54 protein-coding genes and 1 pseudogene (1 of these 55 running past the window's edge) are annotated in these 57,671 nt (G+C 43.6%); 31 read left to right on the plus strand and 24 right to left on the minus strand.

Annotation, left to right across the window (positions count from 1 at the left end):
• A pseudogene (locus tag A3774_RS17045) lies at positions 1–138 on the plus strand (IS4 family transposase); the annotation flags it as partial.
• A 59-nt stretch (positions 139–197) separates the two neighbouring features.
• On the opposite strand, the gene A3774_RS16655 reads toward A3774_RS17045, so the two are convergent.
• From A3774_RS16655 to A3774_RS16660, 5 genes are all read right to left on the minus strand, one after another.
• The gene (locus A3774_RS16655) at positions 198–368 is read right to left on the minus strand and encodes a hypothetical protein (RefSeq protein ID WP_156473710.1); all 171 of its coding nucleotides are present in this window, start codon (positions 366–368) and stop codon (positions 198–200) included.
• Between the two features lie 127 nt (positions 369–495).
• A complete protein-coding gene (locus A3774_RS11960) occupies positions 496–864 on the minus strand; it encodes a hypothetical protein (protein ID WP_067867672.1) in 369 nt (122 codons plus the stop codon).
• Between the two features lie 60 nt (positions 865–924).
• Complete coding sequence (gene tsaA / locus A3774_RS11965; protein WP_067867675.1) at positions 925–1,644, minus strand: tRNA (N6-threonylcarbamoyladenosine(37)-N6)-methyltransferase TrmO; 720 nt, start codon at positions 1,642–1,644, stop codon at positions 925–927.
• 15 nt (positions 1,645–1,659) lie between these two features.
• Positions 1,660–3,285, minus strand: coding sequence for a Na/Pi cotransporter family protein (locus A3774_RS11970; protein ID WP_067867678.1), 1,626 nt, complete (start codon positions 3,283–3,285; stop codon positions 1,660–1,662).
• A 92-nt stretch (positions 3,286–3,377) separates the two neighbouring features.
• Positions 3,378–4,067 (minus strand): ComF family protein, encoded by a 690-nt coding sequence (locus A3774_RS16660; RefSeq protein ID WP_075107966.1) that lies wholly within the window; start codon positions 4,065–4,067, stop codon positions 3,378–3,380.
• A gap of 113 nt (positions 4,068–4,180) precedes the next feature.
• On the opposite strand from A3774_RS16660, the gene bioB reads away from it, so the two are divergent.
• From bioB to A3774_RS12010, 7 genes are all read left to right on the plus strand, one after another.
• On the plus strand, positions 4,181–5,224 hold the full coding sequence (gene bioB / locus A3774_RS11980) for a biotin synthase BioB (RefSeq protein WP_067867681.1): 1,044 nt from the start codon (positions 4,181–4,183) through the stop codon (positions 5,222–5,224).
• Positions 5,225–5,305: 81 nt separating this feature from the next.
• Positions 5,306–6,460, plus strand: a complete 1,155-nt coding sequence (bioF, locus tag A3774_RS11985) for an 8-amino-7-oxononanoate synthase (RefSeq protein WP_067867684.1) — start codon at positions 5,306–5,308, stop codon at positions 6,458–6,460.
• The gene (gene bioH / locus A3774_RS11990; RefSeq protein ID WP_067867687.1) at positions 6,460–7,227 is read left to right on the plus strand and encodes a pimeloyl-ACP methyl ester esterase BioH; all 768 of its coding nucleotides are present in this window, start codon (positions 6,460–6,462) and stop codon (positions 7,225–7,227) included. The genes bioF and bioH overlap by 1 nt, the downstream gene beginning before the upstream one ends.
• A gap of 5 nt (positions 7,228–7,232) precedes the next feature.
• A complete protein-coding gene (bioC, locus tag A3774_RS11995) occupies positions 7,233–8,042 on the plus strand; it encodes a malonyl-ACP O-methyltransferase BioC (RefSeq protein WP_067867826.1) in 810 nt (269 codons plus the stop codon).
• Positions 8,043–8,732 (plus strand): dethiobiotin synthase, encoded by a 690-nt coding sequence (gene bioD / locus A3774_RS12000; protein WP_067867691.1) that lies wholly within the window; start codon positions 8,043–8,045, stop codon positions 8,730–8,732.
• Positions 8,733–8,813: 81 nt separating this feature from the next.
• Positions 8,814–9,065, plus strand: coding sequence for a hypothetical protein (locus A3774_RS12005; RefSeq protein ID WP_067867694.1), 252 nt, complete (start codon positions 8,814–8,816; stop codon positions 9,063–9,065).
• Between the two features lie 78 nt (positions 9,066–9,143).
• Positions 9,144–10,046 carry a putative metalloprotease CJM1_0395 family protein gene (locus A3774_RS12010; RefSeq protein WP_067867697.1) on the plus strand — a complete coding sequence of 301 codons (903 nt, stop codon included), beginning with the start codon at positions 9,144–9,146 and terminating at the stop codon, positions 10,044–10,046.
• Positions 10,047–10,155: 109 nt separating this feature from the next.
• Here the strand turns inward: A3774_RS12010 and A3774_RS12015 are convergent, their stop codons facing one another.
• The 4 genes from A3774_RS12015 to xseA form a co-directional block, all read right to left on the minus strand.
• Positions 10,156–10,926 carry an alpha/beta fold hydrolase gene (locus A3774_RS12015; RefSeq protein ID WP_067867700.1) on the minus strand — a complete coding sequence of 257 codons (771 nt, stop codon included), beginning with the start codon at positions 10,924–10,926 and terminating at the stop codon, positions 10,156–10,158.
• 56 nt (positions 10,927–10,982) lie between these two features.
• Positions 10,983–11,609 (minus strand): FKBP-type peptidyl-prolyl cis-trans isomerase, encoded by a 627-nt coding sequence (locus A3774_RS12020; RefSeq protein ID WP_067867704.1) that lies wholly within the window; start codon positions 11,607–11,609, stop codon positions 10,983–10,985.
• Between the two features lie 69 nt (positions 11,610–11,678).
• Complete coding sequence (locus tag A3774_RS12025) at positions 11,679–12,512, minus strand: M23 family metallopeptidase (RefSeq protein ID WP_067867829.1); 834 nt, start codon at positions 12,510–12,512, stop codon at positions 11,679–11,681.
• A 5-nt stretch (positions 12,513–12,517) separates the two neighbouring features.
• Entirely contained in the window at positions 12,518–13,876 is a 1,359-nt protein-coding gene (xseA, locus tag A3774_RS12030; RefSeq protein WP_067867707.1) for an exodeoxyribonuclease VII large subunit, read from the minus strand.
• A gap of 228 nt (positions 13,877–14,104) precedes the next feature.
• Between xseA and guaB the strand changes: the two genes are divergently transcribed.
• The 5 genes from guaB (at position 14,105) to A3774_RS12055 (ending at position 22,543) form a co-directional block, all read left to right on the plus strand.
• A complete protein-coding gene (guaB, locus tag A3774_RS12035) occupies positions 14,105–15,574 on the plus strand; it encodes an IMP dehydrogenase (protein ID WP_067867710.1) in 1,470 nt (489 codons plus the stop codon).
• A 94-nt stretch (positions 15,575–15,668) separates the two neighbouring features.
• Complete coding sequence (gene guaA / locus A3774_RS12040; protein ID WP_067867832.1) at positions 15,669–17,249, plus strand: glutamine-hydrolyzing GMP synthase; 1,581 nt, start codon at positions 15,669–15,671, stop codon at positions 17,247–17,249.
• Between the two features lie 1,023 nt (positions 17,250–18,272).
• On the plus strand, positions 18,273–19,256 hold the full coding sequence (locus A3774_RS12045) for a TAXI family TRAP transporter solute-binding subunit (RefSeq protein WP_067867715.1): 984 nt from the start codon (positions 18,273–18,275) through the stop codon (positions 19,254–19,256).
• A gap of 159 nt (positions 19,257–19,415) precedes the next feature.
• Entirely contained in the window at positions 19,416–22,043 is a 2,628-nt protein-coding gene (locus A3774_RS12050; RefSeq protein ID WP_067867719.1) for a TRAP transporter permease, read from the plus strand.
• 71 nt (positions 22,044–22,114) lie between these two features.
• Positions 22,115–22,543: a universal stress protein gene (locus tag A3774_RS12055; RefSeq protein ID WP_067867722.1), complete on the plus strand. Its 429-nt coding sequence runs from the start codon at positions 22,115–22,117 to the stop codon at positions 22,541–22,543.
• 374 nt (positions 22,544–22,917) lie between these two features.
• Here A3774_RS12055 and A3774_RS12060 read toward each other — a convergent pair whose 3' ends face one another.
• Positions 22,918–23,796, minus strand: a complete 879-nt coding sequence (locus tag A3774_RS12060; protein WP_197468066.1) for an MBL fold metallo-hydrolase — start codon at positions 23,794–23,796, stop codon at positions 22,918–22,920.
• A gap of 361 nt (positions 23,797–24,157) precedes the next feature.
• The gene (locus A3774_RS17050) at positions 24,158–24,325 is read right to left on the minus strand and encodes a hypothetical protein (RefSeq protein ID WP_231867981.1); all 168 of its coding nucleotides are present in this window, start codon (positions 24,323–24,325) and stop codon (positions 24,158–24,160) included.
• A 306-nt stretch (positions 24,326–24,631) separates the two neighbouring features.
• On the opposite strand from A3774_RS17050, the gene tadA reads away from it, so the two are divergent.
• Positions 24,632–25,132, plus strand: coding sequence for a tRNA adenosine(34) deaminase TadA (gene tadA, locus A3774_RS12065; RefSeq protein WP_067867728.1), 501 nt, complete (start codon positions 24,632–24,634; stop codon positions 25,130–25,132).
• Between the two features lie 2 nt (positions 25,133–25,134).
• Here tadA and mltF read toward each other — a convergent pair whose 3' ends face one another.
• Positions 25,135–26,613, minus strand: coding sequence for a membrane-bound lytic murein transglycosylase MltF (mltF, locus tag A3774_RS12070; RefSeq protein ID WP_067867731.1), 1,479 nt, complete (start codon positions 26,611–26,613; stop codon positions 25,135–25,137).
• A 108-nt stretch (positions 26,614–26,721) separates the two neighbouring features.
• Here mltF and purL point away from each other — a divergent pair, with 108 nt between their 5' ends.
• Entirely contained in the window at positions 26,722–30,624 is a 3,903-nt protein-coding gene (purL, locus tag A3774_RS12075) for a phosphoribosylformylglycinamidine synthase (RefSeq protein WP_067867734.1), read from the plus strand.
• A 78-nt stretch (positions 30,625–30,702) separates the two neighbouring features.
• Here the strand turns inward: purL and A3774_RS12080 are convergent, their stop codons facing one another.
• The 4 genes from A3774_RS12080 to A3774_RS12095 all read right to left on the minus strand — a co-directional run bounded on the left by A3774_RS12080 (position 30,703) and on the right by A3774_RS12095 (position 32,933).
• Complete coding sequence (locus A3774_RS12080) at positions 30,703–31,137, minus strand: DsrE family protein (RefSeq protein ID WP_067867737.1); 435 nt, start codon at positions 31,135–31,137, stop codon at positions 30,703–30,705.
• 83 nt (positions 31,138–31,220) lie between these two features.
• The gene (locus A3774_RS12085; protein WP_067867740.1) at positions 31,221–31,826 is read right to left on the minus strand and encodes an OmpA family protein; all 606 of its coding nucleotides are present in this window, start codon (positions 31,824–31,826) and stop codon (positions 31,221–31,223) included.
• Positions 31,827–32,068: 242 nt separating this feature from the next.
• Positions 32,069–32,368: a YciI family protein gene (locus A3774_RS12090; protein ID WP_067867744.1), complete on the minus strand. Its 300-nt coding sequence runs from the start codon at positions 32,366–32,368 to the stop codon at positions 32,069–32,071.
• A 10-nt stretch (positions 32,369–32,378) separates the two neighbouring features.
• Positions 32,379–32,933: a septation protein A gene (locus A3774_RS12095; RefSeq protein WP_067867749.1), complete on the minus strand. Its 555-nt coding sequence runs from the start codon at positions 32,931–32,933 to the stop codon at positions 32,379–32,381.
• A gap of 71 nt (positions 32,934–33,004) precedes the next feature.
• On the opposite strand from A3774_RS12095, the gene A3774_RS12100 reads away from it, so the two are divergent.
• From A3774_RS12100 to rluB, 4 genes are all read left to right on the plus strand, one after another.
• Positions 33,005–33,841 carry a PHP domain-containing protein gene (locus A3774_RS12100; RefSeq protein WP_067867753.1) on the plus strand — a complete coding sequence of 279 codons (837 nt, stop codon included), beginning with the start codon at positions 33,005–33,007 and terminating at the stop codon, positions 33,839–33,841.
• An 82-nt stretch (positions 33,842–33,923) separates the two neighbouring features.
• A complete protein-coding gene (locus A3774_RS12105; RefSeq protein ID WP_067867756.1) occupies positions 33,924–34,544 on the plus strand; it encodes an L-threonylcarbamoyladenylate synthase in 621 nt (206 codons plus the stop codon).
• Positions 34,545–34,627: 83 nt separating this feature from the next.
• Positions 34,628–35,020, plus strand: a complete 393-nt coding sequence (locus A3774_RS12110) for an H-NS histone family protein (protein WP_067867760.1) — start codon at positions 34,628–34,630, stop codon at positions 35,018–35,020.
• A gap of 163 nt (positions 35,021–35,183) precedes the next feature.
• Positions 35,184–36,014 (plus strand): 23S rRNA pseudouridine(2605) synthase RluB, encoded by an 831-nt coding sequence (gene rluB / locus A3774_RS12115; protein WP_067867763.1) that lies wholly within the window; start codon positions 35,184–35,186, stop codon positions 36,012–36,014.
• A 66-nt stretch (positions 36,015–36,080) separates the two neighbouring features.
• Here the strand turns inward: rluB and A3774_RS12120 are convergent, their stop codons facing one another.
• The 3 genes from A3774_RS12120 to ubiG are packed head-to-tail and all read right to left on the minus strand — an operon-like array spanning position 36,081 to position 38,262.
• Positions 36,081–36,821 carry a YciK family oxidoreductase gene (locus A3774_RS12120; RefSeq protein WP_067867766.1) on the minus strand — a complete coding sequence of 247 codons (741 nt, stop codon included), beginning with the start codon at positions 36,819–36,821 and terminating at the stop codon, positions 36,081–36,083.
• 16 nt (positions 36,822–36,837) lie between these two features.
• Entirely contained in the window at positions 36,838–37,521 is a 684-nt protein-coding gene (locus tag A3774_RS12125) for an HAD-IA family hydrolase (protein ID WP_067867768.1), read from the minus strand.
• A 15-nt stretch (positions 37,522–37,536) separates the two neighbouring features.
• Positions 37,537–38,262, minus strand: coding sequence for a bifunctional 2-polyprenyl-6-hydroxyphenol methylase/3-demethylubiquinol 3-O-methyltransferase UbiG (ubiG, locus tag A3774_RS12130; RefSeq protein ID WP_067867771.1), 726 nt, complete (start codon positions 38,260–38,262; stop codon positions 37,537–37,539).
• A gap of 205 nt (positions 38,263–38,467) precedes the next feature.
• Between ubiG and gyrA the strand changes: the two genes are divergently transcribed.
• From gyrA to A3774_RS12190, 12 genes are all read left to right on the plus strand, one after another.
• Positions 38,468–41,095 (plus strand): DNA gyrase subunit A, encoded by a 2,628-nt coding sequence (gyrA, locus tag A3774_RS12135; RefSeq protein ID WP_067867774.1) that lies wholly within the window; start codon positions 38,468–38,470, stop codon positions 41,093–41,095.
• A 103-nt stretch (positions 41,096–41,198) separates the two neighbouring features.
• Complete coding sequence (gene serC / locus A3774_RS12140) at positions 41,199–42,281, plus strand: 3-phosphoserine/phosphohydroxythreonine transaminase (RefSeq protein WP_067867777.1); 1,083 nt, start codon at positions 41,199–41,201, stop codon at positions 42,279–42,281.
• A gap of 26 nt (positions 42,282–42,307) precedes the next feature.
• Positions 42,308–43,399, plus strand: a complete 1,092-nt coding sequence (gene pheA / locus A3774_RS12145; RefSeq protein ID WP_067867780.1) for a prephenate dehydratase — start codon at positions 42,308–42,310, stop codon at positions 43,397–43,399.
• A gap of 44 nt (positions 43,400–43,443) precedes the next feature.
• Positions 43,444–44,547 carry a histidinol-phosphate transaminase gene (gene hisC, locus A3774_RS12150; protein WP_067867783.1) on the plus strand — a complete coding sequence of 368 codons (1,104 nt, stop codon included), beginning with the start codon at positions 43,444–43,446 and terminating at the stop codon, positions 44,545–44,547.
• A complete protein-coding gene (locus A3774_RS12155) occupies positions 44,544–46,760 on the plus strand; it encodes a bifunctional prephenate dehydrogenase/3-phosphoshikimate 1-carboxyvinyltransferase (protein ID WP_067867786.1) in 2,217 nt (738 codons plus the stop codon). The genes hisC and A3774_RS12155 overlap by 4 nt, the downstream gene beginning before the upstream one ends.
• A complete protein-coding gene (cmk, locus tag A3774_RS12160) occupies positions 46,760–47,446 on the plus strand; it encodes a (d)CMP kinase (RefSeq protein WP_067867789.1) in 687 nt (228 codons plus the stop codon). Before A3774_RS12155 ends, cmk begins: the two co-directional genes overlap by 1 nt.
• Before the next feature lie 7 nt (positions 47,447–47,453).
• Positions 47,454–49,166: a 30S ribosomal protein S1 gene (gene rpsA / locus A3774_RS12165; RefSeq protein WP_269454618.1), complete on the plus strand. Its 1,713-nt coding sequence runs from the start codon at positions 47,454–47,456 to the stop codon at positions 49,164–49,166.
• A gap of 41 nt (positions 49,167–49,207) precedes the next feature.
• Positions 49,208–49,498: an integration host factor subunit beta gene (locus A3774_RS12170; RefSeq protein ID WP_067867838.1), complete on the plus strand. Its 291-nt coding sequence runs from the start codon at positions 49,208–49,210 to the stop codon at positions 49,496–49,498.
• A gap of 19 nt (positions 49,499–49,517) precedes the next feature.
• The gene (locus A3774_RS12175; RefSeq protein WP_067867792.1) at positions 49,518–49,823 is read left to right on the plus strand and encodes a LapA family protein; all 306 of its coding nucleotides are present in this window, start codon (positions 49,518–49,520) and stop codon (positions 49,821–49,823) included.
• Complete coding sequence (gene lapB, locus A3774_RS12180; protein ID WP_067867795.1) at positions 49,813–51,015, plus strand: lipopolysaccharide assembly protein LapB; 1,203 nt, start codon at positions 49,813–49,815, stop codon at positions 51,013–51,015. Before A3774_RS12175 ends, lapB begins: the two co-directional genes overlap by 11 nt.
• Positions 51,016–51,034: 19 nt before the next feature.
• On the plus strand, positions 51,035–51,745 hold the full coding sequence (pyrF, locus tag A3774_RS12185; RefSeq protein WP_067867841.1) for an orotidine-5'-phosphate decarboxylase: 711 nt from the start codon (positions 51,035–51,037) through the stop codon (positions 51,743–51,745).
• A gap of 73 nt (positions 51,746–51,818) precedes the next feature.
• Positions 51,819–52,133: a ComEA family DNA-binding protein gene (locus A3774_RS12190; protein WP_075107967.1), complete on the plus strand. Its 315-nt coding sequence runs from the start codon at positions 51,819–51,821 to the stop codon at positions 52,131–52,133.
• A gap of 69 nt (positions 52,134–52,202) precedes the next feature.
• Here the strand turns inward: A3774_RS12190 and A3774_RS12195 are convergent, their stop codons facing one another.
• The 5 genes from A3774_RS12195 to A3774_RS12215 all read right to left on the minus strand — a co-directional run.
• Positions 52,203–53,108: an ROK family protein gene (locus A3774_RS12195; protein WP_197468067.1), complete on the minus strand. Its 906-nt coding sequence runs from the start codon at positions 53,106–53,108 to the stop codon at positions 52,203–52,205.
• A 38-nt stretch (positions 53,109–53,146) separates the two neighbouring features.
• Positions 53,147–54,037: an AEC family transporter gene (locus A3774_RS12200; RefSeq protein ID WP_067867798.1), complete on the minus strand. Its 891-nt coding sequence runs from the start codon at positions 54,035–54,037 to the stop codon at positions 53,147–53,149.
• Between the two features lie 54 nt (positions 54,038–54,091).
• Positions 54,092–54,580 (minus strand): universal stress protein, encoded by a 489-nt coding sequence (locus tag A3774_RS12205; protein WP_067867802.1) that lies wholly within the window; start codon positions 54,578–54,580, stop codon positions 54,092–54,094.
• 26 nt (positions 54,581–54,606) lie between these two features.
• Positions 54,607–57,480 (minus strand): FAD-binding and (Fe-S)-binding domain-containing protein, encoded by a 2,874-nt coding sequence (locus A3774_RS12210; RefSeq protein ID WP_067867804.1) that lies wholly within the window; start codon positions 57,478–57,480, stop codon positions 54,607–54,609.
• 93 nt (positions 57,481–57,573) lie between these two features.
• A protein-coding gene (locus A3774_RS12215; protein WP_067867807.1) for a TRAP transporter large permease crosses the window boundary here: on the minus strand, positions 57,574–57,671 show its final stretch. It continues 1,285 nt past the right edge of the window; the window shows 98 of its 1,383 coding nt (coding positions 1,286–1,383); its start codon lies beyond the right edge, outside the window; the stop codon is at positions 57,574–57,576.

Consider the following 57,671-nt stretch of genomic DNA (forward strand, 5'->3'; position numbering starts at 1 on the left):
AAAAAGGGGTGGACCGTACAGAGAGTAATGCGGATTCTTCAACTAAGCTTATTTGAACGAAAAGCTCTGAAAGAGTTGCTAAACCCGTCACCGCCAGAGCGACAAAAAAGGGACCCTCAGATGAGGATCCCTTTATGATTAAAAAATTGTGGGACAGCAGTGCCGTATACGGCCTTTTTTATTATAAGCTGATGAGGTTAACGTTGTTGAGAGTGAGATAATAAACCGATAAAAGCATCAGCATACCAGTGAGATGCACTGATGAGGTCATTCACTGATTCTGATTCGAAAACCCGCTCAAGATAGTATTCATACAGTGCGCTGGATTCTTCGAAAAAAGTTTCTACATGGCCAATATCGTAATTCATAGTCACCTCAATTGTTAATTAGCTTAGCTCCTTAAATCATTCCGTGGTAAGAAGGTATGGGGTAAAGTGATCCCCTATTTTACTTTTCTCTTATACTTTAGTCAAAATTGATCTAGATCAATGTTTGTTAAAGACTTTTTTCTAGTAAGTGCTTTTTTTGTTCTTCACTAAGGGAGTCTATAGGCTGGTCGGTAAGTGATTCCAACATTTCATTCAATAATGGCGCGCATTGATCGCCTGAGTTGAGCGCATTGTCGATGAGCTCCCCAATTGTCATCTCAGGTTCGTGACCAAGTGCTTGCTGGTCATCCATACACTGTAGATAGTTTTTGATGTAAGCACTGCTTATCTCACCTTTCTCATCAACGATACTCGGAAGCTGGAAGAGCCATTCCTGAAGTTGCTCCGTGAGTTCTTTTCCTTCCTCATTCGCTGTCGCATACTGGCATGTGGTAAGTAGTAAACCTGTTATAAATAGCTGATATAGATATTTCATCGTCACTCCTTTAAAGCATAAGTATATCTTAGTATGGGGGAGCTGAAGCCGGTCTGAATATTAGGCTTGCCGTGTAACTTCAATTAGATCAACGTAGATATGCTCATCGGTGATTCTGAAACGGATATTAAGGTCATGTAGTTTTACACCATAGGATTTGTCAGGGTCATTTTTTTTATAGGCAGGGCGGGGATCACAGCGGAGTAACTCTGTTATTTGCTTCTTGATAGGTTGAGCTAGACGCCTCTCCTCTGTTGTGAGAGTAGAGAGTGCGCTTTCGGAGAAGAAAATGGTCTGTTGTAAAAGCTGTATATTTTCGGCAAACGGAAAACTTGCTTCAGGTAAGCTATCCGAATAGGGGAGGTAAGGTTTTATATCAAGAATAGGTGTTCCATCGAGGAGATCGGCTCCACTAATGAACAGTGTGATGCAACCCTCTGTAATTTTAATATTAATTAATTTTACCGGAGATAATCCGATTGGATTAGGTCGAAAAGGCGAGCGGCTAGAAAAAACGCCTATACGTTTATTGCCGCCTAACCTAGGTGGGCGAACGGTGGGTTTCCAGCCTTTCTCTAGGCATTCGCTAAAAACGAATAAGAGCCAAATATGGCTACAGTTTTCTAGTCCTTTAACTATTTCTTGAGTACTAAATTCCGGAAGAAGAGTAATGCTTGATGTTACTGTTTCTGCAAGTCCGGGTTGCCTTGGGATCCCAAACTTCTCTTTATAAGGACTATTTACAACGGCAATGGGTTGGAATGTATAAGTATCTTGCATCGATGGTTATGTCTTTTATGGGTTAATAACTGAGTCACGGGATTGCATAGGCGTTAAGCTACTCCAAAATCTGGCTGCTTTCTCAACCTGTTCTGATAATCTGTGAATATGACTTAAAGCGTCGAGAAGTAAGATACTCTCTTGAGGATCTAATTTTCCTGCGATATTACTTTCTAGGATATGAGATTTAATATTCTGATACTTGTTTTCTAATTGTTTAATCAGCGTACGACTTTCCATGCCTGACATGTAGACATTATCTTTTATTTCGCAACTATCAATTAACTCAATGGTACTCTGCTGATAATCATGTATTAACTCTCGGATAGATCTATTAGAGCCTTGTTCGAGAACGTCATAGTATTTCGGCATGAGTGCAGATAGTCGAGCAATCTCACTATAATATCGTGTAAGGCGCATCGCGGATGGCAATATTTCGCTGATCTCTTGAGTTAAATTTCTCTGTGCTATTTTTTGGTTATATTCGCCGATCTTATCATTGAGCTGTTGAGCGCTGTTCATCAGTGCAGCCAGCTTAGATGTTTCTGATGTTTCCGCACTAATAGCGGCTTTTGCCATTTTTGCTGTTAGTACGCTTACTCGGCTTAATTCACTTTTCATTGCCTCCACGGCTAAAGCGGGAGAGGATAAAATTGTTTTATCAAGGAATCTAGGTTGACCAAAGCTTTCTTCTTGTGAGCAAAAACGTTTATTGAGAAAACGTTCTAAATGGTCGGTCAGTGGCCATAAAGCAGCGACACCTATGAGGTTAAATAGGGTATGAAAGCCTGCTAACAGGATGACTAGGTTAAGGTTATTTAAATCACTATTAATAATGCCGGCTAGGAGTACTAATAAGATAACGCCAATAAACCCCGTTATAAGATTAAAAATAACATGTGCGGCGGCAATTCTTTTTGCGTTAGAGGTCGCGCCAATCACTGATAGCATCGCTGTTGAAGTTGTACCTAAGTTTGCGCCAATGACGAGGGCGCCGGCTGAGGCTATAGGAATAGATCCCGCGGCGGTTAAAGAGAGAGTTATCGCCATGGCTGCGGAAGATGATTGCATAAGCAACGTTAAAAAGAAGCCTGCTAATACGCACATTATTAGGCCTGTTGCTGAATTGCTCATCTGATCAAGAGGTAGATAACTATCTAAACCATCAAAAGCATTTTTAAGATAATCGAGGCCAATAAAGAACAGGCCGAAACCTGCTATAGCCATACCGAAATGACTGCTTTTACGTTCTCCACCGGTTAATTTTAAAAACATACCTATAGCGACCATAGGCAGAGCAAAAGCACTGATATTAACTTTGAAACCGATCAGAGCGATCAGCCAACCCGTTATAGTTGTGCCAATATTACAGCCATAGATTAGCGTAATGGATTGTCTTAACTTTAGAAGCCCTGCATTTACAAAACCAATTGTGGCTACTGTAACTGCACTTGATGACTGCACTATAGCGGTGATAAGAATGCCGGAAGCTAACCCCCTAAGAGGGGACTCGGTTGCTGCTTGTAGGGCTTTTTTCAGACCTTGGCCGGCGGCTTGCTGCATTCCAGTAGTCATTAAATGCATACCGAGAAGGAACAAGCCAATTCCTCCAGCTAAATCACCTAACAGTCCGAGCATCATAAGTAGCAACACCTCAAGTGAATAAGCTTAATTGTTGTTCTAAAGAAGAAAATAATCAATGGAGCATGGCCGTTGTTTATTGATCTGCTGAGTTATTTAGGTGTTCGTGCTATCACGAGCACATCAATGCGCTCTGTGCCGGCTTTTATTAATGTTTGTGCTGCGGCTTCTAATGTAGCCCCAGTGGTCATTACATCATCGATCAACATTACATATTTATAATGGTTATCTTTAGCTTGAAAAACATTACGTTGGTTTTTTAATCGTTCACTTCTTTTTAGCTCCATCTGCCGGCGGGTTGATTTTTTCTTCTTTAGTAGCTGTGTATCAACTTTAATCTTTAGTTTTTTCCCCAATTCAGCTGCTAAAAGCTCGGCTTGGTTAAAGCCCCGTTTATAAAGGCTGACTTTATGCATAGGGATAGGAATTAGGGCTTCGACAGTTGTAGGTAATGAGTAATGTTCCAATAAGAGTTGTGCTAAATGGCCTATGTATTGTGTTTTGTTGGTATATTTTATTTTTCCTATGAAGTGGTCGATGGGAAATTGATAAAGGAAAAGAGCATTTACTTGAGTAAATGATGGTTTTTTCTTAAGGCATTGGCCACAGATTGCATTTTCTGGGGCGTTGGTGAGAGGAAGTGCACAGATACTACATTGAGCGTTGAGCCAAGGAAGATCTTTTTTGCATGATCCGCAGATTCCGGATCGACTATTACAGGGCTTTAAGCATAGAATGCATAGATCAAATAATGACCTGTAGTTAACTTTAGTTAATTTCATAGGTTGACAGTTCCTTCTGTCAGGATAGAATTACGCTATTAAGCAGGCAATAGCCTGTCGAGCGTTGAAGCATCTTGCTTCATGATCGTTATTTTCCGGGGGATACTTCTAAGATGCAACAGTTAGGTGCAATTCGTCATAATTGGACAGAGGCAGAGGTAAAATCACTGTTTGAGCTGCCTTTTAATGATTTGATGTTTAAAGCGCATACCGTACATCGGGAGAACTTTGATCCGAATGAAGTGCAGGTGAGCACGCTTCTTTCAATAAAAACAGGCGCTTGTCCTGAAGATTGTAAATATTGCCCTCAGAGCGGTCATTACAATACCGGGCTTGAGAAAGAGCGCTTGATGCAAGTTGAACAAGTGATTGAAAAAGCGAAAAAAGCGAAAGAGACAGGCTCGACACGTTTCTGTATGGGAGCGGCCTGGAAGCACCCTGCAGATAAAGATATGCCTTATGTGATTGAGATGGTTAAAAAGGTTAAAGAACTTGGTTTGGAAACCTGTATGACCTTAGGCATGTTGGACGAAGGTAAAGCAGAGCAGCTTGCTGATGCGGGTTTGGATTACTACAACCACAACCTTGACACCTCTCCAGAATTTTACGACAAGATTATTACCACACGTACCTACCAAGATCGGTTAGATACACTGCAAAATGTGCGTGATTCAGGCATGAAGATCTGTAGTGGTGGTATTCTAGGTATGGGTGAAACAGCAAAGGATCGCTATGGCCTGTTGATGCAGCTGGCTAATATGCCGGTACAGCCAGAAAGTGTGCCTATTAATATGCTGGTAAAGGTCGCTGGTACGCCCTTAGAGAACGTAGATGATCTTGATCACCTTGATTTCATCCGCACCATCGCTGTTGCTCGTATTATGATGCCAGCGTCTCATGTGCGATTGTCTGCAGGGCGTGAACAGATGAGTGATGAAACTCAAGCGATGACCTTCTTCGCTGGGGCTAATTCCATCTTCTATGGTGAGTGTTTGTTGACGACGCCAAACCCTGAAACCCATCGCGATCTTCAGCTATTCCGTAAATTGGGTATTAACCCTGAACAGCGTATTTCTGATGCGGATGATACACAGGAAGCTGCTATTCTGAATGATTTGCAGAAGCAGAACGATAGTCAGCACTTCTACGAAGCCTAAACCCGTTATAGAGATCAAATTAAGAGCAGAGCCTTCTGCTCTTAATTCACTTTTCAGATCTATGCCTACTAGAGATCGACTATGTCTTTCGATGATTTATCTGCTGAGCTTGAGTTAAGAAAGCAACAATCCCTTTATCGCAGCCGCCGTACACTACAAACAGCTCAGCAACCTGTAGTGCAAGTGGATGGGCGTGAGTTTTTAGCTTTCTGCTCTAATGATTACCTAGGGTTAGCGAATCATCCTGAAGTGATCAAAAGTTTTCAGCAGGCGGCTAATAAATACGGCGTAGGTGGTGGTGCCTCCCATCTAGTGAATGGTCATAGCCAAGCGCATCATGATCTGGAAGAAGCGTTGGCTGAATTTACAGGTCGCCCAAAAGTGTTGCTGTTTTCAACGGGTTATATGGCCAATATTGGTGCGGTCAATGCGTTGCTTGATAAACGTGATGCTGTTTTGCAGGATAGATTAAATCACGCCTCTTTACTGGATGCTGGTTTATTAAGTGGAGCCCGCTTTCAGCGTTATCTACACAACGATGCGAATAGCCTCGATAGTAAATTAGCTAAAACTGAGGCGCGGCGTAAATTAGTAGTAACGGATGGTGTCTTTAGCATGGATGGCGATGTTGCTGATCTGCCAGCTATCTCCTCTGTTTGTAAAAAACACCAAGCTTGGTTGATGGTGGATGATGCCCATGGCTTTGGCTGTTTAGGTCAGCAGGGCGGTGGCTGTGCTGAATACTTTTCGATGGCTGAAGATAGTTTGCAGGTATTAGTGGGGACTTTAGGTAAAGGGTTTGGTACCGCAGGTGCTTTTGTTGCTGGCTCTGAAGAACTGATTGAAACCCTTGTGCAGCATGCTCGAACTTATATTTATACAACCAGTATGCCGCCCGCAGTGGCTGCCGCTACGCTGACCAGTTTGCGATTACTTAAGCAGGAGACTTGGCGCCGAGAAAAACTAACGGCGTTGATCAAACAGTTTAGAGCGGGCTGCTCAGAACTAGGGTTAACACTGATTGATTCTCCAACACCGATTCAGCCAATCATGATAGGTGAGTCGGCTAAGGCGATGCAGATAAGCAAAGCCTTAGAAGAAGATGGAATCTTTATTGGTGCTATTCGTCCGCCAACAGTGCCTCAAGGTAGTGCTCGTTTACGCGTAACGCTAAGTGCTGCACATACGGAAGAACAGGTAAATCGCTTACTACATGCCTTAGAGAAGGTAAGCTAATGAGCCTTTATGTCGAGCGTTATGAAAATAACGGTAAACCTGAGTTGGTCTTGTTGCATGGCTGGGGTATGGATAGCCAAGTCTGGGGTGCTTTTGCGGAGCAGCTTTCTAGCTCTTTCTCCCTAACGTTAATTGATCTGCCAGGGTTGGGGCGTTCAACCGCTTTTCCTGAGCCTTATACAGCTGATGCCGTTGTTGAGCTATTGGGTGAACATGCGCCAAAGGCTGCTGCGTGGTTAGGTTGGTCTATGGGTGGGCAATTGGCTATTGAATTTGCCGCTAGGTATCCCGAGCGAGTTACGTGCTTAATTACGGTAGCTTCATCCCCTTGTTTTGTGCAGCGTAGTGATTGGTCTTGTGCAATGGATGAAGAAACTCATGGTCAGTTTGAACAAGCGCTAGAGGTCAATGTAAGTAAAACGCTTCAGCGCTTTATTATGTTGCAAACTCAGGGGGCTGAGGCAGGGCGCGATACCTTGAAAAGCTTAAAGCTTATTCTTAAGAATCTAGACCATACAGGAGCAAGAGAAAGTCTTCAGCTATTAAGGGATGATGTGCGAGATCAACTGTCGAACCTATCTATGCCGATCATGCAGTTATTTGGTGAAAAAGATCTTCTGGTTCCATCCGAAGCTGCGCAGGCGTGTGAGCGGTTATCAAAGGGCCTAATTAAAGTATATGAAGGTGCAGGTCATCTGCCTTTTTATTCGCATCAAGCTGAAGTCGCTGCTGATGTTACTCAATTTGTGCAGGAGTCGATAGCTTAGTGGATATGCTGATCGACAAACAAAAAGTAGCTAATTCCTTTAGCCGTGCGGCCATGACTTACGATAGTGTTGCTGAACTGCAGCGTGATGTAGGGCATGCGCTGATGGCACATCTCCCTCAAACATTAGGAACCGCGTCCGTACAACGTGTTATGGATCTTGGTTGTGGGACGGGATTTTTCTCACCAAAGCTAAAGCAGGCATATCCTGAAGCAGAGCTATTGAATGTAGATTTAGCATTTGGAATGTTGCGCTATGCCCGTGAAGAAAGAGCGATTCCTGATGCTAACTGGATATGTGCTGATGCGGAACATCTTCCTTTTGCTAATAATAGTATGAGCCTTGTTTTTTCAAGCTTAGCGATTCAATGGTGTGCGGATTTCTCAGCATTAATGACAGAGATTGAGCGGGTGTTAGCGCCTGGCGGGCAGTTTGTATTTGCAACTTTAGGGCCTTCCACACTTTGTGAATTACGTCGTGCATGGGGCGAAGCAGATTCTTATACTCATGTTAATCAATTTCTTTCTTCAGATGAACATCTTGTTGTAGTGCCTGAAAACCTCAAGGTTAAGGTTTTTGATGAGGAGTTGCGCGTATTACGTTATCCGCAATTGAAAGGTTTAACCGATGAACTAAAAAGATTGGGTGCGCATAACATGAATGCGGGCCAGCAGGTTGGTTTAACCGGTAGAGAACGGGTGAGACGTTTTAAAGCGGCTTATGAAGCGCAACGTTTAGCAGATGGTTCTATCCCAGCAACCTATCAAGTTTACTATGCGGTGTTTGAAAAAACTTTAGTGGAGCAATATTCATAAATGGCTAAGCAAACCTATTTTGTTGCAGGTACAGATACAGATGTTGGGAAAACAGTAGCTGCGGCAGGATTGTTAGCAGCGGCTAATAATCAAGGGTTAGCCACTATAGGGTTGAAGCCTATAGCGGCCGGTTGTGAGCGTACAGAGGAAGGGCTTAGGAATAGTGATGCGTTGTTATTACAAAATACGGCATCTATTAACTTGCCTTATGAACAAGTGAATCCTTTCTCTTTTGAGCCGCCTATTGCCCCGCATATAGCTGCGATTGAAGAAAATAGAATGTTAAGCGCCGACAGAATCGCTGCGCTGTGCCGTGGTGCGTTAATGCAGCCGGCGGATTTTGCTATTGTTGAAGGAGCTGGTGGTTGGCGGGTTCCGCTAAGCGACCGAGAAACAATGGCCAATATACCTAAACAGCTCAAGATTCCTGTGATTATGGTGGTGGGTATTAAGCTGGGCTGCATCAATCATGCTCTATTAACTGCTGAGAGTATTGCGAGAGATGGTCTACGATTGGCAGGATGGATTGCCAATGCCGTCAGTCCTGAAATGTCATGTTATAAAGAGAATGTTGCCACTATAGCGACGATGTTGCGTGCTCCTTTAATTGCAGAAATTCCTTTTTTAGAGAACCCTTCTCCAGAGAATGTGGCTCAATATATTGAGATTGATAAATTACAGACTCTATAATTTGATCAAAAAGTGACCATTGGCTTTCTATGATCTATAATGTTTCTTGATATGTAGATTTGAACAAGCGGAGGTGTCAGCATGAATGTAACTAATGCGATGCAATCTGGTTTTATAGGACTTAATCGCGGTTTAGATAATGCCCCAAGGGCCGCGAGTGATGTAACCGGCTCAGGTAAACCTGATGAGGTGGAACAGGCATCAGGTCGAAAACAGGACGAAGCGGTTGTTGAGTCGGCTGGGGGCGCGTCTGTAGAGGCTGCTGCCACTAAAGTCGTGGGCGAGGTTGAAGAGTTAGGTCAACCGGGATCAATAATTAATATACGTGTGTAATGAAGTGATTCATGGAAGGAATCAGAACTAATGTGAAGTGTTCTATGCTTTGCTTAATCGAGGATAAGGGGGCTGCTTATGCAAATTATCAGTTCTAGTAATTCTCAGGCATTGAATGCCCCATCCACATCTATTGAGCTTCGCTTCCAAGAAGCTCAAAGAGTTCTGTCGTCAGTGGCGAACCTATCTGCTCAGGAGGAGTTATCCTCTAGTCGTTCTGAACTTAACCGTGATCGAGTTACTTTATCCGCTGAAGCGAGTGCTTTATCTCGTCTTGCCGGCTCTACAGAATTGGATTCCGGTGATGGGGAATTGGTTGGTCTAGAGTCAAGCGCTGTTACTCATGCTGCGGGTAGTTCCCAAGATCAAAAAGAGATAGAAGAGCAAGAGTTAGAAATTAGCCGTGAACTTGCTGAACGTGATCGTGAAGTGAAGGCTCATGAACAGACCCATGCTTCGATTGGTGGGGCCTATGCTTCAGCGCCGAGTTACACTTATGAGCGAGGCCCTGACGGTAGGATGTATGCGGTTGAGGGTGAGGTGAAAATTGATACATCCCCAATCCCTAATGATCCAGAAGCGACCTTAGAAAAAGCTGAAGTGATTCAGCGAGCAGCGTTGAGTGTTTCCGAGCCTTCATCTGCTGATCGTGCTGCAGCGGCTGATGCGCGAGCTATGGCTGTAGAGGCCCGGATGGAAATACTTCAGCAGGAGCGAGAGGATGAAGTGGCAAAAACAGAACAAACATCAGATGCTAACGAGGATAATAGCGAAGATACTAAGTCTGCAGGTGATGTTCTTCGCGAGTTAAGGGATGAAAGTGCCGCACGTTCGGAAAGCTCTGCAGAAGCGTTGAGTGACTACAATGACCGAATCAATGAGATTAATAAGCAGCTAGCAGAGATTAACAAAAAGTTAGTGGATGCGGGTGTGTTCCAGAAGTTATTCCCCGAAGGCTCTCTGCTTGATAACCAAGTTTAATGAGATCTGCCTATCTGTTGCTTGTATCTATTAGCATTTCAGAATTTATTCTTTAGAAATTGCCCCGCCCTTTTTGGCGATGTTAGTCGTTAGTTTGTATGCAAGTTGCTCATGTGTCTGGTCTAGTTAAATAATTTAGAGCAAGCTTTGAAAATTCAGCAGGTTTTTCTGCGTGAGGGTTATGTCCAGATCCCATAACTACTTTGTAGTTTGCGTGAGGAAAGAGCTTTAGTAACGCATCTCTATGGGCTGGCAGCATATAGTCTGATAATTCCCCTTTGATAAATAACACTTCAGACTCAAATGGTTTTCCATCAGGTGCTGCGCAGATATTACTGTATTGATCATGCAGTGCATCCAGATTCATTAACCATGCAAATTTATTATCTTCTGTGCGATACAGGTTTTTAAGTAAAAATGCGCGTGTGCCAGGATCATCCACATGTTGTGCTAACTGTTTGTTTGCATCACTTCTTGATGCCAAGTTAGCCAAGTCAATGGCATACAAACCTTCAAATACGTTTGAATGATGGGGAGGGTATTGTATCGGTGATATATCAACAATAATGAGTTTATCAATAAGCTTTGGATAGTTTAGAGCCAGTTGCATAGCTGTTTTTCCACCCATAGAGTGGCCAATGACACTGACTGTGCTGAGCCCGAGATGATCAATTAGCTCTACAATATCTTCAGCCATTAGAGCATAGCTCATCTCATCTGAATGAGGGGAGCTCCCATGATTACGAAGATCGACAGAGATAACCTGAAAGTGCTGTGATAAACGTTTGATCTGACCGCCCCAGTTATCCATCGTGCCGAGTAAGCCATGAAGAATAATTAAGGGAGCACCTTCGCCGTACAACTTATAATTTAAAATCATTATTTAATCTCACTCATTAAAAAAGCGGCCGAAGCCGCCTTTTATGATAATGGAAATTACAGAATTTCTAATAGTTCCACATCAAATACAAGAGCAGAATAAGGTGGGATTCCACCTGGAGAGCCCTGTTCGCCGTAGGCAAGGTTATAAGGGATGTATAATTTCCACTTAGCACCTTTGTTCATTAGCTGAAGTGCTTCAGTCCAGCCAGCGATAACGCCGCCAACAGGGAATTCTGCAGGCTGACCACGATCGTAAGAGCTATCGAAGACTTTGCCATCGATGAATGTGCCGTGGTAGTGCGTGCGTACTTTAGATTCACGAGTAGGTTTTTCACTACCTTCTTCGCCGGCCTCAAGAATTTCATATTGAAGGCCTGATTCAAGAACAACTACACCATCGCGTTTGGCATTGTCTGTTAGGAAGGCTTCGCCTACTGCAGAAGCTGCTTTTGCTTGTTCTTCTTGCTGAGCGCGCATACGTTCATTAAGTACGTTAAATGCTTCTTGGATTTCGCTGACTTCAACTCGCATACCTTCGCCATGAACAGCATCAGCAATACCTGCTGAAATGGCAGCAATGTCCATGCCTTCAAAGGGTTGCTGTGCTAATTGATCGCCCATCTGGCGACCAATGCCGTAACTTGCTTTTTGTTCTAGTGTTTCTAGTTGTACATCAGACATGAATTAAGTCCTACTAGGTTCTAAAAAAAACGAGCCTTCAGGCTCGTCCTAAAAATGTGTATTAAAAAATTATGGTGCTAAAAATAATGTGGGGTCGACCCGTGTATTATTCAAGCTTACGCTCCAATGAAGATGAGGTCCGGTTACACGTCCTGTCTTTCCAATCTCACCTAGCTTGTCGCCAGTGGATACTTTATCGCCAATTTTCACATCAATTTTACTCATATGGCAGTACATAGTGGTTAAGCCTAAACCATGATCAATAATTACAGTATTACCATTAAAGAAATAACTGCCAGTATCTACCACTGTACCGGCACTAGGGGCTGTTATTGGGTCCCCTTGAGGTGCTGCGATATCTAAACCGCTATGGGGGTTTCTGGGTTGTTTGTTAAAAAAACGCTTCAAACCGAATGGGCTGCTATAAGGGCCTTTGGCCGGAAGGGCAAATTGAGTAATGGGACTGGAAGGCTCGCTCCAGTTTTTAAATGCAGCAACCATTTTTGCTTTTTCTGTGCGCCAGCGCTTAATATCTTCTGGGTTAGGCTCAACGTGACGTTTGTTTTTTACCGTTAAGTATTGCGCTTTGTATTCTTTATCTTCTATTTGAAAATAGAATGACGTTGCATTCGCTCTGAGGTGCTGCTTTTGATCATGTTTAGCGCTCAGAGGTATGCCTGCTATAGCGAGCCAATCACTCTTTTGTTCATATTTTGTACCTTGGCTAGGGATAACCATAACGCGATTTCCTTTATACCAAGCGGAAGGTGCATTGGTACTCTCAAGGCCAGTAAGGGGGATAATAGCTACACCCCCAGGGACTCGGCTTTCTTGTGGAAGTGATTGTGCATAAGTCGCAAGGCTTATAAAGCAAAGGCTAATAAATAGTATTATTTTTTGCATGATCATTATTCCGTAATTACTTCATCTACGCGGCAGCGTAAACGTCCTTTATAGAGTTGGCTTTCAATAACATCGCCTTTTTGGGTGGTGGATGCATCCTGTATGACGGTGCCATGTTCATCTTTAACAATAGCGTAACCTCGCTCTAATGTAGCGAGAGGACTGACTGTATTCAGTTGTGAAGATAGGGAGCCTAGCTTAAAGCTCTTTTGTTGCAAAAGCGTGTGGACCGATTGGGTTAGGCGCTGCTGTAATGAATGGATCTGCTCCTCTTTTAGAGGCAGTAGTTTAGTTGGTGATAGGGCTTTTACTCTAGATAAAAGCTGCTGTTGTTGATGTTTTGCATTAATGATTTTAGCGTTAATCCCGTTGAGTAATTTTGCTTCTAAATGATCTAAGCGTTGTGCTTGCTCGTTTAGTTTCTGTCCTGGGTGGCGTAAACGTGTTTTTGAGTGCTGAATACTGAGGGCGGTTGTTTTGAGCTTTTGCTCAATATGACGAATTAAACGCTGCTCTAATAACGCTAATCTTTGTTTAAGTTGATGTTGATCAGGGCTCAGCATCTCAGCCGCTGCAGAAGGAGTGGGAGCCCGTGTATCAGCTATGAAATCTGTAATAACCACATCAACTTCATGGCCGACTGCGCTAATGATCGGTATGTCACAGTCAAATACGGTTCTTGCAACGTCTTCTGTATTAAATGCCCATAAATCTTCGAGTGAACCACCGCCACGGCCAAGGATTAAAACATCACAGGTTTGGTGGACTTCAGCTAGAATGATCGCTTTGCAAATCTGCGCCGGTGCTTCATCCCCTTGAACTGAGGTCGGGTAAATCGTTATTGGGAGTCCGGGAAAACGACGTTTTAAAACGGTCAAAATATCGTGAACAGCAGCCCCAGTGTTTGAAGTGATAATACCTATGTGGGATGGATGTGCTGGGATAGGCTTCTTATGTTTGCTATCAAATAACCCTTCAGCTTGTAACTTAAGCTTTAATTCTTCAAACGCTGCTTGTAAAGAGCCACTACCACTCGATTCCATAAAATCGCAGATCAGCTGATAGTCCCCTCTGCCTTCATATAAGCTGACTTTAGCTCTTACAACGACCTTATCACCTTGCTTCGGCGCGGGTTTGATCAGTTGGTTGCGATTTTTAAACATAGCGCAGCGGACTTGAGCTTTGTCATCCTTGAGTGTGAAATACCAGTGCCCCGAACTAGGGCGGACGAAATTCGATATCTCTCCCTCAACTTGGATCGTAAGGAATGAGCGCTCGAGTAAAGTGCGTGCTTGCCTATTGAGTTCTGAAACACTAATGGCATGTATACGACGCGTATTTGTTGGGTTTGTTTCAGTAAACATGAGCCTATAGTAAACGAAGTTGAAGGCAGGATGCAGTAGCTAATAATAAGTTGTTTGGAAATAGATTGTTTTTTATGGCATTAATTGGTGCGAAAAAAATAATTCGATCTATAGTTGTGCTCATTAGCCCTGTTTTTAGCGATAGAGTGCAACTTTTAGATTGAGACAAAAGGCTAATTTCTGTATAATTTTGCGTCTAAATTTATTCACTACACAGGCTGGCAAATAATGTTGCGAATCGCTGAGGAAGCTCTCACTTTTGACGATGTCTTGCTGGTTCCGGGCTACTCTGAAGTACTGCCTAAGGATGTTTCACTGAAAACTCGCCTCACAAAGGAAATTACACTTAATATTCCTTTGGTATCTGCGGCAATGGACACAGTGACTGAATCAGGTCTTGCTATCGCTATGGCGCAGGAAGGTGGTATCGGAATCATCCATAAGAACCTGACGATTGAGCAACAGGCTGCAGAAGTGCTGCGTGTTAAAAAGTACGAGGCAGGGGTTGTAAGTGACCCTGTTACTTGTCGTTCTGATATGACGGTAGGTGATCTACGTCAGTTATCTGCATCTGTAGGCTTCTCGGGTTTTCCTGTTGTTGATGACGGTAATCTAGTCGGTATCGTAACTGATCGTGATTTCCGTTTTGAGCATAAACTTGATGCTTTAGTTGCGACGATCATGACACCTAAAGATCGTTTAGTAACGGTTGAAGAGGGTGTTGATCCAGATAACGTAAGAAATCTGCTTCGGAAACACCGTATTGAAAAAATATTGGTTGTAGATAAAAGCTTTAAACTTTGCGGCATGATGACCGTCAAAGATATGAATAAAGCCCAGTCACATCCTAATGCTGCTAAAGATGCTAAAGGCCGCTTAATCGTTGGCGCTGCGGTAGGTACAGGTCCAGAAACCCCTGATCGTGTAGCTGCGTTAGTGGCTGCGGGTGTTGATGTGATTATTGTCGATACAGCTCATGGTCACTCAAAAGGTGTTATCGACCGTGTAGCTTGGGTGAAGAAAACATTCCCTCAGGTTCAGGTTATTGGTGGTAATATTGCCACTGCAGCAGCAGCGATCGCGCTTGCTGATGCGGGTGCGGATGGTGTTAAAGTGGGTATAGGCCCAGGCTCTATCTGTACGACACGTATTGTGGCAGGTGTGGGTGTTCCGCAAATAAGTGCAGTTGCTAATGTGGCTGAAGCTATGGCTGAGCGCGGTGTACCTGTTGTTGCAGATGGTGGCGTACGTTTCTCTGGCGATCTTGCTAAAGCGGTTGTTGCTGGTGCATCAGCTATTATGGTTGGATCTATGCTTGCGGGTACGGATGAGGCGCCAGGTGAAGTAGAGTTGTTCCAAGGGCGTGCGTTTAAATCATACCGTGGTATGGGATCGCTAGGTGCTATGGGTCAGTCTACAGGTTCATCTGATCGTTATTTCCAAGATGCATCTAAAGGTGTTGAGAAGCTTGTTCCTGAAGGCATTGAAGGTCGTGTGCCTTGTAAAGGGCCAATGGGTGGTGTTGTGCACCAGCTAGTTGGTGGTTTACGTGCCTCTATGGGTTATACCGGCAGTGCGGATATCGAGACAATGCGTACAGAACCACAATTTGTTCGTATTACAAACGCAGGTATGAACGAAAGTCATGTTCATGATGTAAGCATTACCAAAGAAGCACCTAACTACCGCGTTAGTTAATTTAATAAACTCTAGAAAATGGGCGGAGTTCATGACTTTGCCCATTTTTTTTTTGCAGACATATAAACTCTGTAAAGCATTGAGATCAAATGTTATGACCAAAGATATTCACGCTCAACGGATTTTGATTCTAGATTTTGGATCGCAGTACACACAGTTAATTGCACGACGTGTTCGTGAAATTGGCGTTTATTGTGAGATTCGTGCATGGGACATGACTGAAGAAGAGATTCGAGAGTTTGCACCAAAAGGTGTGATCTTAGCGGGTGGACCTGAATCAGTTACTGAAGGTGATTCGCCTCGTGCGCCGGACATTATTTTTGATCTTGATGTGCCTGTCTTAGGTATCTGCTACGGTATGCAGACCATGGCTGAGCAGCTAGGCGGTCAAGTTTCAGCTTCAGATAAGCGTGAGTTTGGTTATGCTCAGGTTCGTCTGGAAGATAGCCCTAGCCGATTATTAGAAGGGATCGAAGACCATTTAGCCAACAATGGGTCATTGTTGCTAGATGTATGGATGAGTCATGGCGATAAAGTCACGGAGTTACCCGAAGGCTTCTCTGTTATCGCTGCAACAGAATCAGCGCCTATTGCTGCTATGTGTAACCCGACTAAACACTTTTATGGTGTGCAGTTCCACCCTGAAGTAACCCACACAAAACAAGGCGGGCGTATTCTTGAGCGCTTTGTTGTCGATATCTGTGGTACTGAAGCGCTTTGGACATCAGCTAATATCATTGCTGACCAGATTGAAAAAGTACGCGCTCAAGTTGGCAGTAACAAAGTGCTACTTGGTTTATCGGGTGGTGTTGATTCCTCTGTTGTTGCTGCTTTGTTGCATAAAGCGATCGGCGATCAGCTTACTTGTGTCTTTGTTGATAACGGTCTATTGCGTAAGCAAGAAGGCGATCAAGTTATGGACATGTTTGCCAAGAATATGGGCGTTAAGGTCATTCGTGTTGATGCGGAAGATTTGTTCCTTGGCCGCTTGAAAGACGAAAATGATCCAGAAGCTAAACGTAAAATTATCGGTAATACCTTCATCGAAGTCTTTGATGAAGAAGCTACCAAGCTGACTGAGGTTAACTTCCTTGCGCAGGGTACGATCTACCCTGATGTTATCGAATCGGCTGCTGCGAAAACAGGTAAGGCTCATGTGATTAAATCACACCATAACGTTGGAGGCTTGCCTGACGATATGAAGATGGACCTTGTTGAGCCACTGCGTGAACTGTTTAAAGATGAAGTTCGTAAATTAGGCCTAGAATTAGGTTTGCCATACGATATGGTTTACCGTCATCCATTCCCAGGGCCTGGTTTAGGTGTGCGTATCCTAGGTGAAGTGAAGAAAGAGTACGCTGATATTCTACGTGAAGCGGATGCAATCTTCCTTGAAGAGTTACATAAAGCCGATTGGTATCATAAAACCAGTCAAGCTTTCGCTGTGTTCCTACCGGTTAAATCGGTTGGCGTGGTTGGTGATGGCCGTCGTTATGAGTATGTTATCGCGCTGCGCGCGGTTGAAACCATTGATTTTATGACTGCCCGTTGGGCACACCTGCCTTATGAGCTGCTGGAAACTGTATCGGGTCGTATCATCAATGAAATCGCGCACGTGTCTCGTGTAACTTATGATGTAAGCTCTAAACCGCCTGCTACGATTGAGTGGGAATGATTTCCTAAGATAGAAGTTAAGCACTACACAACAATTAAGTCCGCGTAACAGCGGACTTTTTTTTTAAGTCTTTTCTGCGCATGTGGGGCTTATAGCATAAGCTAGCCATCTAAACTTTAGAGCAACCTATAGCTTGAAGTCACTCAGAGGAATTCTGGTACTGAAGGCAATCAGTTTTGTGCCGTGCCTAATCAGCTATTTGACAAAAAATATGCCACTGCACTTACGCGTGCTTCTATGGTGTGAGCGTTCGGTTACGGCAATCTAGGGCTGGTACGAGATCATTCTTTAGTTTCCATACGTAATCGATACGAGTAGTCCAAATTTAACTGGTGCCCCTAAGCTGTTACAACAATAACATTCGCCGATTAGCCTCAGGGTGATCCCGAGGAGACGATGATCGTTATTGGTCTCTTCCGCCGCTAATTTGAAAGACTTAAATACAATGGTTCAATTTATATCTCAGCACCCGTTGGTAGCTCAAAGATTAAAACAGATTGATTTAAGATCGCTGACTATATTTTTTGATCATGATTGCGAAGCCTATTTTGAGCGGCAACAATCGAGTTTTTTGACAGGAAATATGCCAAGCCCTCAGCCAAGAATAAAGTTCAAAAGCAGTAACTGTTCACATTATTGAAAATAATGGTGAATAATAGCTATTATAATCGCGCAAAAAATAGAGTTAACTAATATTAGCTTGATAGTCTCGGAAATAACCTTTCTATTTTTACAAAAGCCAAAATGCCTTGCTAGTTGTGTGTGTTGTTTCCTATCAAGTATCGTTAATTTCGTGCACTCGTCGCACCGAGTGCTATATTAATAGTAATAGGTTAATTTTATGTGTATCTGCGGTTCGCGGGTTATATTGAGATCGTCGTCGATAATCCGTGGATACGGTATTTGTGCTTAATGTTGGGATCAATGACATAAAAATAACGACAAGGTTTTTATCTTGTCTTACATAAGGTAGAAAACAGTCGGTTACACCGACCTTGAATATAACTATAAAGGATGCAAATGATGAAGTTGAAGAAGTTATTTACTAACACTGTGGTTGCTGCTGGTATAGCGATTGGGGTTCAAGGTGGCGCAGCTGTTGCTGCTCCTCAAGCATCTTATGTGACTATTGGTACTGGTGGTCAGACCGGCGTCTATTATGTAGTAGGTCAGTCCATTTGTCGTTTGGTTAACCGTGGTAACAAAGATCATGGTATTAAGTGTACCGCGCCATCTACAGGTGGTTCGATTGCGAACCTGAATGCCATTCGTGCGGGTAACCAAGATATGGGTGTGGCCCAGTCTGACTGGCAATACCACGCTTACAATGGCTCTAGTAAGTTTTCTGAACAGGGTGCTAACAAAGAGCTTCGCGCGGTATTCTCTGTACATCCAGAACCATTTACTGTGATTGCTCGTGCCGATGCTGGTATTAAGAGTTTTGACGATTTAAAAGGTAAACGGGTCAATATAGGTAACCCCGGTTCTGGCCAACGTGGCACTGTGGAAGTGGTCATGAAACGTAAAGGTTGGACCATGGATGACTTCAAGCTTGCTTCAGAATTGAAGGCGTCTGAGCAATCTCAAGCGTTGTGTGATAACAAAGTCGATGCGATTATCTACGCTGTTGGCCATCCTAACGGTTCGATTAAAGAAGCAACGACTTCATGTGATGCAGTATTGGTACCGGTTACAGGTCCTGAAATCACGAAGTTGATCGATGATAACGCTTTTTACGCTGAGGCGATTATCCCTGGAGGTATGTATAACGGTAATGATGCCGATACCACGACCTTTGGCGTAGGTGCGACCTTCGTTTCTTCAACCAAGGCTGATCCGGAAGTGATCTATCAAGTGGTTAAGTCTGTGTTTGATAACTTTGACCGGTTCAAGCGTTTACACCCTGCCTTTGCCAATCTTGATCCCGCTAAAATGATCAAAAATGGTCTGTCTGCTCCACTACATGAAGGCGCTGTACGTTATTACAAAGAACGTGGCTGGATGTAAGTAATACACCCCTGACCGGCGGCTCCGCCGTCTATTTCGACTATCCTAGGATGTTCCTGGGATAGTCTTTTCTCAGTTCTGGCGTGACCTTTGGGCTTTGCTGGAGCGCACTAATATTTACCGGCGGTAAACGCTGGGGGTGTTGGATCGGAGAGTATTATGACTGAACTGAATTCAAAAGAACCGACTAAACTCAGCGAAGCCGAGCTCCAAGATTTAGTGGCGTCGACGGATAGTGGTGCCCGAGATCCAGAAGGCATTCAACGCTTTTTACTGTTGGCTGCTGCACTGTTTTGGTCGCTATTTCAATTGTGGATCGCCTCGCCGTTACCATTTTACGATTGGCCGTTGGTCGGCAGTTTTGGTGTTTTCAATGATACTGAAGCGCGTTCGATTCATCTTGCGTTTGCCGTATTTCTTGCTTTTATGGCCTACCCCGCCTTAGGTGGCTCTCCCCGTGAGCGGGTGCCTTTACCGGATATGGTAATGGCGATAACGGGTGCTTTTTGCGCGGGCTATCTGTTTATCTTCTATGTCCAAATATCGGATCGTCCGGGCTTGCCGACGACACTGGATATTGTCGTGGCCATTGCCGGCGTGATTCTCTTGCTGGAAGCCACTCGACGTGCACTTGGACCACCACTCGTCGTCGTCGCATCCCTATTTTTGTTTTATACCTTTGCCGGCCCCTATATGCCGGAAATCATCGCCCATAAAGGCGCGAGTTTGAAGGAAGTCGTTAATCACCAGTGGATCACCACCGAAGGTGTGTTTGGTATTGCACTGGGCGTGTCGACCAGTTTCGTTTTTCTATTTGTTTTATTTGGTGCTTTGTTGGACAAGGCCGGTGCCGGTAACTATTTCATCAAGGTCGCCTTTTCCCTGCTAGGGCATCTACGTGGTGGCCCTGCCAAAGCCGCGGTTGTGGCTTCAGGTATGACGGGGCTGATTTCAGGTTCCTCCATTGCTAATGTGGTTACCACGGGTACGTTTACTATTCCAATGATGCGCCGCGTGGGTTTCAGCGCGGAGAAAGCAGGTGCGGTCGAAGTGGCCTCATCGGTTAATGGTCAGATTATGCCGCCAGTGATGGGCGCTGCTGCGTTTTTGATGGTTGAGTATGTGGGCATCTCTTATGTGGAGGTGATCAAGCATGCTTTTCTACCCGCATTGATCTCTTATATCGCACTGGTGTACATCGTTCACCTTGAAGCGCTTAAACAGAATATGTACGGCCTGCCTCGGCGCAGCGCTGCGAAGCCTTGGATGGCGCGTTTGATGGGGGTGTTAATTGGATTCTTTGCTACTGCTGTAGTGTCATTAGTGGTCTACTACGGTATTGGCTGGATCAAACCACTGTTTGGTGAATATGCGAGTCTGGTAATCGGTGTATTGTTATTGATTGTCTATGTGTTGCTGGTGCGTTTCTCGTCTGGTTACCCAGATCTCGAGCTAGATGATCCAAATTCTGATGTGGTGGAGCTGCCAGAAGTTGGGCCGACCGTTAAATCGGGTTTGCACTTTATTCTGCCTGTTATTGTGCTGGTTTGGTGTTTGATGGTAGAGCGCTTATCTCCAGGATTGTCAGCGTTTTGGGCGACTATGTTAATGATCTTTATCCTGTTGACGCAAAAATCTCTTTTTGCGTTCTTCCGTAATGAGGGGGGGCTTGGTCGACAGTTTAGGAAAGGCTTTAATCAGCTGGTCGACGGTTTAATCGTTGGTGCGCGCAACATGATAGGCATCGGCATTGCAACGGCGACTGCCGGTATTATCGTAGGTGTGGTATCGCAGACAGGTGTGGGTTCTGTATTAGCGGATCTAGTTGAAGTATTGTCGATGGGTAACCTGCTGTTGATGCTCGCCTTGACGGCCGTACTTAGTTTGATTTTGGGCATGGGCTTGCCGACCACGGCCAACTATATTGTGGTGTCATCTTTATTGGCACCCGTAATAGTGACTTTAGGTCAAGAGTCAGGCTTGATTGTGCCGCTGATTGCTGTGCATCTATTCGTGTTTTACTTCGGCATCATGGCCGATGTAACACCTCCGGTAGGACTTGCTTCTTTTGCCGCGGCGGCGGTATCCGGTGGTGATCCGATCCGTACGGGGTTTGTCGCATTCTTCTATAGTTTGCGAACCGCTATTTTACCGTTCCTGTTTATATTCAACACTGACCTATTATTGATCGACGTGAGCTGGTGGCAGGGCATTATTGTCTTCGTGGTTTCGACTGCGGCGATCTTGCTGTTTACTGCTGCAACTCAAGGACATTTTTTGGTGCGTAATCGGTTACATGAAACGGCGTTATTGATTCTTATAGCCTTCTCTCTATTTCGTCCAGGTTTTTGGATGGACATGGTGGCTCCACCGTTCCAGACGGTAGCCGCTAGCGAATTAATGAGTGATAGCTTGGATCTGCCTAATGGCGCTGAACTGAGGCTGCATTTGATCGGTGAAGATGATGTTGGTAATCCACGGGATTTTGTCGCGCTGTTTGAACTTGCTGAGGGGGCGAATACTCAGGAACGCTTGGTGAATGCGGGTCTAGAACTGGCGGATATTGATGGCAAGGTGGTAGTGGATATGGTCGGCTTCGGCAGTCATGCAGAGAAAGCGGGTTTGATGTTTGATCAGCAGATAGGGCAGGTGGAAGTACCGAAGGGGCAGCCCCCTAAGGAGCTTATGTTTATCCCTGCTTTGTTATTGTTGATACCTGTCGTGCTATTTCAGCGCCGTCGTCGCCGGGTTAGCGGTGGTCAGGCTTCGACTCTAGCAAATACTTAATCCAGATTCGAGGTGCCTTCTAGTAAGGACCTCGGTTTAGATGGCCATACTTTTTGGTAAAGGAAGGACTCATGTTTAAGCAAATTATTGTTCCGGTGGATATCGAAGAACCGTCTTTTTCTGATCAGGCGATCGAACTGGCATTACGTGAACTCGATAGCGAGGGATGTATCCACCTGATGACTGTGATTCCTGGGTTTAACTCGCCACTGGTGGCATCTTATTTCAAAAAGTCGGCCATCGAGAAAGCCCATGAAGCCGTGGAAAAACAGCTACAAGCACTAGCGCAGGAAAAGTTACCACCAGAGGTGGATCGAACACTTTCAGTACATCAGGGTAATCCGGCCGAACGTATTATCAAGCATGTTAAACGTTGTAATGCCGACCTTATTATTATGACGGCGCATCATCGCAGTAAGGTCGATCATGTGTTACTGGGATCAAATTCCGCACGGGTTGTTGAACGTGCAGGTTGCTCGGTATTGGTGCTACGTTCTTAACGCTAAGTTATTGCTCAGGTTTTTTGCTTAGTCAGCAATAAGTGGTCACTCATGTTATGAATGTAAGGGTGCGTAGTAGCTAGTTTAGTTGTGTAAAATAACGGCGCTTACCTATTAATGTGACAAGTATTTCACTCTGCTCAAAGTATCATCCACGATAGCGGATGTTGGCACAGGGATAAATGTGTTTTGGCGTGAATATGTTAGTCAAACCATACCTAATAGCGAGTAAAGAGCGAATCACTGATTTCTAATTTAATTTCGTGGTCGTGATTGTATTAAAAAAGCGGATGTATCAGGTTTTTTATGAGAAGTTTGCCGCTGTGATGAATAAAGGGGATCTGCGCATGTCTATTGAGCAGATCCCTTTTTAATCACTTAATATCAGGTCTCCAGCCCATACCTGATTCTTCCATTAAACGTTCGTGAACGCCTTCTATATTTAGCGGTAGCCATTGATCAAACTGTTTTAAGTCGCTGTAATTTTCTAATTGTACGCTTTTTTTTATCTCATCTAGACTTTTACCTTCATGAATACCGTTGATGACGGCGTCATAAAGATCTTGCAGATAATTAAGGTAGCGTTGAACGTCAAATTTATTACCAATGTCGGCATGTCCGCCAACAAAAGTATCAAAATCAAGATCCAGTACTTGTTGAGTAGAGTTAATCATACCTTGAATATCGTAACTCCAAAGTTTCTGCCAAGGCATTCGGCCTATGACAATCCAATCGACAATAAACAGTAGCTTTTCAGGTTGGAAGAGCATACTAATGGAGCCGCGGCCATCGTTAGGTCCATGATATCTCAGCTCAATTGTATGGCCTCCTAAAGAGATCAACATATCATCTTTAAAAGTCACATCAGGGATAACCGTATCAGCTTTTGTTATTTTAATATCCTGTGCGGCTAACTCATGAGCAATAAAAACAGTGTCAGGATCATCAAAAACTTTTGCACCGTAGATATGGTCACTGTGGTTGTGACTGTAAATAACATATTTGATAGGTACGTTAAAAAGCCTTTTTATCTCGGCTTTTAGCCAGGTAGCGGCTTTTGGATTCAGGGGGTCTGTCAGGACTATTCCTTCGTTTGTTACTAGAAATACAGAGCGGTGCCTATCGTCGATAAAACGATAAATATCACCTTGTATGTGTTCGATTTCATACTCATCAGCTACTGCCGTTGAGCTGATGAAGGACAAGCTCAATATTAATAGAAAGGTGATTAATGGGTTTTGTGTTTTCATCATAAAACCTATTTCAAGTCTATGTTAACTAGCGTATTGCCATGGAATGTTAATTATCCCTATGGCAATACATTGAGTATTAATTTTGCGAGGTAGCTGTTGTTTTTGTTTTTTGAGGGATTGTGCACAATGTGTCCCACTCTCTTAACCAATATAGGGCTAGGCAAGCCGCAAGCATGGGCCAAGCGGTAAAAAATAGTAGGTGATCAAAAGGTGCCATATATTGTTTGTAAGGGGAGAAGGTTGAAAAAGCGTGAATGATTAAGACGATAGCGTAGGTCCAACGGCGCCAAAGGCCAACAACAAATGCCAAAATAAGTAATAGTTCTAATGAGCCAACGCTATAAGAAAGGTTATGGGTGAGCTAATCGATACCGTAAAAGTTGTTAAGTACTTTACTGGCGTGGGCTGGATTAACGAACTTGTCGAGTGTCCACATTAGTAACACTACAAAGATGCCTAAGCGTAACAGCAGCAATGAACGTGATAAGGGTTTTTGCAGGGAGTCGGGTATAGGGGGCTGGGAGGTCATTGAGAGTTTGCCTATATAAAATAATGTATGTGTTACTCGTTTAATCCATATAGCTATATGGGACGACCAAGCGGTTAGTGCTAAATTTCTCTAGTTAGGCATAGACTACGAAGCCTTAGATAAAGTTCCATTGCTGCTTAATTTACTAGCTAGGCGAGCTGATAAATAAAAAAGAGGTTTGTGAGAGATGCTGACTTGGTTGATGTTAGCTGAGTCAGTCGGTTTGTTTCTATAATGAAAAGATAGCCTTAACTTGTTTACAATAAGTTAGGTTTTTACGTAGATAAAGTTGAGGTGGTCATAGGAATGAGTGGGCGTGCAGAGCAAGATCAGTTATGGATGCATGAGGCACTAGCATTAGCAGATCATGCTGAAAATGCAGGAGAAGTTCCGGTGGGGGCAGTAGTCGTCTTAAATGGTGAGGTTATAGGAGAGGGTTGGAATCACCCGATTAGTGGCCACGATCCTACGGCTCATGCTGAAATTATGGCATTACGAGATGCGGCTTCCCGTATTGGTAACTACCGATTAGTGGGGGCAGAGCTCTATGTGACAATTGAACCTTGTACTATGTGTGCGGGTGCTATTGTGCATGCACGGATAAGTCGTGTGATATATGGGGCAAGTGAAGATAAAGCGGGTGTTGTTGATAGTAACTGCCAGTTGTTTCAGCAACCTTGGATTAATCATAATGTAGAGGTGACATCTGGTGTATTAGCGGATACGTGCCGTCAAAAAATCAGTGCCTTTTTTCAGCGCCGCCGCGAAGAGAAAAAAGCTGAAAAATTAAGTAGAAACACGGGTTAGCGCTATAGTGAAGGTAAAATATCTTCCACGACAGTCGCTTCATCCCAGCTTGGATGGTTTGGATCCATATCCGCTTCTTCGCTTTGACGTTTAGCTTGACGAACTTGGATTTCCCAACGTAAGAGCTTCATATATTTTCTTATATTACTGACGTAATGAACCGGCTCATAACCACGTGCATAACCATAACGCACAGTGTTAAAGTATTTTTCTTTTGTTAAGAGCGGTAGGTGTTGTTTCACATCGTCCCACTTGTCGGGATCTAGACCTGCGCGACTAGTTAAAATACGTGCGTCTTCCAAATGTCCATAACCAACATTATAGCCTGCTAGAGCAAACCAAGTATGGTCCGGCTGTTTGATTCTTTCGGGGATTTTATCCATCACGCTGACGAGATAGTGAGCACCACCAATAATGCTTTGTTGAGGGTCGGTGCGATCGGTCACATCGACTTCAGCAGCCGCATCATGAGTTAACATCATGATTCCTTTAACGCCTGTAGGGGATACCGCATCTGGATTCCAGTGGGACTCTTGATAGGCAATAGCGGCGAGTAGCTGCCAATCAATATCAGTTTCTTGCTCAGCCATATAGAAATATTGTTCAATTTTGGGGAAACGTTCTTCCATATCCTCTTTAAAGGAAGCTGTATCGTAGAAATTTAGAGGATTGAAACGATTAAAATATTTCTTTTTGAGCTTTTTGATTAATTCCTGTGTGGAATCAAGGGCCATAAAGCGATTAACTGAGCTTTTAAGACTTTGATCATTGTGAGGATTGAGTATCCACGCAAGATCTTGCGGTTCATTCAGATCAAACGCTTTGTTAAGTCCGGGAAAAAATGATTTCTGAGCATCAAATGTGATGCTGTCTACAACAGTATAGTCAATCTCTTTATTGTGTAACTTCTCAAGTAACTCAACGGCTGAGTGTTCACTGCTCTCTTTCCATTTGAGTGTAGGGTGTGTTGTTTGTAATCGTGCCAGAAGTTCTGCGTGACTGCTATTTTCCAGCACTAAGATTGTTTTCTCTCTAGTAACTAAGTCATTTAAGTCTTTGGGTGCCTTGATCCCTTTTGTTGTGCGGTAGACCACCGCAGCCGTAGTGGTGAGGAAGGGTGTTGAAAACTCGAATGCTTTTTCTCTATCATCGGTGATGGTCAGCATTGCGCCAGCAATATGCCCATTCCGAGCTTTCATGGTTGAAAAAATAGCGCTAAAACTCTCAGGTAAAATGAGTTCTAATTTTATACCTAGATGCTCTGCATAAGCTTTTGCTAAGTCATATTCGAAACCTGCGGGTTCCCCTTTTTCAATGAAATAAGTGCTAGGGGAGTTTCGGGTTACTAGTTTTAGACTACCCGATTCTATGATGGCACCCAGTTGTGTTTTGCTATTCCAGCTTAACAGTATTGGAATACAGAACATTATAAGAATCATTAGTGCCTGTGCGACATCTTTTTTACGACTAATATCAAACATACGGTTGCTTTTCTGGTATCCAGTGCACTGTTTCTGTAAAATTCAAAGCCTATTTTTCTCCTGTAACTACTGCCTAATATTGGCAGCTATCACGAGGCTCTATTAGAGATGCTGGCACTGCGCGGAGCACCTGCTCTTTCTGCTTTTCGTCATGAAAAGTTACTATCTGGTATTCAGTCAAAGGTTCCTGCCGTTACGGGCTTGTATGCTGAATTTATGCATTTTTTCGATCAGTCACAAGCTTTATCGGAAAATCAGCAGCAAGTACTTGAGCGTATTTTACGTTATGGACCTAAAGCGGAGGCTCAAGATCCTTCCGGTAAACTGTTTCTGGTAGTGCCCCGTCCAGGCACAATATCGCCTTGGTCATCTAAAGCTACTGACATTGCGCATAACTGTGGTTTAACCTCAGTTAAGCGTTTAGAGCGTGGTATTGCTTATTATGTTAGTACATCTTCAGACCTTTCGGACACTGATTTTGATTTAGTAAAATCAGAACTATTTGACCGAATGGTTGAAGCGGTTTTACCTAGTATAGATGATGCAGCCTCGTTATTTATAGAAGAGGCACCTAAGCCTTTAACGGTTGTCGATATTTTGTCGGGTGGTCGTGACGCTTTAGTTACAGCAAACGCTGAACTTGGCTTGGCATTGGCAGATGATGAAATTGATTATTTAGTTGATAGCTTTATAGAGCTCAAACGTAATCCAACCGATGTGGAGCTAATGATGTTTGCGCAAGCAAACTCAGAGCATTGCCGTCATAAAATTTTCAATGCCTCTTGGGATATCGATGGCGAAGCTCAAGATAAATCGTTGTTTGCGATGATTCGTAACACCAATGAGCTAGGTGGTGATAATGTATTGTCAGCTTATAAAGACAATGCGGCTGTTATGGCAGGTAGTAAAGCTGGGCGTTTTTTCCCAACGCCCGAAGGTAAGGAATACGCATATAATCAGGAAGATATTCAGATCCTGATGAAAGTCGAAACCCATAATCACCCCACAGCAATTGCACCTCACTCAGGCGCTGCAACAGGTTCTGGCGGTGAGATTCGTGATGAAGGTGCGACAGGTAAAGGCTCTAAACCTAAAGCAGGTTTGACAGGGTTTACAGTTTCCGATCTAAATATCCCAGGTTTTGAACAGCCTTGGGAATCAAAATACGGCAAACCTGACCGTATCGTTACACCACTCGATATTATGCTAGAAGGTCCTATAGGTGGAGCGGCATTTAATAACGAATTTGGTCGTCCAGCCTTAACCGGTTATTTCCGTACATTTGAGCAGAAAGTAAATGGTGCAGCGGGTGAAGAAGTCCGTGGTTACCATAAACCGATTATGATTGCCGGTGGCTTAGGTAATATTCGTGATAGCCATGTTGAAAAAGGCGAGATTCCTGTCGGCGCCAAGCTTATCTGCTTAGGTGGCCCCGCTATGCAAATTGGTTTAGGTGGCGGTGCGGCATCATCTATGTCTTCTGGAACTTCTTCTGCTGATTTAGATTTTGCATCGGTTCAACGAGATAACCCAGAATTAGAGCGCCGTTGTCAGGAAGTGATAGATCAATGCTGGCAGCAGGGTGATGAAAACCCGATCGCATTTATTCATGATGTAGGAGCCGGTGGTTTATCAAATGCGTTTCCTGAGCTGGTAAAAGACGGCAATCGTGGCGGTAAATTTGGATTACGTAATATTAATAATGATGAACCAGGCATGTCGCCATTGGCAATCTGGTGCAACGAAGCGCAAGAGCGTTATGTAATGGCGGTTGCTCCGAGTGACTTAGCTCGTTTCGAAGATATTTGTAAACGTGAGCGCTGCCCGTATGCCATTGTAGGTGAAGCGACAGAAGAGATGCACCTAACCTTAGGTGATACTCATTTTGAGAATAACCCAGTAGATCTGCCGATGAATGTTCTTTTTGGTAAGCCGCCAAAAATGCACCGTTCGGTTGAGCGTGTTGAGTATCAGGTGCCTGATTTTGATACCAGCGCGATTGATCTTAAAGAGGCTGCAGAACGGGTGATGAAACTACCTTCAGTCGCTTCTAAGTCATTCCTAATCACCATAGGAGATCGTTCGATTACGGGTCAAGTTGCTCGTGATCAAATGGTAGGCCCATGGCAGGTCCCTGTTGCTGATTGTGCAGTGACTACAGCATCGTTTGATACTTATGCGGGCGAAGCTATGGCAATGGGTGAGCGTACACCGCTTGCGCTAGTAGATTCTCCTGCGTCAGGCCGTATGTCGATTGGTGAAACGGTTACTAATATGGCCGCGGCTAGAATTGGTGAGCTTAAAGATATTAAGTTATCTGCAAACTGGATGTGTGCTGCGGGCCATCCTGGTGAAGATGAAAAGCTTTACGATACGGTGAAAGCGGTAGGTATGGAGTTATGCCCAGCCTTGGGGATGACTATTCCTGTTGGTAAAGACTCTATGTCTATGCGTACAGTATGGAATGATGAGGGCGAAGATAAATCAGTGACAGCGCCTATGTCATTAGTGATAACTGGTTTTGCGCCTGTGCTTGATGTGCGCAAAACGTTGACTCCTCAATTACGTACTGATAAAGGTGAGACAGACCTTATTTTGCTCGATTTGGGCGAAGGTCAAAACCGTATTGGTTTGTCTGCCTTAGCTCAAGTTTATAATGAAGTGGGTCAAAAGGTTCCTGATGTAGAGCAGCCTGAACTGCTAGTTGCATTTTTTGCAGCGATTCAAGAGTTGAGTGAACAAGGCTTACTACTGGCTTACCATGATCGCTCTGATGGTGGTTTATTTGCCACAGTGGCAGAGATGGCGTTTGCAGGTCGAACAGGTCTCGATATTAACCTTGATATGTTAGCTGCTGAGAAGAGTGAGCTGGCAGCCGCGCTATTCTCTGAAGAGTTGGGTGCAGTTGTTCAGGTTAAACGCGATGATCTTGATGTTGTATTGACTGAATTGAATGCGGCGGGTCTAGGTGATGTTACTCAAGTGATCGGTTCTCTTAATTTGGATGATGAATTGCGCTTCCATTTCGATGAGGAAGAGATTTATTCTGAACGTCGTATCCAGTTACAGCACTGGTGGGCAGAGACCTCTTACAAGATCCAGTCATTACGTGATAACTCGGAATGTGCGCAACAAGAGTTTGACAGTATTAATGATAAAGAAAACCCAGGTTTGCATACCTCATTAACATTTGATCAAAATGAAGATGTAGCCGCACCCTTTATTAATACAGGCACTCGTCCACAGATGGCTATTATCCGTGAGCAAGGAGTGAATGGTCAGATAGAGATGGCTGCTGCATTTGATAAAGCAGGTTTTGCTGCGATAGATGTGCATATGAGCGATATTTTGTCGGGTCGCGTTGCATTGGATCAGTTTAAGGGTTTAGTGGCTTGTGGCGGCTTCTCTTATGGTGATGTGCTAGGCGCTGGTGAAGGTTGGGCGAAATCGATTTTGTTCAATGAGCGAGCCCGTGAACAGTTCCAGACGTTCTTTGCCAGAGAAGATACCTTCTCGTTAGGTATCTGTAATGGTTGTCAGATGCTTTCTAACTTACATGAATTGATTCCAGGTTCTGATTTGTGGCCGCATTTTGTGCGTAATGTGTCGGAACAGTTTGAAGCACGTGTTGCTATGGTTGAAGTTCAAGAATCGGATTCTATCTTCCTACAGGGAATGGCTGGTTCTCGTATGCCGATCGCGATCGCTCATGGGGAAGGACGTGCTGAGTTTAAAGATGCTAATCATTTAGCTGGCTTGCAGAGCTCGAATGCTGTTGCGCTACGTTATGTGGATAACTATGGTCAGCAAACAGAAGCTTATCCAGCGAATCCAAATGGTTCTCCAGCAGGTATTACTGGTGTGACGACGACTGATGGTCGTGTAACTATTATGATGCCACATCCGGAGCGTGTGTTCCGTACAGTCACAAATAGTTGGGCGCCTGATGAATGGGCTGAAGATGGTGCGTGGATGCGTATGTTCCGAAATGCACGAGTGTGGGTCGGGTAGGTCTTAACGGTATTATTAAAAAGGTGGCGATGTGCCACCTTTTTTTGTGGCTGTAATCAATTGGAAATAATTTGTTCGCTAAGGACGAACGTAAAAATAGCCCTGTTGCTGCAAATGTACGATTTCAGGTAAGCCTGCTTGCACAACATCTTCAGCTTCAACTTCATACAGATCTTCTCGGGTAACATTGAAACCGTCTAGGCTGTTGCGACAAATAATGAACTGAACATCACTTAAACGTAAAGAATCTAGAGCTATCTGTTTTGCGTCATCCTGGCTGGCTTCAATAAAATATTTAATGGCTGGGCCATGAATAACTGCTTTAACGGTGATGTGCTCTTCGCCTAGCTGGTTTATATGATTCGCGATATTAGAAAAGGTCGCAGAGATACGTTTCGGATCATCGTAATTTATATGATAAACGACTTTTTGATCGGCATACTCTTCAGCAGAAAAGGAATAGCAGCTGATAAGTAAAAAGAAGAAAGGAATAGCGTTTGTTAGTATTTTCATGATCAGCCTTATATTTATTGTTATAAAAAAGGCACCTTTTTAAAAGGTGCCTTTTTAGCAACAAAGTACGCTGACTTTACCGCTTATTTTGTACCAGAAATCTCAACTTCTACACGACGGTTAGCGCGTAGGCAGTCTACAACGTTAGTGCCACGTAGGCCTTCACATGATTTAGCTGGAGCATTTTCGCCCATGTAACCAGTGCTGATAGCAGAAGCGCTTACGCCGCCTGCTTGTAGTGCTTCAGAAACTGCGTTTACACGCTTCTGAGAAAGCGCATCGTTATATGCACTTGCACCGATACGGTCAGCATGACCAACAAGTTTCACGCTAGTTACTTCTTTAAGAGAGTTAACATAGCTAGAAATATCGCTTACGTCGCCAGGGTTAGAGCTATCAAAGTCAAAATACACAATGTGTTTCTCAACAGTGCTCATTAACTTAGGTGCTGGAGCTGGAGCTGGAGCTGGAGCCGGAGCTTCTGCTATTGGGGCTTTGTAGCCTTCACAACCTTCGATTGCATCAGACTCTTCCCAGAAACCGTGGCGCCAGCATCCGCCAGTACCTGTTTTCCATACTGTAGATGTTTTTGATTCATCCCAGTAGCCTGCGTTCTCTGGGTGAGCTTGAGCACCTGTTGCTAGGCCCATAGCGAGTACTAAGCCAGAAGCGATTGCGAATTTTTTCATTTTAGCTGTCCTTGAAATACGATTTGGATTCTGTAGTTAGGAATAATAAGAAATAATCTAGTTATTACAACTCTTCCTACCTTAACCTAGGATAAATAGCAGAAAAATAGTCATATTTTTGGACTAATTGCTTACTTATACACTCATAAGGCAACACTTAACTAAGTCTACTTTTTCTACTTGTAGATAAACTCTTAGTCTTTAGTTCATAGTTGTAACTAAGATTATAGCGCTCTTATGTACTAGGGTAGTACTTTTTTATACGGCTTAACAGTAACTTTTTTGTAAACACCTGCTGTAATGTAAGGATCTTCGTCCGCCCATTGTTGTGCGTCAGCTAATGATGGAAACTCAGCAACGACTAAACTGCCTGTAAAACCCGCAGAACCGGGGTCTTCGCTATCGATAGCTGGATGAGGGCCCGCGATAAGTAATCGGCCCTCTTCGTTTAAATCTTTTAGTCGTAGTATATGCTCAGGACGTGCCGCAAGACGGTCTTCTAAGCTATTTTCTTTGTCTTCTGAAATAATGGCGTAATACACAAGTACTTCCTTAGTTATTTGAATCGTTGCTTTCTGTATTATCAATATGGCGTGAAAGGTAGACACCTTGAGCAATGATAAAAATCACAGTGAGACCTAGCATGCCAAATAGTTTAAAATTGACCCAAGTCTCCTCGCTGAAAGAGTAGGCGACAAAAAGGTTGAGTGCACCCATTGCTAGGAAAAAAACAACCCAAGCAATATTGAGTGTGCGCCAAGCAAAATGTGGTAAGGATAGGTTGCTTCCCATTAGGCGCTCTATAATCGTTTTGCTTCCGATAAATTGGCTACCAAGGAATGCTAAGCCAAACAACCAATTTACGACGGTTGGTTTCCATTGAATAAAAGTTTTATCTTGAAAAATAACAGTGGCACCACCAAGGATCACGACCAAGGCTAAAGTTACCAACTGCATTTTTTCAATCTTATGTGTGCGAATCCATGTATATAGCATCTGTAAAAGCGTTGCCGGTATCAGGATCGCTGTTGCTAAAATTATGTCATTAGTCGTTTTATATACGATAAAAAAGATAATGATTGGTAAAAAATCTAATAAAAGCTTCATAGCAGCCTTGATCTAGTTAGTTAAAGTTGGATTATAAGGTTGCTGGAGCTTTATATAAACAGTGAATAAATATGGAATTGCCTAAATACGATTTACATTGCCATACAACCGCGTCTGATGGGGCTCTTGAACCGCTGGTTTTATTGGAGCGTGCTAAGCAGAAGCAGATACAGATTTTAGCGATTACTGATCATGATACGCTGGCGGGGATTCGTCAGTTTACTGATCAAGATCTGGAAGGTATTCAATTGATTCCAGGTGTTGAGTTGACGTGTGCTTGGAATCAAAGAGTTTTGCATATTGTCGGTTTAGGGTTGAATGTCGACTCTGAAGAGCTTCAGGGCTATCTATCCAATCTTGCTGAGCTTAGATTAGCACGGGCAAGAAAGGTGGCAGATCAACTAATCTCAATGGGTCTTCCCGATCTTTATCAGGCGGCTAAAGAGAAAGGTGGCGATGGTGTTATTGGTCGTCCGCATTTTGCTCAAGTCATGTTTGAACAAGGTCTAGTGAGTTCTGAACAGCAAGCGTTTAAAAAATATTTGGGTGTAGGTAAAAAAGGCGATGTTAAAATGGAGTGGCCTTCGCTTACGGAAGCTTTAGCCGTTATTAAAAATGCGGGAGGTGTTTCAATCTTAGCTCACCCAACTAAATATAAAATGACATTTACAAAACTGCGTGGTGCGATTAATGATTTCACTGATGCGGGGGGGGATGGAATTGAGGTCTCATATCCGGGTATGACACCAGATCATCATTTTCAGTTACTTCGAATCGCTAAAGAAAAAAATATGATGATTTCTGCCGGCAGTGATTTTCACTCTCCTAATCATACTTGGACCGATTTAGGGAAATACCCACCCTTAAAAAGTGACGAGAATCATGTATTGAATTATTTGTTAAATTAACTAGGCTCGCTAGGTGCGTAAGTTTATATAGATAAGTTATAATATAAAAAATATTATTATTGAATGATTAGCTAGGTAAATTGTGAGTCAGTTTTTTCAAATCCATCCTGAAAATCCTCAATCGCGTTTGATAAATCAGGCCGTTGAGATTATCAAAAAAGGTGGGGTTGTTATTTACCCTACAGATTGTGCTTATGCTTTAGGTTGTCATCTTGGTGATAAAAAAGCATTAGAGCGTATTAAAAGAATACGTCAGTTGGATGATAAACATAATTTCACATTGGTGTGTCGTGATTTAAGTGAAATTAGTACCTATGCAAAAGTAGAAAATACTAATTATCGATTATTAAAATCTCATACGCCGGGTGCTTTTACTTTTATTCTAAAAGCAACGTCGGAAGTACCAAGACGTCTTCTACATCCAAAAAGAAGAACTATTGGTATTCGAGTACCGGATAATCCTATTACTTTGGCGCTGACTGAAGCTTTAGGTGAGCCTATTATGAGTACATCGTTAATTATGCCAGGCGATGAAATGCCGCTAATGGATCCTTATGAAATGCGCCAGCTGCTTCAAAATCAGGTGGATCTTATTATAGACGGTGGCTATTGTGGTTTAGAGGCGACAAGTGTTGTTAATTTAGTTGAAGATGTTCCGGAGGTTATTCGACAAGCGGCTGGTGATACGAGTAGCTTCTCATAAATAAAATATTACTCTTAATACTTGATTAATTATTATCTATAAAGATAATTACTCTGTGTTATTTAATTCGATGAGTAGTAGAGATGTCTGATTTTTTAAAAATATTAACGCGTAAAAATTCTCTTCGTAAGCAGTGTCAGGAATTAAGTGTTGCTGAACTAGAAAAAGTAATTTCAGATTTAACTGTTATTGCTGATGATCGTCGTGAAGAAGAAGCAGCGATTCAGGCAGCTGAGCAGGAAAAACTTGAGAAAATTGAAGCAATTCGCCAAAGCATGTTAGATGCGGGTGTGGATATGAATGATCTTATGGGTATGATTGGTGATGTTGCGGCACCGAAAAAGAAGGTTCAACCAAAATATCGTGTTGTAGATGATGCAGGTGTTGAACATGAATGGTCTGGGCGAGGTCGTACACCATTGGCTTTTCAGGCTTATTTTGAAAAAGGATTTACTAAAGACGATTGCTTAATTTAATTATCTTGCGATGGTCTTTGTAATTAAGAGCCCTTTCCTCTGCTGAAAGGGCTTTTTTGTTAGTTATTCTTTCTGTTTTTTATTATAAATAATTACTTTTATTTTAAAATGCATATTTGTAATGCTGTTTGTAAGTATTTAAATAAATTCTTAGGTGCGTCATATGTCAGATGAAAAAATACATAAAGTTTTGGCGCGCTCCGGTATAGGCTCACGTCGTGAGATGGAGCGTTGGATTAAAGACGGGCGAATATCCGTTAATAATCAAGTTGCTACTTTGGGAGATCGCATTGCTGAAGGTGATGTGGTGTCTGTAGATGGAACAATTGTTAACCTTATTTTTGATAAGCAGGCTGAGCGCAGGGTGTTGGTATATAACAAGCCTGTGGGGGAGATCTGCACGCGACATGATCCTGAAGGTCGTCCGACAGTGTTTGATCACCTACCGCCTCTTAAGGAGGGGCGTTGGATCGCTATTGGTCGTTTAGATATCAATACCTCCGGTCTTCTGTTATTTACGACAGATGGTGAATTAGCGAATGCGCTAATGCATCCCTCAGCTCAAATTGATCGTGAATATGCTGTACGTGTTTTGGGAAGTGTTGATGATGCTCTTTTAAAGCGCTTAACTGATGGTGTTTTGCTGGAAGATGGAATGGCGCGTTTTACTGATGTGCAGTTCTTTGATGGTGAAGGGGCTAACAAGTGGTACCACTGCGTGGTTATGGAAGGTAAGAACCGCGAAGTACGTCGCCTTTGGGAGTCGCAAGAGGTTCAAGTTAGTCGCTTGAAGCGTGTGCGTTTTGGGCCGATTTTTCTGCCGAGTGATGTTAGAGCTGGAACGTGGAAAATGATGGAAGATAAAGAGGTTAAGTCTTTATCTCAGATGTTAGAGTTGAAACCAAGACGTGGCGCTAAGATGTCCGTGGTGGAAAAACAGAAATTTGACCGACGTTATAAGAAGCAGCGTGCAAGAAGACAAGAAGGCGATTAACTTTAATTAGCTTATTCTTATACTATAAAAAAGCAGCCTAAGCTGCTTTTCTTATAGCTACTGTAATCATTGAGCATCAAGCGATTGGCCATTTACTTCAATGCTGTCTGCACCCATTAGGTATAAATATAAAGGCATAATCTCTTCGGGTGATTTAACGGTGGAAGGGTTTTCTGCAGGGTAGGCATCTGCGCGCATTTGAGTGCGTGTTGCTCCAGGATTAATGCAGTTTGTCCTGATTTTACTTACCGCTTCTAATTCATCGGCTAATGTTTGCATTAAGCCCTCTGTGGCAAACTTTGATATACCATAGGCGCCCCAGTAAGCTTTGGCTTTTCTGCCAACGCTAGATGATGTGAATACAATGGATGCATTATCTGATTGCTCTAGGAGAGGCATCAATATTTGCGTCATCATAAAGGGTGCATTTAGATTGACTTGCATAACTTGTTGCCAGATCACGGGGTCGTAGCTTTCGATAGGCGTACGTACACCTAATAAGCTTGCATTGTGGAGTATGCCATCAAGGCGGCCAAACTCCTGTACTAGCGTGTTGGTAAGTTCAATGTAGTCATGTTCTTGTGCACTTTCTAGATTGAGGGGTACTAAAGCGGGTTGAGGGTGTCCTGCGGCTTCGATCTCATCATACACCTGCTCAAGCTTTTCCAGTGTGCGGCCCAGTAAAATCACTGTTGCGCCATGCGCTGCAAATGTTTTTGCTGCAACACGGCCGATGCCTGCACCGGCGCCTGTTACCAAAATAATACGGTCTTGTAGGAGGTTATCCGGTGCTTGGTACTCAAACATAGTTTTGATCCTAATATTAGCTGTCTAAATCAATATAGATTGATTGTAGCAGGGGCTTGAGTTTAGTTGCACAGGAAATGTAGTGATCAGCTTGCCATTTATAAGGATCTTCGTCCGCATTAAGGTAGCCATAAGTGGCACCAATCGTTGTCATCCCTGCACGATTTCCCGCTTCAATATCGCGTATATGATCGCCAACGTAAATACTGCTCTCTGCGGGACAGTTGATTTCACTGCAGGCGAGGAATAGCGCTTCTGGGTCAGGTTTCTTGTTTTTTACATGATCGGGGCAGATTACAGTGCTTGCCCGTTTTGATAACCCAAGTCCCTGCATAAGGGGGGTGGTATAGAGCTCAGGTTTGTTGGTGACAATGCCCCAAGGTATGTTTTTTTCCTCTAGCCATGTCAGACATTCATCAAGGCCGTCGAATAACTGGCTATCTGTATCTAAGTGGTTTAGATAAATTTCCAGCATTCGTTGGTGTAGATGATCAAATACGTGGTCATCTGTATCTAAATTAAATGCCGCCCCAACCATCGCTCGTGCGCCGTTAGAGACGTAATGCCTTATATAGTCATAGCTGACGGGATCTTTGTTCTCTTCGCGTAGGAGTTGATTGATTACCCAATGAAAGTCCGGGGCTGTATCAATTAAAGTGCCATCAAGATCGAATAGAACGGATGCCGGTCGTGTGCTCATATATGTAGAAGGCTCTTAGGCTGGCTTAGTGGTTGCAATCATATAGTTTACATCCACATCGGTTGGATGAAGGCTGTATGTTTTTGTTAGAGGGTTGTAGGTCATGCCGCACATCTCTGTGCTTTGCAGGCCGCTTTCCCTAATCCATGAGCCTAGTTCTGATGGGCGAATAAACTTCTTGAAGTCATGGGTTCCATCAGGCACTAGTTTTAATAGTTTTTCTGCCCCTAGAATCGCAAATAGATAACTTTTTGGATTGCGATTAAGTGTGGAGAAGAAAAGTGTACCACCGGGTTTGCAGAGTATTGCGCAGGCGTTAACGATGGAGGAAGGGTCTGGTACATGTTCGAGCATCTCCATGCAGGTCACAACGTCAAAAGATTCGGGCTGTTCTTCAGCGAGATCTTCAACAGTTATCTGCTTGTAGCTAACATCTACGCCACTCTCTAAACCATGTAGCTTAGCGATTTTTAGGGGGGCGGCTCCCATATCTATGCCTGTGACATGGGCACCTCGTTGTGCCATTGATTCGGATAGTATGCCGCCGCCGCAGCCCACATCTAATACTTTCTTCTCAGCAATTCGGGCTATACGGTCGATAAAACCAACCCGTAATGGGTTAATATCATGTAGCGGTTTGAATTCGCTGTTACGGTCCCACCATTTGTTTGCCAGTTCTTCGAACTTGGCAATCTCTTCAGGATCAATGTTTTGCTGAGACGTATTATTTGACTGAGTCATGGCATTCTTTCGTTCGTGAATTTTCCCTTATTCTAGCACTCCTCAAGGCTTCAGAAATAGTCAAAGCAATAAATGCTTAGGTTCTAATATTTAATTATATAACCTCTTATTTTTTCAGGATTCATTTGTGGAAAATATGATATACTCCTGCGGTTAAAAATATCCGCGGAAACCTTCCGTTGCGAGAGTGATTCAAGGATAGGGAATGGGCGATCAAGTCAAAGAAATTCTGCCAGTTAACATCGAAGATGAACTGAAGCAGTCATACCTAGATTACGCAATGAGCGTAATTGTAGGCCGTGCGTTACCAGACGCAAGAGACGGTCTTAAACCAGTGCACCGTCGTGTTCTATTTGCTATGAACGAACTCGGCAATGACTGGAATAAGGCATATAAAAAGTCAGCGCGTGTGGTCGGCGATGTAATCGGTAAATACCACCCCCATGGCGATAGTGCGGTTTACGATACTATCGTACGTATGGCGCAGAGCTTTTCTATGCGCTATCCCCTTGTGGATGGACAAGGTAACTTCGGTTCTATTGATGGCGATTCCGCTGCGGCGATGCGTTATACCGAAATCCGCATGGATAAAATAGCTCATGAGCTATTAGCTGACCTTGAAAAAGAAACCGTCGACTTTGTTGATAACTATGACGGTACCGAAAAAATTCCAGTCGTTGTGCCTACGCGTATCCCGAACCTGCTTGTTAATGGCTCATCGGGTATTGCTGTTGGTATGGCGACTAATATTCCACCGCATAACTTGTCGGAGGTTGTTCGTGGTTGTATCGCATTAATAGAAAATGGCGATTTAACAACCGATGAACTAATGGAATATATTCCTGGTCCCGATTTTCCTACGGGTGGCATCATTAATGGTCGTGCGGGCATTTTACAAGCTTATCGCACGGGGCGTGGACGCATATATGTCCGTGCTAAGTATCATGTTGAAGAAGATGAAAAGAACGGTAAGCCGTCTCTTATTATCACCGAGATCCCTTATCAGCTAAACAAAGCGCGTTTGATCGAAAAAATAGCTGAGTTAGTAAAAGAGAAGAGGATCGAAGGGATTACTGAGCTGCGTGACGAGTCTGATAAAGATGGTATGCGTATTGTTATTGAATTACGACGTAGTGAAGTACCTGAAGTCGTTATTAATAACTTGTTTGCTCAGACTCAAATGGAGTCGGTGTTTGGTATCAATATGGTGGCCTTGGTTGATGGTCAACCGCGTATATTGGATCTTAAAACAGCGCTTGAATGCTTTGTGCGTCATCGCCGTGAGGTGGTTACACGTCGTACGGTTTACCTACTAAGAAAAGCCCGTGAACGCGGTCATTTGTTAGAAGGTTTGGCCGTTGCATTGGCGAATATCGATCCGGTTATTGAATTGATCAAGAAATCACCTACACCGGCAGAAGCTAAAGAGGCGTTAATTTCAGCGGCTTGGGCGCCGGGTGATGTTATTCAGATGCTTGAGCGCGCAGGCGAAGATGCTTGCCGCCCAGATGACTTGGAAGAGCAGTATGGCTTGCGTGATGGGCATTATCATTTGTCACCAGCTCAAGCACAGGCAATTCTAGAGCTACGTCTACACCGTTTGACCGGTTTAGAGCATGATAAGCTGATTGCTGAATATAAAGAATTACTAGATAAAATCGCTGAATTGCTACTTATCTTGGGCTCTCATGAGCGTTTGATGGAAGTGATTCGTGAAGAGCTAGAGGCTGTACTTGAAGAATATGGCGATGAGCGTCGTACTGAGATTACCGCTTCACGTAAAGATCTAACTATTGCTGATCTAATCACTGAAGAAGATATGGTTGTGACTATATCCCATGGTGGTTATGCGAAAACTCAGCCATTGACTGATTACCAGTCACAGCGCCGTGGTGGTAAAGGTAAATCAGCTGCAGCTATTAAAGATGAAGATTTTATCGAACATCTATTGATAGCAAACACTCATGACACCATTCTTTGCTTTACCGACCGTGGCAAAGTGTATTGGTTGCGTGTTTTTGAGATTCCAGTTGCTAGTCGTACCGCTCGTGGCCGCCCAATTGTGAATATATTGCCATTGGATGAAGGTGAACGTGTAAGTACGATCTTGCCGGTAGGCGCTTATGACGAAGATAAATTTATCTTTATGGCGACAGCCTCCGGCACGGTTAAGAAAACAGCACTGACTAATTTCGCACGTCCTCGTTCAAGCGGTCTAATCGCTTTAGATCTGTTAGATGACGATCATCTAATCGGTGCAGCGATCACTGACGGTTCCAATGACATCATGTTAATGACAAGTGCGGGCAAGAGTATGCGCTTTAATGAAGATGATGTTCGTCCTATGGGCCGTACGGCGCGTGGTGTACGTGGTGTAAGAATGGGCGATGGCGTTGAAGTTATCTCGTTAATTATTCCACAGGAAGGTGGCAAGATACTGACGGCTTCAGAAAACGGCTTTGGTAAGAAGACAGCGATAGATGACTTCCCAGTGAAAGGTCGTGGTGGTCAAGGCGTGATTGCGCAGCAGTGTTCTGATCGTAACGGTCAGTTGGCAGGTGCAGTTCAAGTCTTTGCTGGTGACGATGTGATGTTGATCAGTGATCGCGGTACTTTGGTACGTACCGGTGGTGATGGAATATCTGAGCTAGGACGAAACACTCAAGGGGTTACATTGATCCGTGTAAATACGGATGAGCGACTTGTGAGTGTTGCACGTATAGAAGAACCGAATGAGGAAGAGCTCAGCGAAGGGGAGGTTTCTGACGAATCGCCAGATAGCCCAGCTGATCTACAGCCGGATGCGGAAAATCACTCAGATGATAGTGAGTAATTTATCCAATCAAGTGCGGCTTTAAGTCGCACTTTTTATATAGCACCCTTTTTGTTGCGCCTATTAATAGCAGCAAGAAATATTGGTATAAGAGAAACGATCGATGACGCGCAAGTTTAATTTCAGTGCAGGACCTGCAGGTTTACCCGAAGAAGTGCTAGCACAAGCACAGCAAGAGTTGTTGGATTGGCACGGCAAGGGACTCTCTATTATGGAGATGAGTCACCGCAGCGACGAGTTTGTATCGGTGGCGGAACAAGCGGAGCAAGATCTGCGTGATCTTATGGGTATTAGTTCTGCATACAAAGTGTTATTTCTGCAAGGTGGCGCGACGTCACAATTCTCAATGATTCCGATGAATTTATTGAGAGGCAAAAGCAGCGCCGATTATATCAATACCGGTATCTGGTCGAAAAAAGCGATTAAAGAAGCGGCGCGTTACTGTGATGTTTCTATCGCAGCTAGCAGTGAAGGAAACGGTAATGTTGCCGTTCCTACCCAAGCAGAGCTTAATCTTAATCCTGAAGCGGCTTACCTTCACTACACGCCAAATGAAACTATTGGTGGGTTGGAGTATGACTATATTCCGGAATCTGGCGATGTTCCCCTTGTTGCTGACCTATCTTCAACAATCTTATCCCGTCAATTAGATGTAGATAAGTTTGGTTTGATCTATGCCGGTGCACAGAAAAATATCGGCCCTGCTGGTTTGACGGTTGTTATTGTTCGAGAAGATCTTCTCGGTGAGGTAGTTGCGGGTACGCCTACCATGTTCGATTACAAAGTACATGCGGATGCTGATTCCATGTGCAATACACCGCCAACCTTTGGTTGGTACCTTGCCGGTTTGGTCTTTAAATGGCTTAAAGAGCAAGGTGGTGTTGCTGCGATTGAAAAAGCAAACCAGCGTAAGCAAGCTAAATTATATGCGGCTATTGATGGAAGCGATTTTTATGCTAACCCGATGGCTGTCGCTAACCGCTCATGGATGAATGTACCTTTTACGTTAGCGGATGATGGCTTAGATGCACTGTTTTTAGCACAAGCAGAAGAAGCGGGTTTATTAAACCTTAAAGGTCATCGTTCTGTGGGTGGTATGCGTGCAAGTATTTATAACGCAGTACCTGAAGCCGCCGTCGACGCGCTTATTAGCTTTATGCAACAGTTTGAAAAACAACACGCCTAAGATCATCACAGAATAAGTAGAAGAGTATGAGCGAACAGGAAAAAGAGCTACGCATCCTTCGTGACCAAATTGACAGCATTGATGGGCAACTCCATGAGTTACTTAACAATCGTGCTCGTTGTGCGCAACGTGTTGCGGAAGTTAAGCAAAAATATCAGGGGGATGTGAGTCCTGTTTTCTATCGTCCTGAACGTGAAGCCCAAGTGTTGCGCGCGGTGATGGAGCGTAATGAAGGCCCTTTGGCTGATAAAGAGGTTGCGCGGCTATTTCGTGAAATTATGTCGGTATGTCTTGCATTGGAAGAACCGATGCGGGTCGCATTTCTCGGACCTGAAGGTACATTTACGCAGCTTGCGGCCATGAAACACTTTGGCCATTCTGCACGTAACCTTCCCATGCAGTCACTGAAAGATGTTTTCCGCGAAGTTCAGTCAGGTGCTGCTCATTATGGTGTTGTACCGATTGAAAACTCAACGGAAGGTGTTGTTAGCCATACTTTAGATCTGTTTAAGCAGTTTGATCTTAAAATTTGTGGTGAAGTTGAAGTGCCCGTTCATCTTCATCTGTTGCTAAATCGCGGCGACAGTCTTGATGGAATCAAAAAGATTTACTCCCATCAGCAATCTTTAGCCCAGAGCCGGTGTTGGCTAGATGTACGCTACCCAGATATTGAAAAAATTGCGGTGAGCTCTAATGCCGAAGCAGCGCGTTTAGCTGCTAACGAAGGTAAGGGAGCCGCCGCTATTGCCGGAGACATGGCCGCAGATCTTTATGATTTAGAGTCCGCGGTTAAAAATATTGAAGATCAAATAGATAACTCTACACGCTTCCTGATTATCGGCGATCAATATGTTGGTCCTAGCGGCGATGACAAAACATCGATACTGATCTCGGTGCCTGATACGCCGGGGGCGTTATATCAGCTGCTGGAGCCTTTTCACCGTTATGGTGTGAGTTTGACGCGCGTAGAAACGCGCTCGGCCTCTAAAAACTCTTTGTTTTATATAGACTTTATCGGCCATAGTGCAGATCCCGTTGTACAGAATGCTTTGCAAGCTCTAATAGAAACCAGCATCGAACTTAAAGTACTAGGGTCTTATCCCAGTGCAGTGCTTTAGCGAGTTATGATGAGTCAATATATGATGTTTTTGGTCGATATATTATGAGTTGCGATTTTATCTCCTTGGCCTGCCCAAGTGTGCAGGATCTTGTACCTTATCAACCAGGCAAACCAGCTGAAGAACTCGAACGTGAACTGGGTTTGATTGATGTAATTAAGCTGGCAAGTAATGAAAATCCGATGGGGCCGTCACCGCGTGTAATTGATGCGATTAAGCAACACCTGCCAGATATTTCTCTCTACCCTGATGGCGGGGGTTATAGATTAAAAAAAGCACTTTCAGAAAAATTTTCTGTCCCAGTAGAAAAGCTGACTTTAGGTAATGGTTCCAATGACGTTATAGACCTAATTGGCCGTGCTTACCTCAATGTAGGCGATGAAGTTATTTATTCTGAATTTAGTTTTGTTGCTTATTCTATTGTAGCGCAAGCCGTTGGAGCGACTGCGGTTATAACGCCAGCTAAAGATTGGGGTCATGATCTAGACGCTATGCTGGCAGCTATTAGTGATCGAACGCGGATGATTTTTATTGCGAATCCTAATAACCCTACAGGGACATGGGTGACGCGCGCACAGTTGAACGCATTTTTAGATCAAGTGCCAGAGCATGTTTTAGTTGTACTGGATGAAGCTTATACAGAATATGTTGATCAAGCTGAATTCCCTAATGGATTATTGCTAATTGATGCTTATCCCAATTTAATTGTAACGCGCACCTTCTCTAAAGCTTATGGTTTAGCGGGATTACGAGTGGGCTTTGCGGTTTCTAATGGCTCAGTTGCTAATGTTTTAAGTCGAGTTCGCCAACCTTTTAATGTAAATAGTTTGGCGCTGGTGGCTGCCGAAGCTGCTTTAATGGATGATGCTTATATCGAACAAGGTGTGGCCCTAAATAAACAGGGAATGGCATTGTATGAAAAAGAATTAACAGCCTTGGGGCTTAGTTATATTCCTTCTGTAGGTAACTTTATCACCGTGGATTTTACGGTTGATGCTCAGCCTATCTATCAGGCTATGTTAGCGGAGGGCGTCATCGTTAGACCGATTGCCAGTTATACAATGCCTCAGCATCTACGTATCAGTATAGGTTTGCAGGAAGAAAATGAGCGCTGTTTAAATGTGCTAAATCGAGTAATGAACCCTTGAGTATAAGTATTAATAAAACCTTAGTTATCGGTTTAGGTTTGATCGGTGGATCTTTAGCAAAAGTGCTGAGAGCAAACCGTCAATGTGGCCAAGTCATTGGTTACGACCGTGACGATGCTGAAGTAAAAATAGGCATAGAGACCGGCGTAATTGATGTAGCAGCGGAAAGTTTAGCTGATGCTGCATCACAAGCTGATTTAATTATATTGGCCGTCCCTGTTAAAGCGATGGAAAAAGTGCTGGTGGATATAGCACCTTTTATTGCAGAAGATACATTAATAACGGATGTAGGTAGCACTAAAGGTAATGTGGTTGCTGCTGCAAACCGAGTGTTTACTAAAATGCCTGTAGGCTTTGTGCCTGGACATCCGATCGCAGGATCTGAGAAAAGCGGCGTGAAAGCAGCCGATGAAACACTTTTTATAAATCACAAAGTTATTCTTACACCTTTAGCAGAATCTTCATCTAAGGCTGTTACCCTGCTGACTCAAATGTGGGAATCCACAGGAGCTGAGGTGTTGGTGATGGATGTTGATAAACATGATGAAGTGTTAGCGGCAACCAGTCACCTTCCGCATATGCTAGCGTTTTCATTAGTGGATACGTTAGCGCAAGAACAAGATAACAATACAGATATATTTCGTTACGCTGCAGGCGGTTTTCGCGATTTTACCCGTATAGCGGGTAGCGACCCAACCATGTGGCACGATATCTGTTTGGCAAATAAACATGCTTTGCTTGCTCAGTTAGACCGGTATACGGTGGGTTTAGCAAAGTTGAGGGCTGCAATAGAGTGCGGTGACAGCGAATCAATGCTGGGCACCTTTACTCGAGCAAGAGCAGCGAGAGAACATTTTTCTAAAATCCTTTCGGGTACAGCATATTCACAGCATATGAGTAATCTACAAGTAACCTTTCGCGCCCAGCCTGGCGGTAGCGTAAATGGAAAAATTAGAGTTCCAGGTGACAAGTCCATCTCCCATCGATCTATTATGTTGGGTTCTTTAGCTGATGGTGTAACGAAAGTCAGTGGTTTCTTAGAGGGTGAGGATAGTCTTGCGACCCTTCAAGCCTTCCGCGACATGGGGGTTGTTATTGAAGGCCCTGATGAAGGTAAGGTAACCATCTACGGGGTGGGGATTAATGGTTTGCAGGCACCTCCAGGGCCGTTGTATGTAGGTAACTCCGGTACCTCTATGCGATTGTTGTCCGGCCTTTTAGCTGCACAAGCATTTGATACGGAACTGAGTGGTGATGAGTCATTGACTAAGCGCCCTATGGGACGTGTGGCTGATCCTCTGCGTTTAATGGGGGCTGAGATTGAAACGGCAGAAAATGGCCGTCCACCGCTTAAAATTAAAGGCGGTAAAGCACTCAAAGGTATTCATTATGATATGCCAATGGCGAGTGCTCAGGTTAAGTCGTGTCTGTTGTTGGCGGGTATCTATGCTGAAGGTGAAACGTCAGTTACTGAGCCTGCGCCTACGCGCGATCATACTGAGCGTATGTTGACTGGTTTCGGTTATTCCGTCGAGCAGGGCGGTTCAACGGTTAAAGTTAAACCCGGCGGGCATTTACAGGCAACTCATATTGACGTGCCTGCAGACATCTCTTCAGCAACCTTCTTCTTAGTTGCTGCGGCGATCTGTCCGGATTCGGATCTGACGATAGCGCATGTAGGTATCAATCCAACCCGTATCGGTATCATCAATATATTGCGTTTGATGGGGGCGGATTTAACGTTATTGAATGAGCGAGAAGTGGGCGGAGAGCCTGTCGCTGATATTAGGGTACGTTATGCACCTCTTAAGGGGATTCATGTGCCTGAAGATCAAGTTCCGCTGGCAATTGATGAGTTTCCAGCGATCTTTATTGCTGCGGCTTGTGCGGAAGGCACAACGACAGTGACCGGTGCAGAAGAGCTTAGAGTGAAAGAGAGCGATCGTATTCAGGCCATGGTTGATGGTTTGAAAACCTTAGGTGCTGATATTGAAGGCACGCCTGATGGCGCCATTATCAAGGGTAGCAGCCTAGCTGGTGGTGTGGTTGAAAGCCATGACGACCATCGTATAGCTATGGCCTTTGCTGTGGCATCACTTAGAGCAACGGGTGAGATAAGGATTAATGATTGCGCCAATGTAGCGACTTCATTCCCAGGGTTTGTGGAGTTAGCGCAATCTGTGGGAATTAAGGTTGAAAAGGAGGAGGGGTGATGTCTCATCGACAAGTCCCTGTCATTACCGTTGATGGTCCAAGCGGATCAGGTAAAGGAACTATCTGCCAGCTATTGGCGCGAGAATTAGGTTGGGAGCTGCTGGATAGTGGTGCTCTTTATCGTTTGGTTGGTTTAGCTGCTCGTCATCATGGCGTTGAAGTTAATAATGAAGAAGCGTTAGTTGTATTAGCTGCGCATCTGGATGTTCAATTTATCGCACGAGATGATAATAGTGTACAGATTGTTTTAGAGGGTGAAGAGGTTACGGATGCGATTCGTACTGAAGTGGTAGGTAAAGACGCTTCTATAATCGCAGCGATTCCCGCAGTACGTGATGCTTTATTGGAGCGGCAACGTGCTTTTGCTGAATTACCAGGCTTGATTGCTGATGGTCGAGATATGGGGACGGTTGTTTTCCCTGATGCAGCTTTGAAAATATATCTGGATGCCAGTGCCGAAGAGCGCGCGTCTCGCCGGTACAATCAGTTGATAAACAAAGGGCTCGATGCTAGTCTTCAAGCTATATTAGAGGATATTCAAGCACGAGATGATCGTGATATGAATCGTGCTGTTGCTCCTCTTAAGCCTGCGGCAGACGCTGTAATTCTGGATACGACGACAATGTCAATCGAGGAAGTTCTGGCCGCTGTAATGGATGATGCGAGGCATAAAGGGCTTCGCTAACGATCGAATGCGGGATGAAATGGATATGAGCGAGAGCTTTGCTGAGCTATTTGAAGAGAGTCTTCAAGAGTTAGAAATGGCGCCTGGGGCTATAGTCACAGGTACAGTAATTGCTATTGAGGATGACTTTGTCATTGTCAACGCAGGGCTCAAATCTGAAGGTGTCATCCCGCGTAATCAATTTTTGGATGACAGTGGTAAACTGAGTGTTGAGATAGGCTCTGAAGTTAAAGTCGCCTTAGAGTCGATGGAAGATGGGTTTGGTGCAACTCAGCTTTCTCGAGAGAAAGCGAAACGTGCTGAAATCTGGCTTGAGCTTGAAAAGTCTTTCGAAAATGATGAGATCGTCCATGGTCGTATTACAGGCAAAGTTAGAGGTGGTTTCACTGTAGATGTCAACACGATTCATGCTTTTCTGCCCGGTTCGTTAGTAGATGTTCGTCCGTTAAGAGATACAAGTCATCTAGAATCCCAAGAGCTCGAATTTAAACTCGTTAAGCTTGATGTGAAACGAAACAATATTGTTGTTTCTCGTCGAGCAGTTCTTGAAGCGGCTTACAATATTGAGCGTGAAAAGTTACTTGCAAACATGGAAGAAGGGCAAGTCATTAAAGGTATTGTTAAAAACATTACTGATTATGGCGCTTTTATTGATTTAGGCGGAATCGACGGCCTATTACATATTACCGATATCGCTTGGAAGCGTGTTAGACATCCAAGTGAAACATTGACGGTTGGCCAAGAACTCGATGTTAAAGTCCTTCGCTTTGATAAAGAGAAAAGTCGTGTATCTCTTGGTTTAAAGCAGCTGACAGACGATCCGTGGACACAATTGATTTCCAATTATACGGTTGGAGCTCAAGTAAAAGCGCGCGTTACCAATCTGACCGATTACGGTTGTTTTGCTGAAATTGAAAATGGTATCGAAGGACTTATTCATGTTTCAGAGATGGATTGGACAAATAAAAATGTTCATCCATCAAAAATGGTTCAGGTTGGAGACGAAGTCGATGTGATGTTATTAGACATCGATAAAGAGAAGCGCCGTATATCACTGGGCATGAAGCAGTGTAAGAAAAGCCCTTGGTTAGCCTTCTCTGAAACCTATGCTAAAGGTGATCGCCTTAGCGGAAAAATTCGTTCTATTACCGATTTTGGTATATTTATCGGTCTTGATGGTGGTATTGATGGTCTTGTCCATCTTTCTGACATTACATGGGATGAAAACGATAAAGATGCAGTTAAGAGGTACAAGAAAGGGGATGAGGTTGAAGCCGTGGTTCTTTCGGTCGATTCTGAAAGAGAGCGGATTGCCTTGGGGATTAAGCAGTTAGATTCAGATCCTTTTAGAGATTTTACTGCAGATAAAGCAAAAGGCGCCGTTATTAAGGGCAAGGTTTCAGAAATAACAGATAAAGCCTTAGTGGTTACTTTAGCTGATGGAATCAACGCCGCAGTAAAAATTGCTGAAGTTTCCAGAGACAGAATTGAAAACCTCAATGATCACTACAAAGTGGGTGATGAGGTTGAAGCATTAATTACTAATATCGATAGTCGAAACCGTGTTATAGCGCTTTCGATTAAACAGTTAGAAATAAAGCAAGAAAAGAAAGCGCTAGATAACGTTAGTCAGCAAACTGAAACTCGGATATCTGGTCCGACTACAATTGGTGACTTGATTAAAGCACAGATGAATAAAGTCGACTCAGACCCAGAGTGAATTCCGGTTTACGAGAAGATCAAAGGATCGAGGAATATGATATGACTAAATCTGAACTGATAGAAATCCTTGTGGATCGCCATGATCAATTGTCAGTAAAAGATATTGAGCTGTCTGTAAAAACAATGCTTGATCATATGACAGAATCTTTGTCTCAGGGTGATCGTATTGAAATAAGAGGCTTTGGAAGTTTCTCACTGCATTATCGTGCACCAAGAACAGGGCGTAACCCTAAAACGGGTGAATCTGTATCACTGGACGCAAAGTATGTCCCGCACTTTAAGCCAGGTAAGGAGCTTAGAGAGCAAGTAAATGATTCAATTCAAAAATAGTTACTGAGGTTGTTTGACCGTGCGTTTTTTAAAAACCATAGTTTTTGTGTTGCTCTGTTTGGCTGTTCTGCTTATTGGGATTATGTTTACTATCCACAATACGGAAAAAGTTGTAATTGATTTGGTCTTTTTCCAACTGCCAGAAGCCAGCTTGTCGCTGTGGTTAATTGCAACATTTTTGATGGGTGGTTTTATAGGCATAATGTTAAGCGTAATGACTGTTTGGATGTTAAAAACCCGATTAGGTTCCGCTCGCCGTAAGATTGCAACGACTCAGAAAGAGCTAGATCAGCTGAGAGTTTCTAACCTAAAAGATGTCGTTTAATTTAGATACTCTAATTGGCAACTACCTTTTTATAATCCCGTTAGTTGTTGCCATCGCTATTGGCTGGTTTCTTGGTAGAAGAGAGCGCAGAAGTAAAGTCTCATGTTCGCAAACTAGCCTAAGTAGCGAATATTTTACTGGGCTGGATTACCTACTGAATGAAAAAGTGGATGAGGCGATTGAGAGCTTCATCCGTGCTCTTGAAATCAATTCAGATACAATTCCTGCGCATCTCTCCCTCGCTAAGTTATTTCGTCGTAAAGGTGATGTGGATCGTGCTATTCAGATCCATCAGAAGCTACTAGCGCGTCCAGATTTAACACGATCAGATTTTATGCGTATTCAGATGGCGTTAGCGCGTGATTATTATGCGGTAGGGTTGTTAGATAGGGCAGAAAACTTATTGGAAGAGATCATAAAATCGGGCTCATCTAAAAGTATTCAACATAATGCTCTACGTTTAGTGATAAAGCTCTATGAGAAAGAGGGCGAATGGGAGCAAGCGCTGAAAGCGGCGCAAAAGCTTGATCCAGAAGAAAGGCGAAGTATTTCCACTGAGTTAGCTCACTATTGCTGTGAATTAGCAGAGCAGGCTATTACAGAGAGAAAACAGGCTTTATCGATCAGTTACTTAAAACGGGCAGAACAGTTTGAAACGGGTAATGTTCGGGTCTGTTTTATGCAAGCTCGTGTAGCAATGGCTGCAGGCCAATGGAAAGTAGCTATCAAGCAACTGAAATCAATCTCCAAGCTAGATAAACTTTTTGTTTCTGAAGCTATTCCGCTTTTAAGTGAATGTTACAGCCACGTAAATGGACAGCGTGAATATACAGAATACTTACGCACCTGTTTAGCTCAAGCTCCTTCAACTACTGTGATTATTGCCTTGGCGGAGCAGATACGTGCTGATCGGGGTATCTATGCTGCAGGTAGCTTTATTACTGAAGAATTAAAACGCCGTCCCTCTATAAAAGGATTTAATAGTTTAATCGATCTTCATATAGAATACGGTTCTGAAAGTGCGAGAGATAGCTTAACGGTTTTGCGTGGTTTGACGGGGCAGTTGGAGCTATCTAAACCGGTTTACCGTTGTAATAGTTGTGGCTTTTCTGGGCGTTCACTGCTTTGGCAGTGCCCCTCCTGTAAAAGCTGGGGTACAACCAAGCCTATTCAGGGTCTCGAAGGCGAATAATAGAATTTAGAGAATGCATATGTCAGTAGATAAAAAACGAGTAATCGTTGCGTTAGATTATCCAAATCAACAGCAAGCCTTAGCTATGGCAAAACAGCTTGATCCTCAACGCTGTCGAGTCAAAGTAGGTAAAGAGCTGTTTACGCGTTGCGGCCCTGCTATTGTTGAAGCACTACAGGCACAAGGCTTTGAAGTCTTTTTAGATCTTAAGTTTCATGATATTCCAAATACCACAGCCAAAGCGGTTAGAGCAGCGGCAGAACTAGGTGTTTGGATGGTTAATGTACATGCTTCTGGTGGTCGTAAGATGATGGAAGCTGCCAGAAATGAGCTTGAACAGGTGAATGGTACTAACACTCTGTTAATTGCAGTAACTATTTTGACTAGTATGGAACGCTCGGATCTGCAAGAAATTGGATTAGATACAGATCCATTAGAGCAGGTTAAGAGACTAGCCGCTTTAACAGAAAAGAGTGGTTTACATGGGGTTGTTTGCTCTGCACAAGAAGTACAGCCATTACGCCAAATTATAAGCTCAGATTTTAAATTAGTGACTCCAGGGATTAGGCCTGCGGATGCAGAGATAGGCGATCAAAAGCGCATCATGACGCCTTCAGACGCTATTCAAGCGGGAAGTGACTATCTAGTCATAGGACGACCTATCACTAAGGCTGAATCCCCTATAGAGTCTTTGGCGCGTATAGATGCAGAGTTAGCACCGTTGATTTAAGGCTTTAAGCAAGCTATAAATAAGGTCTGACTAAGGATAGTCAGACTAATATCGAACTAAAAAGGATTTTACAATGAAATATACTACCCTGAAAAACTCAGTTTTGAGCCCTATCCGTGCGCTATTTATAGCGGCCATCTGTGCCTTCTCTTTTTCAGCTTTTGCTGCCCCCGTTGATATTAATACAGCTTCGGCAGAGCAAATATCTGAGTCTCTGGCAGGTGTGGGTCCAGCAAAAGCTCAAGCGATTATTGCTTACCGTACAGCCAATGGACCATTTCTGACAGCGGATCAATTGAGCGAAGTGAAAGGGATTGGACCGGCGACAGTAGAGAAAAATCGTGCTTCGATTCTAATCTCTAAGCCTGAAAATAAGGCGAAGAAATAGCTTTTGTGCCTGCGAATAAGTTCAGTGTGGTGATACATAAAAAGACCATAGTGCATTTTTTCGCAGGCGTTATAGCCAAGCAGCGCCACGTACACCGCTAGAGTCACCATATTTAGCTTTTACTATGGGGGTTAACGCTTTAGTTGGGATTGTACTAGCCGAGAATATATATTTTATTAATCGGTCTGGGACTTGTTCATAGATCTCATCGATATTCGAAAGCCCACCACCAAGTACGATCACCTCAGGATCAAGAATATTTATAATGGAAGCTAAGGCTTTACTTAGCTGCTCTAAATATAGATTACAGTAATGTTGACTCTCGATATCTCCATGTCTTGCTTGTGCCCATATTTGCTCAGCACTGAGTTTTGCATTAGCTGGAAAATGGGATGAGAATCCAGGTCCAGATAGAAAGGTTTCAATACAATCTTGTTTACCGCAGTAACAAATGCGCTCTGGATAGTCAGAGTTGTCTAGCCACGGAAGAGGGTTGTGCCCCCACTCGCCACATATCCTATTGGGGCCACTGAGAAGATTCTTATTGATAACAATACCTGCACCTACTCCAGTGCCTAAGATAATACCAAAAACACTTTTGTAGCCTGCGGCACTTCCATCAATAGCTTCAGAAAGTGCAAAGCAATCGGCATCGTTGGCGATATGAATTGGGCGATTTAGTCGTTCTTCTAGATCAGCATCCAATCTTTTATCAATAAGACAGGTTGAGTTGGCGTTTTTGATTAGCCCCGTTGTAGGTGAGAGAGTGCCAGGTATACCAATACCTATATGCTCAGCTCTTTTTTTACAGGCCTGCTCTGCAGTGTTAACTAACATAGCGATGCTATTTAAGGTCGCGTGGTAATCACCTTGAGGTGTTTGAGTGCGCTGGCGGAATAAGGTTTCCCCCTGTTCGCTAATAGCGATGGCCTCTATTTTCGTCCCACCTAGATCAATCCCAATTTTTATACTCATAACACGCTTTTTATCGGATGCTGTTCATCAGATAGGTCTTATAGCACAAAGGCCAGCGTTAATGGTAGAAAGAGTAAACTGCCGATATTGCCTATGAGTACAATGGATGCGACCTGTTCAGGTTCCTGATTGTAGCGTTCGGCGATCATGTAGTTGAGTACCGCCGGAGGGAGCGCGCCAAATACAACTAAATAAGCAAACTGCTCACTGTTAAGTTGCATAAAATATTGGCAAGCTAAGGCTAATAAAATGCCGCTGGCGGGACATAAAATGGCGCTATAAGTCCCTATTCTCCAGTTTTTTAGATCGACGCTTGTCATGCGAACGCCTAAAGCAAAGAGCATCAATGGGATCGCAATCTGACCTAACATCTCGATAAACGTTGCAGCCGCTTGGGGAACAGATAAATCAAAACCACTCCAGACTAAGCCAAGAATCGTGGCTGCAATCATTGGCATCTTTAGCAAGCTGATTAAGCGAGTTTTGTGATCTAAGATGTAGATGCCCACCGTAAAATGCAGCAGGTTTTCCACTAGGAAAAGGACTACAGCGGCGGAGAGAGCATCTTCCCCAAACGCAAGTACCATCAGTGGTATACCTAAATTGCCACTATTACTAAACATATTTGGCGGGATAAAGGTTTTGGGGTGAACCCCTAATAACTTACAGAAAGGGAATAGCAAAATACCGGAGCCAATGACAATGATAGCCGCACAGATAGCGAGATCTTGGAATTGGACTAAATCAAAGGATTCTGCAGAGAGTACAGAGAAAATTAGCGCTGGTACAAATACATCGATATTGACCTGATTAGCTGTGGTCATATCAATTTTATAGCGTCGAGCATAGTAAAACCCCACAGTGACAATCGCCACTAGTGGGAAAACGGTTAGAAATATCCGCTCAAGTAAAAGACTTTGTGTATCCACTGTACTGCTTCCTTCTTAAATATCACTAAGCCTTTTACAGAGCTTTGATGTGCCTTATTCGAAATTTTTACCCGTCGGTACAACCATTACAGGTACTTTGGCGTTACGAATAACTTGCTGGCTGGTATTGCTGTGATGGCCAAAGCGGTTTTCAGCCCCTAAGATAATCATGTCAGCATTGACGGCCGTAGCTGCTTTGACAATTGCATCAGCTTGATTGCCTTCTGCAACTTTGTGCTCAACATCTAATACGACCGGTTCTTCTAAACTCTGTAACTCGTCAATAAAGAACTTTTCTACACGGGCTTTCATGGTTTCATGTATTGCTTCGATTCCTTCATCATGCATTTTCTTGATAACGTCTTCAGTTACATAATGTTGAATCAGAGCGTGGCCCATTTCACCCATAGGTTCAACGACGTGTAGCATAATGATCTTTGCATTGTTGAGATTTGCTTGTTTAACCGCCTGGCGAAAAATTGGACGAGTATGTTTGCCTAAAGAGGTCGCGTAAAGAATCGTATCAATTTGTGGGAGTGCCATCTTCTATATCCTCTATTAAAAGCAGATTATAACGGTTGAACCGAGATCTGTGAGTTTTCGGGATTACTATTATCGTTTACCTGTTTTGGTTGGCTGCAACGATCAAGTAAATAAACAATAGATTTGTAATCAATTCCACTGTGATGGGTTAAGCCAATTTCACAGGTACGGCTAGTTGAATAGCCAGTCGAACATGTTTTTACTTGGTCTTTTAACGTCCGTAAGGACGAGGCGTTTAATTCTGGTGTACTAAAGCCCTTATCACCAGCAAAGCCACAACAAGTGATCTGATCAGGAATCACTACATTGCTTGAGCACTTATTGATAATACGTTTAATCTTGTCAGCTTGTCCCATACGTGTAGCACTACAGGTGATATGCAAAGCAATCTGTTCAGCTGTTGGAGTGACGACTAAGCGATCCAATACAAACTGATCGATAAAGTCGATGCTATCATAGAGCTTAATTTTAGCATCCATATTTTCTTGTAAACGAAGGCTGCAAGGACTTGTGTCAGAATACACAGGAATTCTACCTTGATCAGTACATTCCAATAAAAAGCGTTCGGTCTCATTAGCTTTGTAATCTGCTGCTTCGAACATGCCTTTTGATTGGAAGGGCATACCACAGCATAGATTATCAAGACCTTTAGGGATAATGACTTGGAATCCTGCTTTCCTTAAAAGTTGAAGCGTTTTATCTGCTAGCGGGGTTTGATCTTCTTCACCGCGGGATGGCGCCATAGTACGACTTGCACAGCTCGGTAAATAGACAACCTCAGGACCTGTTTCATTAGCTTTTGGTTGGTATGCCTTCACTTTAGGTGCCGCTTTTGGCATGGAAGGTGTCCACTGCTGAACAAGGCCGCCTGTTATTTTACGTGCGCCACCTGTAACTGCACTCATGGCCTTAGTGCCTATTACTCCGTGCGTTATATCTGCGATTTTAAAAGTAGCACGTGTAGCTGTTGTTAACCCGCCATAGTGTTTAGCTAACCATTGGGCAAGTTGGGTATGATTCTCGTTTTTACGGCTGCGAATAGAGCGGGTAAGATCGCCTGTATTGATGCCAACAGGGCAAGTTGTTGAGCATAAACCGCAAGCTGCACAGGTATCAGTTCCTTGATACTGATACTCTTTTCTTAAAGTTGCCAGCCGTTCAGGATCATCCCCGCTTTTCTCTAAACGAGCAATCTCGCGCCACAGTACTATACGTTGACGTGGTGTTAACGTTAATGCGCGGGATGGGCAGGTAGGCTCACAAAAACCACACTCTATACACTTATCCACAAGTTCATCGGCAGCGGGTAAAGATTTCAAATTCTCTAAATGAACATGATTGTTTTTATTAAGAATAACGCCAGGGTTTAAGATGCTACGAGGATCGAAGAGTTCTTTTAACTCCCACATAAGTCGGTAAGCATCTGCACCCCATTCCATCTCTACATAAGGGGCCATATTACGGCCTGTACCATGCTCAGCTTTAAGTGACCCGTTGTATTTATGTACAACAAGTTTGCATACTTCGTCCATTAACCCGTCATAGCGATCGATCTCATCTTGGGTATCAAAGGACTGGGTAAACACGAAATGTAAATTACCTTCTAAGGCATGACCAAAGATCAGTGCTTCACTATAGTTCCACTTAATAAACAGTTGGTGTAGATCATGAACCGCATCAGCAAGTTGCTCAACGGGGAAGGCTACATCCTCAATAATAACGGTTGTGCCGGTAAGTCTAACGGCGCCCACCGCTGGGAATAAGCCTTTACGTATTGCCCAAAACTGCGCATTAACTGCAGGGTCTGTTGAAAACTCAATAGGCTTAGTTGTTTCCAAGCTAGAGATTGATTCACTGATTTCAGTTACTTGCTGCTGAAGTGTGTCAGCATCTGCTGCGCGGGTTTCAACTAAAAGGGCCGCTGCGTCATTAGGAAGCTCTTTGATAAAAGGTGGCATTCCTGCTTTATTTTCTATAGATCGAAGGCCGGCACGATCCATCAGCTCTACAGCTGAAACGGGTGTTTTCTTGAGTATAGCTACAGCTTCGCAAGTCGTACGTACGGTATTGAAGAAGATGAGCGCAGTGGCTTTATTTTCATGCTCATCCACTGTGTTGTAAGTGATGTTTGAGATAAAGCCCAATGTCCCCTCTGAACCTATCATCAGGTGTTGCAATATATCAATGGGATCTTCGTAATCAACTAATGAATTTAAGGCATAACCTGTCGTATTTTTTAAACGATACTTATGCTCAATACGCTCGCGTAACTCATCATTGGTACGTGTTTGTTGGGCTAAACAATCCAGAGAATCTAGTAGCACATGATGTGAACGGCGAAAACTTTTGATACTTTCTTGGTCAGCAGTATCGAGAACAGAACCATCGGCCAGAACTAAACGCATACTGTTTAGAGTGCGATAGCTATTTTGGGCGGTGCCGCAGCACATACCGCTGGCATTGTTCGCCGCGATACCACCTATTTTAGCGGTGTTGATTGAAGCAGGATCAGGACCGATCTTTTTATTGAGAGGCGCCAAGTATTTATTGGCATTGCCACCAATAACACCCGGTTGAAGTTTGATGGTGCAGCCATCATCGCTGATCTCATAGTTATCCCAGCCATCGCCTAGTTGAACCAGTACGGAATCAGTAATCGCTTGGCCGGATAGACTTGTTCCTGCTGCGCGGAAGGTGACAGGGATGGTGTGCCGATCAGCTAGCTTTACTATTTTAATGATCTCTTCTTCATCACTAGCACGCACGACAATCTGCGGAATTAAACGATAGAAACTAGCATCCGTGCCATAGGCTAGGGTGCGAAGAGGGTCAGTAATCAGGCGCGTTTCGGGGATAAACTCCCGAAGTGCATTATAGAAATCCTGATGGCCCTGTTGCATTGTTCATACCTCACTTACTTATGAAGAAAAAATAGTCTTATTTAAAAAAGGGGCTCGCTATATCGTTTAAATATAGAGCCCCAGCGCTACTCGTTAGTTATAGGCGATGGTCGGTAACCACAGCACCAGTTGAGGCCAGAAAACCAACACTAATAGGGCAACTAACTGAATGCAGATAAACGGGATCACCC

This window comes from Neptuniibacter marinus (assembly GCF_001597725.1).
GTDB lineage: Bacteria > Pseudomonadota > Gammaproteobacteria > Pseudomonadales > Balneatricaceae > Neptuniibacter > Neptuniibacter marinus.

Excerpts from the sequence above, each read along its gene's own strand:
- A3774_RS12060 (WP_197468066.1), bottom strand. The coding sequence starts at position 23,796 with ATGATGAAAACACAAAACCCATTAATCACCTTTCTATTAATATTGAGC.
- A3774_RS12045 (WP_067867715.1), top strand. The coding sequence starts at position 18,273 with ATGAAGTTGAAGAAGTTATTTACTAACACTGTGGTTGCTGCTGGTATA.
- A3774_RS16655 (WP_156473710.1), bottom strand. The coding sequence starts at position 368 with ATGAATTACGATATTGGCCATGTAGAAACTTTTTTCGAAGAATCCAGC.
- rluB (WP_067867763.1), top strand. The coding sequence starts at position 35,184 with ATGTCAGATGAAAAAATACATAAAGTTTTGGCGCGCTCCGGTATAGGC.
- A3774_RS12120 (WP_067867766.1), bottom strand. The coding sequence starts at position 36,821 with ATGTTTGAGTACCAAGCACCGGATAACCTCCTACAAGACCGTATTATT.
- pheA (WP_067867780.1), top strand. The coding sequence starts at position 42,308 with ATGAGCGAACAGGAAAAAGAGCTACGCATCCTTCGTGACCAAATTGAC.
- A3774_RS12050 (WP_067867719.1), top strand. The coding sequence starts at position 19,416 with ATGACTGAACTGAATTCAAAAGAACCGACTAAACTCAGCGAAGCCGAG.
- A3774_RS12025 (WP_067867829.1), bottom strand. The coding sequence starts at position 12,512 with ATGCAAAAAATAATACTATTTATTAGCCTTTGCTTTATAAGCCTTGCG.
- bioC (WP_067867826.1), top strand. The coding sequence starts at position 7,233 with ATGCTGATCGACAAACAAAAAGTAGCTAATTCCTTTAGCCGTGCGGCC.
- A3774_RS12190 (WP_075107967.1), top strand. The coding sequence starts at position 51,819 with ATGAAATATACTACCCTGAAAAACTCAGTTTTGAGCCCTATCCGTGCG.
- bioH (WP_067867687.1), top strand. The coding sequence starts at position 6,460 with ATGAGCCTTTATGTCGAGCGTTATGAAAATAACGGTAAACCTGAGTTG.
- A3774_RS11970 (WP_067867678.1), bottom strand. The coding sequence starts at position 3,285 with ATGATGCTCGGACTGTTAGGTGATTTAGCTGGAGGAATTGGCTTGTTC.
- A3774_RS12125 (WP_067867768.1), bottom strand. The coding sequence starts at position 37,521 with ATGAGCACACGACCGGCATCCGTTCTATTCGATCTTGATGGCACTTTA.
- A3774_RS12170 (WP_067867838.1), top strand. The coding sequence starts at position 49,208 with ATGACTAAATCTGAACTGATAGAAATCCTTGTGGATCGCCATGATCAA.
- A3774_RS12095 (WP_067867749.1), bottom strand. The coding sequence starts at position 32,933 with ATGAAGCTTTTATTAGATTTTTTACCAATCATTATCTTTTTTATCGTA.
- A3774_RS12015 (WP_067867700.1), bottom strand. The coding sequence starts at position 10,926 with ATGATTTTAAATTATAAGTTGTACGGCGAAGGTGCTCCCTTAATTATT.
- tadA (WP_067867728.1), top strand. The coding sequence starts at position 24,632 with ATGAGTGGGCGTGCAGAGCAAGATCAGTTATGGATGCATGAGGCACTA.
- xseA (WP_067867707.1), bottom strand. The coding sequence starts at position 13,876 with ATGTTTACTGAAACAAACCCAACAAATACGCGTCGTATACATGCCATT.
- A3774_RS16660 (WP_075107966.1), bottom strand. The coding sequence starts at position 4,067 with ATGAAATTAACTAAAGTTAACTACAGGTCATTATTTGATCTATGCATT.
- A3774_RS12010 (WP_067867697.1), top strand. The coding sequence starts at position 9,144 with ATGCAAATTATCAGTTCTAGTAATTCTCAGGCATTGAATGCCCCATCC.
- A3774_RS12210 (WP_067867804.1), bottom strand. The coding sequence starts at position 57,480 with ATGCAACAGGGCCATCAGGATTTCTATAATGCACTTCGGGAGTTTATC.
- cmk (WP_067867789.1), top strand. The coding sequence starts at position 46,760 with ATGTCTCATCGACAAGTCCCTGTCATTACCGTTGATGGTCCAAGCGGA.
- A3774_RS12080 (WP_067867737.1), bottom strand. The coding sequence starts at position 31,137 with ATGAAAATACTAACAAACGCTATTCCTTTCTTCTTTTTACTTATCAGC.
- hisC (WP_067867783.1), top strand. The coding sequence starts at position 43,444 with ATGAGTTGCGATTTTATCTCCTTGGCCTGCCCAAGTGTGCAGGATCTT.
- A3774_RS17050 (WP_231867981.1), bottom strand. The coding sequence starts at position 24,325 with ATGACCTCCCAGCCCCCTATACCCGACTCCCTGCAAAAACCCTTATCA.
- guaA (WP_067867832.1), top strand. The coding sequence starts at position 15,669 with ATGACCAAAGATATTCACGCTCAACGGATTTTGATTCTAGATTTTGGA.
- A3774_RS12055 (WP_067867722.1), top strand. The coding sequence starts at position 22,115 with ATGTTTAAGCAAATTATTGTTCCGGTGGATATCGAAGAACCGTCTTTT.
- rpsA (WP_269454618.1), top strand. The coding sequence starts at position 47,454 with ATGCGGGATGAAATGGATATGAGCGAGAGCTTTGCTGAGCTATTTGAA.
- lapB (WP_067867795.1), top strand. The coding sequence starts at position 49,813 with ATGTCGTTTAATTTAGATACTCTAATTGGCAACTACCTTTTTATAATC.
- guaB (WP_067867710.1), top strand. The coding sequence starts at position 14,105 with ATGTTGCGAATCGCTGAGGAAGCTCTCACTTTTGACGATGTCTTGCTG.
- ubiG (WP_067867771.1), bottom strand. The coding sequence starts at position 38,262 with ATGACTCAGTCAAATAATACGTCTCAGCAAAACATTGATCCTGAAGAG.
- tsaA (WP_067867675.1), bottom strand. The coding sequence starts at position 1,644 with ATGCAAGATACTTATACATTCCAACCCATTGCCGTTGTAAATAGTCCT.
- pyrF (WP_067867841.1), top strand. The coding sequence starts at position 51,035 with ATGTCAGTAGATAAAAAACGAGTAATCGTTGCGTTAGATTATCCAAAT.
- gyrA (WP_067867774.1), top strand. The coding sequence starts at position 38,468 with ATGGGCGATCAAGTCAAAGAAATTCTGCCAGTTAACATCGAAGATGAA.
- serC (WP_067867777.1), top strand. The coding sequence starts at position 41,199 with ATGACGCGCAAGTTTAATTTCAGTGCAGGACCTGCAGGTTTACCCGAA.
- A3774_RS12085 (WP_067867740.1), bottom strand. The coding sequence starts at position 31,826 with ATGAAAAAATTCGCAATCGCTTCTGGCTTAGTACTCGCTATGGGCCTA.
- purL (WP_067867734.1), top strand. The coding sequence starts at position 26,722 with ATGCTGGCACTGCGCGGAGCACCTGCTCTTTCTGCTTTTCGTCATGAA.
- mltF (WP_067867731.1), bottom strand. The coding sequence starts at position 26,613 with ATGTTTGATATTAGTCGTAAAAAAGATGTCGCACAGGCACTAATGATT.
- A3774_RS12020 (WP_067867704.1), bottom strand. The coding sequence starts at position 11,609 with ATGTCTGATGTACAACTAGAAACACTAGAACAAAAAGCAAGTTACGGC.
- A3774_RS12110 (WP_067867760.1), top strand. The coding sequence starts at position 34,628 with ATGTCTGATTTTTTAAAAATATTAACGCGTAAAAATTCTCTTCGTAAG.
- bioF (WP_067867684.1), top strand. The coding sequence starts at position 5,306 with ATGTCTTTCGATGATTTATCTGCTGAGCTTGAGTTAAGAAAGCAACAA.
- bioB (WP_067867681.1), top strand. The coding sequence starts at position 4,181 with ATGCAACAGTTAGGTGCAATTCGTCATAATTGGACAGAGGCAGAGGTA.
- A3774_RS12205 (WP_067867802.1), bottom strand. The coding sequence starts at position 54,580 with ATGGCACTCCCACAAATTGATACGATTCTTTACGCGACCTCTTTAGGC.
- A3774_RS11960 (WP_067867672.1), bottom strand. The coding sequence starts at position 864 with ATGAAATATCTATATCAGCTATTTATAACAGGTTTACTACTTACCACA.
- A3774_RS12005 (WP_067867694.1), top strand. The coding sequence starts at position 8,814 with ATGAATGTAACTAATGCGATGCAATCTGGTTTTATAGGACTTAATCGC.
- bioD (WP_067867691.1), top strand. The coding sequence starts at position 8,043 with ATGGCTAAGCAAACCTATTTTGTTGCAGGTACAGATACAGATGTTGGG.
- A3774_RS12100 (WP_067867753.1), top strand. The coding sequence starts at position 33,005 with ATGGAATTGCCTAAATACGATTTACATTGCCATACAACCGCGTCTGAT.
- A3774_RS12195 (WP_197468067.1), bottom strand. The coding sequence starts at position 53,108 with ATGAGTATAAAAATTGGGATTGATCTAGGTGGGACGAAAATAGAGGCC.